General features: G+C 70.4%; 60 protein-coding genes and 1 tRNA gene (2 of these 61 cut by a window edge). 25 read left to right on the forward strand and 36 right to left on the reverse strand.

Annotated elements, in window-relative coordinates:
- The 5 genes from L8951_RS04815 to L8951_RS04835 form a co-directional block, all read right to left on the reverse strand.
- Positions 1 to 966, reverse strand: the 5' end (the start) of a protein-coding gene (locus L8951_RS04815; RefSeq protein WP_244381876.1) for an ATP-binding protein. 2,139 nt of this gene lie to the left of the window's left edge; 966 of the gene's 3,105 nt are visible here — the first part of the coding sequence; its start codon is at positions 964 to 966; its stop codon lies off the left edge, out of view.
- Positions 967 to 1,186: 220 nt separating this feature from the next.
- Positions 1,187 to 2,467 (reverse strand): spinster family MFS transporter, encoded by a 1,281-nt coding sequence (locus L8951_RS04820; RefSeq protein ID WP_244383189.1) that lies wholly within the window; start codon positions 2,465 to 2,467, stop codon positions 1,187 to 1,189.
- Positions 2,468 to 2,594: 127 nt separating this feature from the next.
- Positions 2,595 to 3,761 carry an aminotransferase class V-fold PLP-dependent enzyme gene (locus L8951_RS04825; protein WP_244381877.1) on the reverse strand — a complete coding sequence of 389 codons (1,167 nt, stop codon included), beginning with the start codon at positions 3,759 to 3,761 and terminating at the stop codon, positions 2,595 to 2,597.
- Positions 3,758 to 4,519, reverse strand: a complete 762-nt coding sequence (locus tag L8951_RS04830) for a tryptophan 2,3-dioxygenase (RefSeq protein WP_244381878.1) — start codon at positions 4,517 to 4,519, stop codon at positions 3,758 to 3,760. The genes L8951_RS04825 and L8951_RS04830 overlap by 4 nt, the downstream gene beginning before the upstream one ends.
- Positions 4,520 to 4,600: 81 nt before the next feature.
- Positions 4,601 to 5,059, reverse strand: a complete 459-nt coding sequence (locus L8951_RS04835; protein WP_244381879.1) for an outer membrane protein assembly factor BamE — start codon at positions 5,057 to 5,059, stop codon at positions 4,601 to 4,603.
- Positions 5,060 to 5,190: 131 nt separating this feature from the next.
- On the opposite strand from L8951_RS04835, the gene L8951_RS04840 reads away from it, so the two are divergent.
- Both L8951_RS04840 and L8951_RS04845 read left to right on the forward strand, forming a co-directional pair.
- Positions 5,191 to 5,709: a ubiquinol-cytochrome C chaperone family protein gene (locus tag L8951_RS04840; protein WP_244381880.1), complete on the forward strand. Its 519-nt coding sequence runs from the start codon at positions 5,191 to 5,193 to the stop codon at positions 5,707 to 5,709.
- On the forward strand, positions 5,706 to 6,242 hold the full coding sequence (locus L8951_RS04845; RefSeq protein ID WP_244381881.1) for a YceD family protein: 537 nt from the start codon (positions 5,706 to 5,708) through the stop codon (positions 6,240 to 6,242). Before L8951_RS04840 ends, L8951_RS04845 begins: the two co-directional genes overlap by 4 nt.
- Before the next feature lie 70 nt (positions 6,243 to 6,312).
- Here L8951_RS04845 and ssb read toward each other — a convergent pair whose 3' ends face one another.
- Positions 6,313 to 6,828 (reverse strand): single-stranded DNA-binding protein, encoded by a 516-nt coding sequence (gene ssb, locus L8951_RS04850; protein ID WP_244381882.1) that lies wholly within the window; start codon positions 6,826 to 6,828, stop codon positions 6,313 to 6,315.
- Positions 6,829 to 7,019: 191 nt separating this feature from the next.
- On the opposite strand from ssb, the gene L8951_RS04855 reads away from it, so the two are divergent.
- Entirely contained in the window at positions 7,020 to 9,068 is a 2,049-nt protein-coding gene (locus L8951_RS04855) for a TonB-dependent receptor plug domain-containing protein (protein ID WP_244381883.1), read from the forward strand.
- Between the two features lie 15 nt (positions 9,069 to 9,083).
- Here L8951_RS04855 and feoB read toward each other — a convergent pair whose 3' ends face one another.
- From feoB to L8951_RS04875, 4 genes are all read right to left on the reverse strand, one after another.
- A complete protein-coding gene (feoB, locus tag L8951_RS04860) occupies positions 9,084 to 10,934 on the reverse strand; it encodes a ferrous iron transporter B (RefSeq protein ID WP_244381884.1) in 1,851 nt (616 codons plus the stop codon).
- Positions 10,931 to 11,212, reverse strand: a complete 282-nt coding sequence (locus L8951_RS04865; RefSeq protein ID WP_244381885.1) for a FeoA family protein — start codon at positions 11,210 to 11,212, stop codon at positions 10,931 to 10,933. The genes feoB and L8951_RS04865 overlap by 4 nt, the downstream gene beginning before the upstream one ends.
- Positions 11,213 to 11,282: 70 nt before the next feature.
- Complete coding sequence (locus L8951_RS04870) at positions 11,283 to 11,948, reverse strand: COQ9 family protein (protein WP_244381886.1); 666 nt, start codon at positions 11,946 to 11,948, stop codon at positions 11,283 to 11,285.
- Entirely contained in the window at positions 11,945 to 12,820 is an 876-nt protein-coding gene (locus L8951_RS04875; protein ID WP_244381887.1) for a DMT family transporter, read from the reverse strand. Before L8951_RS04875 ends, L8951_RS04870 begins: the two co-directional genes overlap by 4 nt.
- Positions 12,821 to 12,901: 81 nt before the next feature.
- Here L8951_RS04875 and L8951_RS04880 point away from each other — a divergent pair, with 81 nt between their 5' ends.
- Together L8951_RS04880 and L8951_RS04885 are read left to right on the forward strand one after the other, a co-directional pair.
- The gene (locus tag L8951_RS04880; RefSeq protein WP_244381888.1) at positions 12,902 to 13,990 is read left to right on the forward strand and encodes an alkene reductase; all 1,089 of its coding nucleotides are present in this window, start codon (positions 12,902 to 12,904) and stop codon (positions 13,988 to 13,990) included.
- Complete coding sequence (locus L8951_RS04885; protein WP_244381889.1) at positions 13,987 to 14,616, forward strand: SOUL family heme-binding protein; 630 nt, start codon at positions 13,987 to 13,989, stop codon at positions 14,614 to 14,616. Before L8951_RS04880 ends, L8951_RS04885 begins: the two co-directional genes overlap by 4 nt.
- A 17-nt stretch (positions 14,617 to 14,633) precedes the next feature.
- On the opposite strand, the gene ribH is transcribed toward L8951_RS04885, so the two are convergent.
- The 9 genes from ribH to L8951_RS04930 form a co-directional block, all read right to left on the reverse strand.
- The gene (gene ribH, locus L8951_RS04890) at positions 14,634 to 15,056 is read right to left on the reverse strand and encodes a 6,7-dimethyl-8-ribityllumazine synthase (RefSeq protein ID WP_244383190.1); all 423 of its coding nucleotides are present in this window, start codon (positions 15,054 to 15,056) and stop codon (positions 14,634 to 14,636) included.
- Positions 15,056 to 16,336 (reverse strand): 3,4-dihydroxy-2-butanone-4-phosphate synthase, encoded by a 1,281-nt coding sequence (gene ribB, locus L8951_RS04895; protein ID WP_244381890.1) that lies wholly within the window; start codon positions 16,334 to 16,336, stop codon positions 15,056 to 15,058. Before ribB ends, ribH begins: the two co-directional genes overlap by 1 nt.
- A 47-nt stretch (positions 16,337 to 16,383) precedes the next feature.
- Positions 16,384 to 16,998, reverse strand: a complete 615-nt coding sequence (locus L8951_RS04900; protein WP_244381891.1) for a riboflavin synthase — start codon at positions 16,996 to 16,998, stop codon at positions 16,384 to 16,386.
- A 93-nt stretch (positions 16,999 to 17,091) separates the two neighbouring features.
- Entirely contained in the window at positions 17,092 to 18,060 is a 969-nt protein-coding gene (gene ribD / locus L8951_RS04905; RefSeq protein ID WP_244381892.1) for a bifunctional diaminohydroxyphosphoribosylaminopyrimidine deaminase/5-amino-6-(5-phosphoribosylamino)uracil reductase RibD, read from the reverse strand.
- Between the two features lie 26 nt (positions 18,061 to 18,086).
- Positions 18,087 to 18,413, reverse strand: coding sequence for a hypothetical protein (locus tag L8951_RS04910; RefSeq protein WP_244381893.1), 327 nt, complete (start codon positions 18,411 to 18,413; stop codon positions 18,087 to 18,089).
- 56 nt (positions 18,414 to 18,469) lie between these two features.
- Positions 18,470 to 19,177: an energy transducer TonB gene (locus tag L8951_RS04915; RefSeq protein WP_244381894.1), complete on the reverse strand. Its 708-nt coding sequence runs from the start codon at positions 19,175 to 19,177 to the stop codon at positions 18,470 to 18,472.
- A gap of 100 nt (positions 19,178 to 19,277) precedes the next feature.
- Positions 19,278 to 20,579 (reverse strand): glutamate--tRNA ligase, encoded by a 1,302-nt coding sequence (locus L8951_RS04920; RefSeq protein WP_244381895.1) that lies wholly within the window; start codon positions 20,577 to 20,579, stop codon positions 19,278 to 19,280.
- Positions 20,580 to 20,635: 56 nt separating this feature from the next.
- Entirely contained in the window at positions 20,636 to 21,118 is a 483-nt protein-coding gene (locus tag L8951_RS04925; RefSeq protein ID WP_244381896.1) for a hypothetical protein, read from the reverse strand.
- A complete protein-coding gene (locus L8951_RS04930) occupies positions 21,115 to 22,776 on the reverse strand; it encodes an NAD+ synthase (RefSeq protein ID WP_244381897.1) in 1,662 nt (553 codons plus the stop codon). Before L8951_RS04930 ends, L8951_RS04925 begins: the two co-directional genes overlap by 4 nt.
- Positions 22,777 to 22,877: 101 nt before the next feature.
- Here L8951_RS04930 and L8951_RS04935 point away from each other — a divergent pair, with 101 nt between their 5' ends.
- The 6 genes from L8951_RS04935 to ytpR all read left to right on the forward strand — a co-directional run bounded on the left by L8951_RS04935 (position 22,878) and on the right by ytpR (position 28,561).
- Entirely contained in the window at positions 22,878 to 23,810 is a 933-nt protein-coding gene (locus tag L8951_RS04935) for a ribose-phosphate pyrophosphokinase (RefSeq protein ID WP_244381898.1), read from the forward strand.
- A complete protein-coding gene (locus L8951_RS04940) occupies positions 23,807 to 24,139 on the forward strand; it encodes a hypothetical protein (protein ID WP_244381899.1) in 333 nt (110 codons plus the stop codon). Before L8951_RS04935 ends, L8951_RS04940 begins: the two co-directional genes overlap by 4 nt.
- 144 nt (positions 24,140 to 24,283) lie before the next feature.
- On the forward strand, positions 24,284 to 24,484 hold the full coding sequence (gene rpmI, locus L8951_RS04945; RefSeq protein ID WP_244381900.1) for a 50S ribosomal protein L35: 201 nt from the start codon (positions 24,284 to 24,286) through the stop codon (positions 24,482 to 24,484).
- 21 nt (positions 24,485 to 24,505) lie between these two features.
- Positions 24,506 to 24,877, forward strand: coding sequence for a 50S ribosomal protein L20 (gene rplT / locus L8951_RS04950; RefSeq protein WP_244381901.1), 372 nt, complete (start codon positions 24,506 to 24,508; stop codon positions 24,875 to 24,877).
- Positions 24,878 to 25,040: 163 nt separating this feature from the next.
- Positions 25,041 to 26,117, forward strand: a complete 1,077-nt coding sequence (gene pheS, locus L8951_RS04955; RefSeq protein ID WP_244381902.1) for a phenylalanine--tRNA ligase subunit alpha — start codon at positions 25,041 to 25,043, stop codon at positions 26,115 to 26,117.
- Positions 26,114 to 28,561 (forward strand): YtpR family tRNA-binding protein, encoded by a 2,448-nt coding sequence (ytpR, locus tag L8951_RS04960; RefSeq protein WP_244381903.1) that lies wholly within the window; start codon positions 26,114 to 26,116, stop codon positions 28,559 to 28,561. Before pheS ends, ytpR begins: the two co-directional genes overlap by 4 nt.
- Here ytpR and L8951_RS04965 read toward each other — a convergent pair.
- Genes L8951_RS04965 through ftsE form a run of 4 tightly spaced genes read right to left on the reverse strand, consistent with a single transcriptional unit; the run spans position 28,558 to position 31,368 of the window.
- The gene (locus L8951_RS04965; protein WP_244381904.1) at positions 28,558 to 29,277 is read right to left on the reverse strand and encodes a lysophospholipid acyltransferase family protein; all 720 of its coding nucleotides are present in this window, start codon (positions 29,275 to 29,277) and stop codon (positions 28,558 to 28,560) included. The two genes, ytpR and L8951_RS04965, sit on opposite strands and share 4 nt — an antisense overlap.
- Entirely contained in the window at positions 29,274 to 29,807 is a 534-nt protein-coding gene (locus L8951_RS04970; RefSeq protein WP_244381905.1) for a YdcF family protein, read from the reverse strand. Before L8951_RS04970 ends, L8951_RS04965 begins: the two co-directional genes overlap by 4 nt.
- Positions 29,804 to 30,670 (reverse strand): FtsX-like permease family protein, encoded by an 867-nt coding sequence (locus L8951_RS04975; protein ID WP_244381906.1) that lies wholly within the window; start codon positions 30,668 to 30,670, stop codon positions 29,804 to 29,806. Before L8951_RS04975 ends, L8951_RS04970 begins: the two co-directional genes overlap by 4 nt.
- Positions 30,667 to 31,368, reverse strand: coding sequence for a cell division ATP-binding protein FtsE (gene ftsE / locus L8951_RS04980; RefSeq protein ID WP_244381907.1), 702 nt, complete (start codon positions 31,366 to 31,368; stop codon positions 30,667 to 30,669). The genes L8951_RS04975 and ftsE overlap by 4 nt, the downstream gene beginning before the upstream one ends.
- A gap of 114 nt (positions 31,369 to 31,482) precedes the next feature.
- Between ftsE and L8951_RS04985 the strand changes: the two genes are divergently transcribed.
- The 4 genes from L8951_RS04985 to L8951_RS05000 all read left to right on the forward strand — a co-directional run bounded on the left by L8951_RS04985 (position 31,483) and on the right by L8951_RS05000 (position 35,190).
- Positions 31,483 to 32,382 (forward strand): zinc-ribbon domain-containing protein, encoded by a 900-nt coding sequence (locus L8951_RS04985; protein ID WP_244381908.1) that lies wholly within the window; start codon positions 31,483 to 31,485, stop codon positions 32,380 to 32,382.
- Between the two features lie 99 nt (positions 32,383 to 32,481).
- A tRNA-Leu gene (locus L8951_RS04990) sits at positions 32,482 to 32,568 on the forward strand.
- A 56-nt stretch (positions 32,569 to 32,624) separates the two neighbouring features.
- Complete coding sequence (gene msrB, locus L8951_RS04995) at positions 32,625 to 33,026, forward strand: peptide-methionine (R)-S-oxide reductase MsrB (protein ID WP_244381909.1); 402 nt, start codon at positions 32,625 to 32,627, stop codon at positions 33,024 to 33,026.
- Positions 33,027 to 33,075: 49 nt separating this feature from the next.
- Complete coding sequence (locus L8951_RS05000; RefSeq protein ID WP_244381910.1) at positions 33,076 to 35,190, forward strand: transglycosylase domain-containing protein; 2,115 nt, start codon at positions 33,076 to 33,078, stop codon at positions 35,188 to 35,190.
- On the opposite strand, the gene L8951_RS05005 is transcribed toward L8951_RS05000, so the two are convergent.
- Positions 35,158 to 35,859 (reverse strand): M48 family metallopeptidase, encoded by a 702-nt coding sequence (locus L8951_RS05005; RefSeq protein ID WP_244381911.1) that lies wholly within the window; start codon positions 35,857 to 35,859, stop codon positions 35,158 to 35,160. The genes L8951_RS05000 and L8951_RS05005 overlap by 33 nt on opposite strands.
- A complete protein-coding gene (locus L8951_RS05010) occupies positions 35,849 to 36,286 on the reverse strand; it encodes a YcgN family cysteine cluster protein (protein WP_244381912.1) in 438 nt (145 codons plus the stop codon). Before L8951_RS05010 ends, L8951_RS05005 begins: the two co-directional genes overlap by 11 nt.
- 60 nt (positions 36,287 to 36,346) lie before the next feature.
- On the opposite strand from L8951_RS05010, the gene L8951_RS05015 reads away from it, so the two are divergent.
- Positions 36,347 to 36,973 carry an ankyrin repeat domain-containing protein gene (locus L8951_RS05015; RefSeq protein ID WP_244381913.1) on the forward strand — a complete coding sequence of 209 codons (627 nt, stop codon included), beginning with the start codon at positions 36,347 to 36,349 and terminating at the stop codon, positions 36,971 to 36,973.
- A gap of 2 nt (positions 36,974 to 36,975) precedes the next feature.
- Here L8951_RS05015 and L8951_RS05020 read toward each other — a convergent pair whose 3' ends face one another.
- From L8951_RS05020 to L8951_RS05065, 10 genes are all read right to left on the reverse strand, one after another.
- Positions 36,976 to 37,443, reverse strand: a complete 468-nt coding sequence (locus tag L8951_RS05020; protein ID WP_244381914.1) for an MmcB family DNA repair protein — start codon at positions 37,441 to 37,443, stop codon at positions 36,976 to 36,978.
- Between the two features lie 66 nt (positions 37,444 to 37,509).
- Positions 37,510 to 38,199, reverse strand: coding sequence for a cell wall hydrolase (locus L8951_RS05025; RefSeq protein WP_244381915.1), 690 nt, complete (start codon positions 38,197 to 38,199; stop codon positions 37,510 to 37,512).
- 167 nt (positions 38,200 to 38,366) lie between these two features.
- A complete protein-coding gene (locus L8951_RS05030) occupies positions 38,367 to 38,708 on the reverse strand; it encodes a DUF1491 family protein (protein WP_244381916.1) in 342 nt (113 codons plus the stop codon).
- Positions 38,705 to 39,184, reverse strand: coding sequence for a PaaI family thioesterase (locus tag L8951_RS05035; protein ID WP_244381917.1), 480 nt, complete (start codon positions 39,182 to 39,184; stop codon positions 38,705 to 38,707). The genes L8951_RS05030 and L8951_RS05035 overlap by 4 nt, the downstream gene beginning before the upstream one ends.
- Entirely contained in the window at positions 39,165 to 39,629 is a 465-nt protein-coding gene (locus L8951_RS05040) for a PTS sugar transporter subunit IIA (RefSeq protein WP_244381918.1), read from the reverse strand. The genes L8951_RS05035 and L8951_RS05040 overlap by 20 nt, the downstream gene beginning before the upstream one ends.
- Before the next feature lie 57 nt (positions 39,630 to 39,686).
- Positions 39,687 to 40,253 carry a ribosome hibernation-promoting factor, HPF/YfiA family gene (hpf, locus tag L8951_RS05045; protein WP_244381919.1) on the reverse strand — a complete coding sequence of 189 codons (567 nt, stop codon included), beginning with the start codon at positions 40,251 to 40,253 and terminating at the stop codon, positions 39,687 to 39,689.
- 57 nt (positions 40,254 to 40,310) lie between these two features.
- Complete coding sequence (gene dnaQ / locus L8951_RS05050) at positions 40,311 to 41,021, reverse strand: DNA polymerase III subunit epsilon (protein WP_244381920.1); 711 nt, start codon at positions 41,019 to 41,021, stop codon at positions 40,311 to 40,313.
- An 8-nt stretch (positions 41,022 to 41,029) separates the two neighbouring features.
- The gene (coaE, locus tag L8951_RS05055) at positions 41,030 to 41,623 is read right to left on the reverse strand and encodes a dephospho-CoA kinase (protein ID WP_244381921.1); all 594 of its coding nucleotides are present in this window, start codon (positions 41,621 to 41,623) and stop codon (positions 41,030 to 41,032) included.
- On the reverse strand, positions 41,620 to 42,489 hold the full coding sequence (locus tag L8951_RS05060; RefSeq protein WP_244381922.1) for a shikimate dehydrogenase family protein: 870 nt from the start codon (positions 42,487 to 42,489) through the stop codon (positions 41,620 to 41,622). Before L8951_RS05060 ends, coaE begins: the two co-directional genes overlap by 4 nt.
- Complete coding sequence (locus L8951_RS05065; protein WP_244381923.1) at positions 42,486 to 43,061, reverse strand: Maf family protein; 576 nt, start codon at positions 43,059 to 43,061, stop codon at positions 42,486 to 42,488. The genes L8951_RS05060 and L8951_RS05065 overlap by 4 nt, the downstream gene beginning before the upstream one ends.
- Positions 43,062 to 43,362: 301 nt before the next feature.
- On the opposite strand from L8951_RS05065, the gene hemE reads away from it, so the two are divergent.
- The 9 genes from hemE (at position 43,363) to L8951_RS05110 (ending at position 52,409) form a co-directional block, all read left to right on the forward strand.
- Positions 43,363 to 44,397, forward strand: coding sequence for a uroporphyrinogen decarboxylase (gene hemE, locus L8951_RS05070; RefSeq protein ID WP_265535833.1), 1,035 nt, complete (start codon positions 43,363 to 43,365; stop codon positions 44,395 to 44,397).
- Between the two features lie 2 nt (positions 44,398 to 44,399).
- Positions 44,400 to 44,852, forward strand: coding sequence for a CopD family protein (locus tag L8951_RS05075; protein WP_244381924.1), 453 nt, complete (start codon positions 44,400 to 44,402; stop codon positions 44,850 to 44,852).
- 170 nt (positions 44,853 to 45,022) lie between these two features.
- Positions 45,023 to 46,279 (forward strand): transcription termination factor Rho, encoded by a 1,257-nt coding sequence (gene rho, locus L8951_RS05080; protein ID WP_244383192.1) that lies wholly within the window; start codon positions 45,023 to 45,025, stop codon positions 46,277 to 46,279.
- Positions 46,280 to 46,303: 24 nt separating this feature from the next.
- The gene (locus L8951_RS05085) at positions 46,304 to 47,038 is read left to right on the forward strand and encodes a TerC family protein (protein ID WP_244381925.1); all 735 of its coding nucleotides are present in this window, start codon (positions 46,304 to 46,306) and stop codon (positions 47,036 to 47,038) included.
- Positions 47,038 to 48,306 carry a tRNA uridine-5-carboxymethylaminomethyl(34) synthesis GTPase MnmE gene (gene mnmE, locus L8951_RS05090; RefSeq protein WP_244381926.1) on the forward strand — a complete coding sequence of 423 codons (1,269 nt, stop codon included), beginning with the start codon at positions 47,038 to 47,040 and terminating at the stop codon, positions 48,304 to 48,306. The genes L8951_RS05085 and mnmE overlap by 1 nt, the downstream gene beginning before the upstream one ends.
- Positions 48,307 to 48,360: 54 nt before the next feature.
- Positions 48,361 to 50,154: a tRNA uridine-5-carboxymethylaminomethyl(34) synthesis enzyme MnmG gene (gene mnmG / locus L8951_RS05095; RefSeq protein WP_244381927.1), complete on the forward strand. Its 1,794-nt coding sequence runs from the start codon at positions 48,361 to 48,363 to the stop codon at positions 50,152 to 50,154.
- Positions 50,144 to 50,770 carry a 16S rRNA (guanine(527)-N(7))-methyltransferase RsmG gene (gene rsmG / locus L8951_RS05100; protein ID WP_244381928.1) on the forward strand — a complete coding sequence of 209 codons (627 nt, stop codon included), beginning with the start codon at positions 50,144 to 50,146 and terminating at the stop codon, positions 50,768 to 50,770. The genes mnmG and rsmG overlap by 11 nt, the downstream gene beginning before the upstream one ends.
- Positions 50,767 to 51,552, forward strand: a complete 786-nt coding sequence (locus tag L8951_RS05105; protein WP_244381929.1) for a ParA family protein — start codon at positions 50,767 to 50,769, stop codon at positions 51,550 to 51,552. Before rsmG ends, L8951_RS05105 begins: the two co-directional genes overlap by 4 nt.
- Positions 51,549 to 52,409, forward strand: a complete 861-nt coding sequence (locus tag L8951_RS05110; RefSeq protein ID WP_244381930.1) for a ParB/RepB/Spo0J family partition protein — start codon at positions 51,549 to 51,551, stop codon at positions 52,407 to 52,409. Before L8951_RS05105 ends, L8951_RS05110 begins: the two co-directional genes overlap by 4 nt.
- A gap of 7 nt (positions 52,410 to 52,416) precedes the next feature.
- Here L8951_RS05110 and holA read toward each other — a convergent pair whose 3' ends face one another.
- A protein-coding gene (gene holA, locus L8951_RS05115) for a DNA polymerase III subunit delta (RefSeq protein WP_244381931.1) crosses the window boundary here: on the reverse strand, positions 52,417 to 53,292 show its 3' portion. The gene runs 126 nt beyond the window's last position; 876 of the gene's 1,002 nt are visible here — the last part of the coding sequence; the start codon falls outside the window, past its right edge; its stop codon occupies positions 52,417 to 52,419.

Genomic DNA, 53,292 nt, shown 5'->3' on the forward strand with positions numbered 1-53,292 from the left:
CAGCCGGTAGAGCCGCTCGCTGCGCGCCAGCGCCTCGGCGTCGCGCCGCCGCGCGGTGACATCGTCGAGCATGATGAGGAAACCGGTGCAGCGCGCGCCATCGAGCAGCGCGCTGATGTCGATCCGATAGTGGCACGTCGCGTCCCCGTCGGGCACGCGCACCTCGAGCGAGGCGTCCTCCTTGGTCACCCGTGCGCGCGACCAGACGAGGTCGAATTGCACCGCATCGTCGGCATCGAGCCGGCGACGCTGCCGGTGCTGCTGCTCGCCTCCTATCGGCTGCCGCTCCCCGGGCTCGTCGGGGCGATCGCCGGCTGGAGCAAGCAGCGGCATCGGTCCGGCGACCCGCGACGGTGCCGGGCCCAACGCGGCGATCGGCAGGTCGCGCTCGAGCAGCAGCGGTAGCAGGGCGAGGTGGCCGAGCGAAAAGGCGAAGAAAGTGGGAATGAAGACCTGCGCCAGCGGGGCGTTCGCGGCCAGCGACAGGGCGGCGGCGGCGAGCAGGCTGGCGAATTGCGTGGCGACGAGCAGCCGGACGAGCGGCGCCTGCCCGGGGCGCTCCACCCCGTCGCCCGCATCGTGCCCGTCGAGCGCAGCGATCGCCGCGCGCGCCTCCCCCGCCGCCGCCAGCGCGGCCGGCGATCCGCGGTCCCCGGCGCGGCGCGCGCCGCGCGGGTCGAGCAGCAGCGCCACCAGCCACGCCTCCCCCGCGACGACCGGACCGAGGAGCCAGCTCGGCGCCGCGCCCCCCGGGTCGAGCACGGCCGCCACGGCGCCCACCGCGGCGGTGCCGGCGGCGACGCCCACGGTCGCGGCGAGGCCGCGCCAGCGCCCGAACTGGACCAGCGCGACGACGAGCAGCGCGCTCGTCGGCCACCACAGCAGTAGCAAGTCGAACCACGCGCCTGCCCACAGGGCCACGACCGCGACCGGCGCCGCGAGCAGGCCGGCGGCGAGCGCGGTCACGAGCAGCGGCCCGGGGCGCGGGCCGGCAGGGCGGTAACGATCGGCGGTCTCGGAGATGGGGCCTCCTTGCTGGCAAGGGACGCGCGGCCGACCGCGGCCGCGACGGTCCGCGGCCGCCAGGCGGCACAACTTGATCCGCGACACCCTAGGCGGTCGGCGCGCGCGGCGCGCGCTCGATCGGATCGGATATGGACCTAAGCGGCCCCGCGGGGCGGCGCGGTCAGGCCTCGACCACGTCGCGTCCGAGCCGCCGCGCCGCCAGCGCCATCATGATCGCCGCCCCGGCATAGACGAGCGTGGTCGCCATTGCCGAATAGCGCAGCGCCTCCTCGCCATAGAGCGGCGTCAGCGCATCGCTGATCTCGCCGATCAGCGGCGAGCCGAGCCCGAGCCCGAGCAGGTTGTTGATGAACAGGAACAGCGCCGAGGCGGTCGCGCGCATGTTCGCGGGGACCAGCTTGGTGATCGCGGTGACCACCGGGCCGAGCCACATCAGCCCGAGCGCCGAGGGGATGAGGAACAGGAGGAAGCTGAGCCACAGCGTTTCGCTGGCGAAGGCGACGAGGTAGCTTGGCAGGGTCACGAGGAAGGCGATCGCGATGAGCCGCGCATAGCCCCCCGGCGCGCGCGATCCGAGCCGGTCGCCGAGCACGCCCCCCGCCCAGATACCGGTCGCGCCCCCGAAGAAGGCGATGCCCGCCATCACCCAGCTGCGATCGACCAGCCCGAGATCGAAGCTGCGCGCGAGGAAGCTGGGGATCCAGAAGGCGAAACCGTACCCCGCCATGCTCGCCATGCCCGCGCCCAGCGAGAGGTACCAGAAGCTCGGCTTGGCGGCGATGGTGCGAAACACCGTGCCGATGGAGGGGGCGCTGCTCGTCGGGCGCGCGGCCGGTTCCGGGGCCGGTTCCGGAGCCGGCGCCGCGGCCGGCGCGGAGGGCGGCGCACTCATGTGCCCGTGCCCGGGGTCGCGCACCACATATTTGAAGATCGGCGCGAACAGCACCCCGACGAGGCCGATGGTGACGAAGGCCGCGCGCCAGTCGACCGACGCCGCGATCAGCCCGCCGAACAGCACCCCCAGCGCCGAGCCGATCGGGATCCCCAGCGAGAAGATCGCCAGCGCGCGGGCGCGCCGCTCGGGCGGGTAGAGGTCGCTGATCAGCGAATAGGCGGGAGCCACCCCCGCCGCCTCGCCCACCCCGACGCTCATCCGCGCGAGGAACAGCTGCCAGAAATTCTGCGCCAGCCCGCACAGTGCGGTTGCCGCGCTCCACAGCGTCAGCCCGAGCGCGATGATCCAGCTGCGGTTGCGCCGGTCGGCGAGCATCGCCAGCGGGATCGCCAGCACCGTGTAAAAGAGCGCGAAGGCGGTGCCGCCCATCCACCCGAGCTGGCCGTCGCTCAGCCCGAGGTCGGCCTTGATCGGTTCGGCAAGGATGCCGACGATCTGGCGGTCGATGAAGTTGAGCGTGTAGGCGATGACGAGCATCGCCATCATCACCGGGCGGCTGGCCACGACGGGGCGCGAAGCGGCGGCGGTGGCGGGACGGGCAGGATCGATCATGCCCGTTCGCTAGCGCCCCCGGCGCCCCCGCGCCAGAGGCTTCGCCGCGCCGCGTCGCTGGCTAGAGCGCGCGCACCAGCGCGGCGAGCCGATCGACGTCGTCCGCGTCGTGGTAGAGGCCGAAGCCGAAGCGGATCACCTCGCCGCGCACGTCCGTCACGCAGTCCGCCGCCTTGAGCGCGGCGCACCAGCGCGCGGCATCGGCATGGCGATAGGCGAGGAAACGCGCGTGCGGGCCCGCGCCGAGCGGGTTGAGCAGCTCGGCCGCGCCGAGCGGGCTGTCGGCGAAGGCCGCCACCGCGCGGGCCTGCAGCTGCGCGACATGCGCCGAGATCGCCGCGGTATCGAGCCCCTCGCCGGCGAGCATCCGCCGCACCGCGTTGAACCGGTAGAGCGCGCTGGGGTCGAAGGTCGCCCCCATGAAGCGCATCGCGTCCTTGGCATAGCCGACCATGCCGGGGGGCAGGCTCAGGTCCTCGAACTCGGCGTACCAGCCGGTCAACGGCGGGCGCTCGCCGAAGCCCGGCGGGCAACACATGAACCCCATGCCCTCGCCCGCCATCGCATATTTGTAGCCCCCGCCGAGGAAGAAGGCGCGCTCCGACCACGCCTGAGCGAAGGGCGCCTCGATCGCCATGAAGCTGTGGTAGCCGTCGATCACCACCCACGGCCCGTCGGGATCGGCGAGCTCGATGATCGGAGCGAGCGGATCGACCAGCTGCCCGGTGCCGAACAACAGCTGGCTGACCATCACGAGGTCGTGCTGCCCGCTCGCCGCGCGCGCCGCGAAGCGCGCGGCGAAATCGTCGAACGGCGCGACCGGGACCGTCTCGAGCAGGATCTCCCCCGCTTCGACCCAGCGCGCGAACTGGCGCCGCGCCGAATGGAATTCGCCGTCGCTCGCGAGCACCCGCAGCGGCCCCCGAGCGCGGCGCGGACAGGCGGCGGCGAGGCGGAGGAGGAAATCGTGCGTATTGGCGGCAAAGACGATGCGATCGGCCTGCTCCGCGCCAATCCCCAGCTCGGCGGCGACATTGGCGGCCGCCTCGGGCCAGACCTCGCCCATCACCCGGTCCCACTTGTGGTCGGCGAGGCGGGCCGCATCGTCCCAGCATTCGACCTGCCCGGCGCGGCTCGCATCGGGCCACAGGTGGTGGCTGTGCGCGGCGACGTGCAGCCGCCCGGGCGCCGCCTCGAGGCTGCGCGAGAAGAGCCGCTTGAAACTCATAGCTCGGTCCGCAACTCCCACAAGGCGGGGAACGCCCGCTTGTCGAGCGTCGAACGCAGGTAGGCGGCCCCCGCCGAGCCCCCGGTGCCCTTGCGCCCGCCGATCACGCGCTCGACCGTGAGCACATGCTTGTGCCGCCACGAGGCGAGCGCATCGTCGAGGTCGACCAGTTTCTCGGCCAGCCCGTAGAGCGGGGCGTGGCGCTGCGTGTCCTCGTAGACCGCCTTCCAGCTGGCCCGGATCGCGTCGGCGTCGGCCACGTCGAACCCCGCGCGCCCGAGCGCGGCATTGGCCTCGTCATAAACGCTCGGCGCCTCGAGCGCGGCGGTGAGCAGCTCGTGCTCGCCGCTGCCCGGCGCGTAATTCTTGAGGAACCGCGGGTCCTTGATCCCGAGCCGATACTCGACCGCGCGGAACTGCGCCGACTGGAACCCCGAGGCCGAGCCGAAATGGTGGCGAAACTTCATGTAGTCCGAGGGGGTCAGCGTCGACAGGATGTCCCAGCTCATGGTCATGACCGTCTGGATCCGGCTGACCCGGCTGAGCGCCTTGTGCACGAACAGGAAGCGATCGGCGCGCAATTCCGCGCACGCATAGTCGATCTCGAACAGGATCTGCTTGAGCCACAATTCCATCGTCTGGTGGAGGACGATGAAGAGCATCTCGTCATGGACGTCGCTGTGCGGCTTCTGCGCGCCGAGCAACTGCGGCAGCGACAGATAGTCGCCATAGGTCTGGTCGTCTGGAATGGCCGTCATGGCGACGGCCTAGCCCGCCCGCCCCGAGCCAGCAAGGGGCGCGACGCACGGGCCCATCGCCGCCGCCGCGCCGCGGCGGGGCTACTGCTGCGGCGGTCCCGCGATCCCGCCCATCTGGTTGACCGACCCGATGTTGCCGAACAATTCCTCGAAGAAGCTCTTCTCGCGGCCCAGCGTCGGGGTCTCGTCGTTCGACGGGTCGATCGCCACCGCCAGTTCGGGGCCGGTCTCGACCACCTCGGCCACGTTGCCGAACTCGTCGAAGCGCACGCGGATGACGCGCTGGTCGGTCAGGCGCGGCTGGCGGAAGGCGAAGCGATCGGTGCGGCGCGAGACATAATACCAGTCCTTGTCGTCGAACTGGCCGACGAAGCTCGGCGTGCCCAGCGTCGCCTTGACCGAGTCGCGATTGTCGACCCCGGGGGCGATCGCCTCGGTCAGTTCCTGGTTGTAGACATAGCCCTGGTCGGACCGGATTCCGGCGCAGCCGCCGAGCAGGGCGGTCGCCACCGAGAGGGCCAGGAAATGGCTTGCACGCATCGTCTCTTCCAATTCTTAAAGGTCGCTTGCCCTTGCCGGGCACGGTCGCGCCGGACTATGCGGCTGTCACCGCTCGCTTGCAAGGAAAAGGCTGAACCGGCCCTTGCTCCCGGGCGAACAGGAGAGACGTCATGCGCAACCTCTTTTCGTGGCTCCGTCCCCCGCCGGGCGCCGAGGCGGCCAGCCTCTACGCCGCGCTGGTCCGCGCCGCGCGCGATCCGCACTGGTATCGCGAGGGCAAGGTCCCCGATACCATCGAGGGGCGCTTCGGGCTGCTCGCCACGCTAATCGCGCTCACCGTGCTGCGACTCGAGAGCGGCGGGGAGGAAGCGGTGCGCGGGTCGGTCGCGCTGACCGAGGCGTTCATCGCCGACATGGACGCGCAGATGCGCGAGGAGGGGTTCGACGCGGGGCTCGGCAAGCAGGTCCGCTCGATGGTCGGCGCGCTCGCCGCGCGGATCGACCGCTGGCGCTTCGTCGCCGACGAGGATACCCCCGCCGAGCGCTGGCGCGAGGCCGCGCGGTGGAGCGTGTTCCGCGACGACGAGCCCGACGAGAGCGCGCTGACCTATGTCAGCGAACAGTGCCGACGCTTCGCCGAACGGATCGGCGGCGAGGCCGACGCGCAATTGTTGCGGGGGGAGCTGTGATCGACCGGCTCGAACCGGTCGCGCTGGCGACGCTGCGCGACGGCGAGACCGTCGCGATCGCTCCCGACGCGGAGGAACGCGCGGGCATCGCCGCCCGGCTCGGGCTCGAGGCGATCGAGGCGTTGCGGTTCGACGCCACGATCCAACGCGAGGACCCGGCGGTGAGCGTCACCGGCACGCTCGCGGCGCGGGTGGTCCACGCCTGCGTGGCGACCGGCGACCCGGTGGCCGAGACGATCGAGGAACCCTTCGCGCTGCTCTTCGCCCCGCACCCCGAGCATGACGAGGACGCCGAGGTCGAACTCGGGGTCGACGACCTCGACACCATCTTCCACAACGGTCGGGAGATCGCGCTCGGCGACGCGCTGGTCGATACGCTTGCGCTGTCGCTCGATCCCTACCCGCGGGTCGCCGATGCCGACGCGCGGCTGCGCGCCGCGGGGGTGCTGAGCGAGGAGGAAGCCGGCGCCTTCGGCGCGCTTGCCGGGCTCAAGAAGAAGCTCGAGGACGGCGGCGAGGGCGAGCCTTCCTGAACCCCTCGGGGCCCCGCCAGACAGGCCGCCCCCCGATCGCGATGCGCCACCGTGCGGCGGCGACGCGCCCCTAGAAGGGCACGTCGTCGTCGAGGTCGTTGTCGAAGCTCGCGGGCTGCGGGCGCTGCTGCGGCGCATTACCGCCGCCGCCCTGGCCACCGCCGAAGCCGCCGCCCTGACCGCCACCGCCGCCATAGCCGCCCTGGCTGCCGCCATAGCCGCTCCCGCCACCGCCGCCTTCGCGCGGATCGAGCAGCACGAGTTCGCCGCGATAGCGCTGCAGCACCACCTCGGTCGAATAGCGGTCGTTGCCGTTCTGGTCCTGCCACTTGCGGGTCTGCAGTTGGCCCTCGAGATAGACCTTCGAGCCCTTGCGCAGGTAATTCTTGGCGACCCGGCCGAGGTTCTCATTCCAGATCACCACCTGGTGCCATTCGGTGCGCTCCTGGCGGTTGCCGTCGCGGTCCTTCCACGTCTCCGAGGTGGCGACGCGTAGGTTGACCACTTCGCCGCCGTTGTTGAGCGAGCGCGCCTCGGGGTCCGCCCCCAGATTGCCCACCAGGATCACCTTGTTCACGCCCGCCATAATCTCAGTCTCCGAAAGTCCGTCTTTGCTTGAGGGTTATAATGGTGCAGGGCCGCTGTCGACCCGCCGCGGGCAAATTCGGCGGCTCGACCACCCGCGCGCACCGTTGGTCGAACGGCGCTGGCCGCCGCCTTCGCCAGCGGCGCAAAGGGTCGCTCACCATCGTCATTCTCGAAAGGGCCCAACCCCCGATGCGTCACCTTCGCCTGCTCTCCAGCGCCGCGCTCGCCCTCGTGCTCCTGCCGGCCATGGCCAGCGCGCAGCAGGCCGACAGCGTGACGGCGGCCGATCGAGACGCCACCCGGGGGGCGCGGGTCTACACCTACGCCGACCTTGCCCAATATGCGCCGCAGACCGCGCTCGACATGGTCAACCGCATCCCCGGCTTCGCCGCGGACGGGGGCAACAATCGCGGCAATCGCGGGCTCGGGCAGGCGAGCCAGAACATCCTGCTCAACGGCGCCCGCGTGTCGGGCAAGTCGAACAACGTGTTCGACGTGCTGGGGCGGATTAGCGCGCGCGACGTCGTGCGCATCGAGATCGTCGATGGCGCCACCCTCGATGTCCCCGGGCTGTCGGGCGAGGTCGCCAACGTCATCTACGAGGCGGGGGGCATCAGCGGCACCTTCGAGTATCGCGCCCAGTTCCGCCCCCGGCTCGAGGACACGCTGCTCGATGCCAAGGCCAGCATCTCGGGCGGCGATGAACGCGCCAACTGGAGCCTCAGCCTCGAGACCAACAGCCGGCGGCAGGGGCATTGGGGCCCTGAAGTCGTGACCGGTCCCGACGGCGCGCTGCTGGTCACCCGCGACGAGTTCGGCATCTACAACAGCGACAGCCCCGAGATCGCGGGCAGCTATTCGCGCCGCGCGCGCAACGGCAACGAGTTCAACGCCAACGCCTCCGCCCAGCTCAACATCCAGCGCAACCGCATCAGCGGCGCCATCGTCGAGGCCGACGGCACCCGCTTCGAGGAACTGTTCCGCGGCGGCGAGGACGAATGGAACGCCGAGCTCGGGCTCGACTATGCCTTCGACCTGGGCCCCGGGCGGCTCAAGCTGATCGGGCTCCAGCGCAACGAACACTCGCCCGTCTATGACGAATTCGGCATCGTCGGCGGGCGCCGCGATCGCTTCGAACAGGTGATCGACGAGAATGAATCGATCGTGCGCGGCGAATATGGCTGGTCGCGCGGGCAGAGCGACTGGGAGCTCAGCCTCGAGGGCGCCTACAACAGCCTCTCGCAGGAAGCCGAACTGATCGCGCTCCCGGCGACGGGCAGCGCGACGGTGACGCTCCTGCCGGGCAACCGCATCGAGGAATTGCGCAGCGAGGCGATCGCCAGCCTCTCGCGCCCACTGTCACCGCGGCTGTCGCTCCAGCTCAACGGCGGCGCCGAATTCAGCTCGATCGCGGCGGGCGCGGCCGATCCGCGCGCCTACCTGCGCCCCAAGGGCTCGGCGGCGCTGAGCTGGCGCGCCAGCGATGACGTCACCATCGATGCCAAGCTCGAGCGCGTCGTCGACCAGCTCAACTTCTTCGACTTCCTCGCCGCGGTCGACGTGCAGGACGGACAGGACCGCGGGCGCAACAACGAGATCGTCCCGCCGCAGCGCTGGCGCGCGCGGGTCGAGGGTATCGTCCGGCTCGGCGCCTATGGCAGCCTGACCCCCTATGCGCAGGGCGAGATCATCGAGGACGTGATCGAGGCGATCCCCACCAGCCCGACCGAGGAAGCGCTCGGCAATGCCGGCGATGCGACCGCGTGGGTGGTCGGGGTCGACGGCACCATCCTGCTTGCCCCGCTCGGGGTCGCGGGCGCGCGGCTCGACCTGCACGCGCATACCGGCGATTCGCGTTTCACAGACCCCTTGCTCGGGACCACCCGCGCGCTCAACGGGCAGGAATATACCCACGCCCGGCTGCAATATCGCCACGACCTGCCGGGCAGCGACCTCGCCTATGGCGGCAGCATCCAGCGCCGTCACATGGGGGGCAGCTTCCGCCTCGACCAGTTCGCGCGGCGCTTCAACGCGGGCTGGCAGGCCGAGCTGTTCGTCGAGCACAAGGACGTACTCGGGCTGCAGGTCACCGCGGGGGTCAACAACCTCTTCAACTCGACCGACAATTTCGAGCGCATCGCCTATGTCGACCGCCGCGACGGCCCGATCGCCTTCTTCGAGGACCGCGCGCGCGAATACGGTCGCATCGTCTACGTCAACGTGGCCGGGCGCTTCTAGCCCGGCGCGGCGGCGCTAGCCGAGCCCGAAGGCGACCGCGGTCCAGTAGGTCGCGCCCGCCGCGACATAGGCGACCGCGAACAGGTAGCCGGTCATGAAAAGCGGCCATTTCCAGCCGTTGGTCTCGCGCCGGGTCACCGCGATCGTCGAGATGCATTGCGGAGCGAACACGAACCACGCGAGGAAGGCCAGCGCGGTCGCCAGGCTCCAGCGCCCGGCGAGCCGCGTCTCGAGCGTCTCGAGCCCGGCCTCGTCTTCGGCGTCGAGCGCATAGACCGTGCCGATCGCCGCCACCGCCACCTCGCGCGCCGCCATCGCCGGCAACAGCGCCAGGCTGATGTCGCGGTTGAAGCCGATCGGTTCGACGACGACGTGGATCGCATCGCCGATCTGTCCCGCGATCGAGACCTCGGACTGCACCTCGCCCTGTCCCGCTTTGGGGTAGGAAGCGAGCGCCCAGAGTATGACCGTCGTTACCGCGATGATCGTGCCCGCGCGCTTGAGGAAGATCCACGCCCGCTGCCACAGCCCGATCAGCACGTCGCCGAACCGCGGAAGCTGGTATTTGGGCAGTTCCATCATGAAGGCCGCACCGCCCCCGCGCACCACCTTCGCCCGCAGCAGGGTCCCGAGCAGCACCGCGCCGGCGATCCCCGCGACATAGAGGCCGAACAAGACCAGCCCCTGCAGCCCGATGCCCGGGCCGACCGTGACCTCGGGGATGAAGGCGGCGATGATCAGCGTGTAGACGGGCAGCCGCGCCGAACAGGTCATCAGCGGCGCGATGAGGATCGTCAGCAGGCGGTCCTTGGGATCATCGATCGTCCGCGTCGCCATGATCCCCGGGACCGCGCAGGCAAAGCTCGAGAGCAGCGGGATGAACGCCGCGCCGTTGAGCCCGGCGCGGCGCATCACCCGGTCCATGATGAACGCGGCGCGGGTCATGTAGCCCGAGCTTTCGAGCATCAGGATGAAGAGGAACAGGATGAGGATCTGGGGCAGGAAGACGACCACCGCGCCGACCCCCGCGAACAGTCCGTCGACGACGAGCGAGCGCAGCCAGCCTTCGGGCAGCGCCGCGCCGATGCTGTTGCCCGCGCCGATCGCCAGCGCTTCGAGCAGGTCGGCGGGGGGCGCGGCCCAGGCGAACACCGCCTGGAACATCACGAACAGGAGCCCCGCGAGGATCAAGGGCCCCGCGAGCGGATGGAGCAGCACCGCATCGAGCCGGTGGGTCAGCGCGCGCGACGGCGATTCGGCGACGATCGCGGCCCGGGCGATCGCCCGCGCGCGATGCTGGAGCGACAGGCCATCGCTCGACGGTGCGGCGGGTTCGGGGCGGTCCCGCCGCGCGACCGCCGCGCTGGCCAGCGCCTCGCGCACCGCCTCGATCCCTCGGCGCCGCACCGCGACGGTCTCGATCACCGGCACGCCGAGCTCGGCCTCGAGCCGGCGCGCGTCGAGCTCGAGCCCGTCGCGCTTGGCAAGGTCGAGCATGTTGAGCGCCACCACCGTCGGCAGCCCGAGGTCGATCAGCTGGAGCGCGAAGCGCAGGTGGTTGTCGAGGTTGGCGGCGTCGAGCACGATCAGCAGCGCGTCGGGCAGCCGCTCATAGTCGCCCTCCCCGAGCAGCACGCTGCGCGTCACCTGCTCGTCGGGGCTCGCCGCCTCGAGGTCATAGGCCCCCGGCAGGTCGACGATCTCGGCGGGGCGCCCGTCGGGCAGCGTCAGCTTGCCGACGTGGCGCTCGACCGTGACCCCGGGATAGTTGGCGATCTTCTGGCGCGCGCCGGTGAGCGCGTTGAACAGCGCGCTCTTGCCGGCATTGGGATTGCCGGCGACGGCGATCAGCGGGAGGCGGTTCACGCCGCGGCGGTCGCTGGCGAAGCGGTGGCGAGCCCGATCGCGCGGGCATGCGCGCGGCTGATCGCGACCGTCATGCGCCCGACCCGAACCGCGAGCGGGTCGGCTCCGAAGGGACCGCGATGGAGCGCCGTCACCTGTACCCCCTCGTCGAAGCCGAAATGGCGGAGCCGCAGCGCATCGCGCGGGGCCAGCGCATCCCAGTCGATCGCGGCGACACGACCCGACGTCCCTAGCGCGAGCTGGTCAAGGGTCCGGAGAATCGCAGGGGTCTCGGTCATTATTGCAACTGATTATCATTACTGAATGGCGCGGGCCAGCCTTTTCCTAACCGCCCCGCGCGCGCCGGCCTCAGCTGCTCGGCGGGTAGCGCAATCGACCGAGAAAGCGCGCCAGCGAGAAGCGCCGTTCGGCGCCGCCGGTCCATCGCGCCTTCCACTTCTCGAACTGCATGACATCGTCGATCCGGCGGTCGAGGAAGGCGGCGGTCTCGGCCCAGCCCTCGCTGTCGTCGTCGAGCCATGCATAGAGCGTCGAGCCGTAGACGCCGGTCAGCGTCGCGCGCTTGGTATAGTGGTTGTAATCGGTCGACGTATCGCCGGCCAGCCGCCACATCGCATCGGCGCTGCGCCACGCGGTCTTCGCCGCGAGCGGCAGGTTCTGCGGCAGCGACAGGATCGACAGGCCGCTGCGCACCGCCTCGCGCGCGGGCGCCGCCGCCTCGAGCCGCCACCACACCAGCGCGCGGATGCGGTCGCGGATCTTGAGCGGGGCGATCTTCTCGGGCGGGAAGGCGGCGACCATCGCCACGTCGATGCTCTCGATCCACGCCGCGACCATGTCGCCCGGGTCCTTGGGCCACGCCAGCCGCGCCACGTCACGGTCGATCCCCAGCTGGTCGGCGGCGAGGTCGACCGCCTCGCTCGTCCAGCCGTCGAACACGGCGTTCTCGGCCACTGCGGGGGCCAGTCTGAGGCGAGTCGCGTCGAGCGGGGTCGGGTCGGCCATCCCCTTCATGTGGCGGCTGCGATGCGCGGGCGCAAGCGCACGAGCACCAGCGCCGCCCCGATCATCACCGCGCCGGCCCAGTCGCGGGGCGTGAAGATCTCGCCATAGACGAGCCAGCCGGTCACCCCCGCCACCGCGGGCTGGGTGAGCAGCCCGAGCCCCACCACCAGCGGGGGCAGCCGACCGATCGCGTAGACCAGCAGCCCCTGCCCCACCACCTGGCTCGACAGCGCGAGCAGCAGCACCGGGCCCCAGTCGACCGGCACCAGCGTGGCGGGGGTCGCCGCCGCCAGCGGGAGCAGCATCAGCGCGCCGAACAGGCTGACCCAGGCGAGCAGCGGCAGCGGCGCCAGCGCGGGACGCGCCCGGTCGACCGCGATGAGATAGCCCGCGTAGAGCAGCCCGGCGGTCAGGCACAGGATGTCGCCCCAGAAGGTGGCGGGCCCGAGATCGAGGCTGCCCGACAGCAAGAGCAGGCTGCCGGCGGCCGCGAGCAGCAGCGCGCCGACCTGCGCCGGGCGCGGCCAGGTGCGCGCGAGCAGCAGCCCGTAGCAAGCGAAGGCGAAGCTGCCGAAATTGCCGAACAGCACGCTGTTGCCCATCTTTGTCAGAAGGATTCCCTGGTGCCACGCGGCGAGGTCGGCGGCGAAGAAGAAGGCGGCGAGGAGCAGGAGGATCGTCAGCGGGCGCGGCGGCGGGCGCAGCCGCGCGCCGAGCGCGGCGGCGAGCGCGAACAGCATCGCGCTGCCGAGCGCGAGCCGCCAGAAGCCGCTCGCCACCGGCCCGACATCGGCGAGCCGCACGAACCACGGCCCGACCGCGAGCGCGCTGGCGCCGACGAGCAGCGCGAGCAGCGGCAGCGGCGTGACCGGGCGTTCCATCTTTTCGCCCTTGGAGCGGGTTGAAAGCGGAAACAAGCGTGTTGACATGCATTGGCCCATAGACCCGCCCCAAGGAGCCCCATGCCCAACCTGTTCGACCCCATCGACCTCGGCGACCTCGCCTGCCCCAATCGCATCGTCATGGCCCCGCTTACCCGCGGCCGCGCCGACCGCGCGGGGGTCCACGGTCCGCTCGCGGTCGAATATTATCGCCAGCGCGCCGACGCCGGGCTGATCATCTCGGAAGCCACCGGGATCAGCCGCGAAGGCCTCGGCTGGCCCTACGCGCCGGGCCTGTGGAGCGAACGCCAGGTCGAGGGCTGGAAGCCGGTGACCGAGGCGGTCCACGCGGCCGGCGGGCGGATCGTCGCCCAGCTTTGGCACATGGGGCGGCTCGTCCATCCCGACCTCGGCGGCGGGCCGCCGGTCTCGGCCAGCGCGACGCGCGGCCCGCATCGCCTTCACACCTACGAGGGCAAGAAGGACCCGGTCACCGCGCGCGCGCTGACGCGCGACGAGATCGCGCGCGTGGTCGGCGACTATGTCCATGCCGCCGCCAACGCGATCCGCGCCGGCTTCGACGGGGTGCAGGTGCATGGCGCCAATGGCTATCTGGTCGACCAGTTCCTGCGCGATAGCGCCAACCACCGCGACGACGATTATGGCGGCAGCGCCGAGAACCGCATGCGCTTCCTGCGCGAGATCCTGCTCGGCATCGGCGGCGAGATCGGGATGGGGCGGACCGGGCTGCGCTTGTCGCCGATCGGCGAGGTCAACGGGGTCGACGACAGCGCCCCCGAGGACACCTTCACCAAGGTCGCGGCGATGCTCGAGGAGATCGGGCTGCCGTGGCTCGAGATGCGCGAGCCGGGCGATGAATCCTCCTTCGTCGCCGCCGCGCACGAGCGCGTCAGCCCGGCGATGCAGGAGGTCTTCTCGGGGCCGATCGGGCTCAACAGCGACCTCGACCGCGCCTCGGGGCAGGCGCTGCTCGATGCGGGCACCGCCGACTTCATCGCCTTCGGCCGCCCGTTCATCGCCAATCCCGACCTCGTGCGGCGCCTGCGCGAGGACGCCCCGCTCAACGCGCCCGATCCCGCGACCTTCTACAGCCGCGGCGCCGAGGGCTATGTCGATTATCCCCAGCTCGAGGAGGCCCCCGCCCGATGACCAAGACGCGATCGAACCGGTGGAAATGGATCGGCGGCGCCGCCGCGATCGGCGGGCTCGCGCTGCTCGGCGGGCTGCGCTACTTCCTCAAGGAGCGCGCCACCCCCGAACCCCCCTATCTCGTCCATGACGAGGAGGGGCGCTTCGCGGTGCGCGACTATCCCGGTTTCTGGGTCGCCGAGACGACCGCCTACGGCAACCGTCGCAGCGCGATCCGCTCAGGCTTCCGCACGCTGGCGGACTATATCTTCGCGCGAAGCCACGACGGTGACACGGTGGCGATGACCGCCCCCGTGATCGAGCAGCAGGTCGGCGAGGGGCGCTGGAAGATCCGCTTCGTCATGCCCGAGGGCGAGGATCCGCGCAGCCTGCCCGCGCCCCCCAGCGGCGTGCGGCTCGAGCAGGTGGTCGGCGCGCGCTTCGCGGTGGTCCGCTTCGCCGGGGCGCCAGGCGACTATGATCTCGAGGCCGAGGAATTGGCGCTGCGCGGGTGGCTGCGCGAGCGCGGCGACACGGTGGTCGGCGAGCCGCTCTACGCCTTCTACAATTCGCCCGCGATTCCCGGCCCGCTGCGGCGCAACGAGGTCTGGCTCGAGCTCGCGGTCCCGCCCCCCGCCGCCGACTAGCCGCGGCGCGCGCGCTGCTACTGCGCGAAGCGGTCGTGCAATTCCATCATCGCGAGCACCGCCCTGGCCGCCTCGCCCCCCTTGTCCTTGCGCTTGGGATCGGCGCGGACCTCGGCCTGGTCGCGGTTCTCGACGGTGAGGATCGCGTTGCCGATCGCCAGCCCGTCGAGCGTCAGCGCCATCAGCCCGCGCGCGCTCTCGCCCGAGACGATCTCGAAATGATAGGTCTCGCCACGGATCACCACCCCGACCGCGACATAGCCGTCGTACCGCCCCGACTGCGCCGCCAGCGCGATCGCGCCGGGCAGTTCGAGCGCGCCCGGCACGGTGATCGTCTCGTGGCTGTGCCCCGCCGCCTCGAGCGCGTCCTTAACCCCCTGCAGCAGCTGGTTGTTGAGACCCTCGTAATAGCGTGCCTCGGCGATCAGGATCTTGCCCATCACTCGTCCCCCGTCTCGATGCCGCGTTCCTCGACGATGCGCAGCCCGTAGCCGTCGAGCGCCACCGGCGCATGCCGCGTATTGGTCAGCAGGATCATGTCCTGCAGGCCCAGCGCGGCGAGGATCTGCGCGCCGATGCCGTAGCCGCGCAGCGCCGGGCCGGTGGTCGCCGGGCGCCCCGAGCGCAGGTCGGTCGAGCGGCTGAGGCTGCGCGGGGCGGCGGCGTGAAGCGCGACGATGACCCCGCGCCCCTCGCGCTCGATCATCCGCATCGCGCCCTTGAGCAGCCCCGCGCGCTCGCCCTTCTCGCCGAGCACGTCGGCGAACAGGTCGAGGCTGTGCATCCGCACCAGCGTGGGCGCCTCGGGGTCGACCGTGCCGTGCACCAGCGCCAGCTGCTCCTCGCCGCTGGCCTTGTCGCGATAGACGCGCGCGTGCCAGCGCGCGCCGGTCGCGCTCGTGAAATCGCTGTCGGAGACCTGCTCGACCATGTGATCCGAGCGCAGGCGGTAGGCGATGAGGTCGCGGATGGTGCCGATCTTGAGCCCGTGCTCAGCGGCATAGTCGATGAGGTCGTCCAACCGCGCCATCGTGCCGTCCTCGCGCATGATCTCGCAGATCACCCCCGAGGGGTTGAGCCCGGCCAGCCGCGCCACGTCGACCGCCGCCTCGGTGTGCCCGGCGCGCACCAGCACCCCGCCCGGCTGCGCGGTGAGCGGGAAGACGTGCCCCGGCGACACGATCTCGTCGGGGCCGTTGTTGGCATCGATCGCGACCGCGATCGTGCGGGCGCGGTCGGCCGCGCTAATCCCGGTGGTGACCCCCTCGCGCGCCTCGATCGAGACGGTGAAGGCGGTCTGCATGCTCTCGCGATTGACCCGCGCCATCGGCTCAAGCCCGAGCTGCTCGACCCGCTCCTTGGTTAGCGCGAGGCAGATCAGCCCGCGTCCGTGGCGGGCCATGAAGTTGATCGCCGCCGGGGTCGCCATCTGCGCGGGGATGACCAGATCGCCCTCGTTCTCGCGATCGTCGTCGTCGACGAGGATGAACATCCGCCCGTTGCGCGCCTCGTCGATGATCGTCTCGGCATCGGCGAGCACGTCGGCGCGCCCGATCACGCGTTCGAGCCGTGCGAGCGTCTCGGCGGTCGGGTTCCACTCGGGGGTGCCCAGCTTGCGCAGGCTGTTGGGGTGGAGCCCCGCTGCGCGGGCCAGCCCGGCGCGGGTCATCTTGCCGTCATCGACAAGCGATGTGATGCGATCGAGGAGTTCGGTAGCCATGGCAGGGCAATATCACATTCCAATGTGATGTCCAGCCGCCGCGTCGGCTATTGCGCTGTCGGCTCGCGCGCCGCGAGCATGCGCTCGAGATAGCGCGCGAGCACGTCGATCTCGAGGTTGAGCCGGCGCCCCACCGCGACCGTGTCGAAGGTGGTGTGCTGCGCGGTGTGCGGGATGAGGTTGACGGTGAAGCGGGTGGCCGCGCCCGCGTCCTCGACGTCGTTAACGGTCAGGCTCACCCCGTCGAGCGTGACCGAGCCCTTCGCCGCCAGCGCCGCGCCGAGCCGCCGCGGGGCCTCGAGCTTGAGGCGCAGCGAGCCGCCCTCTTCCTCGCTCGCCACCAGCTCGGCGAGCCCGTCGACATGCCCCGTGACGATATGCCCGCCCAGTTCGTCCCCCATCCTGAGCGCGCGTTCGAGGTTGAGCCGCGCGCCTTTGACCCACAGGCCCGGCGCGGTCTTGGACACCGTCTCGCCCGACACGTCGACCGCGAACCAGTCCTCGCCCTTGTCGACCACCGTGAGGCAGGCGCCCGAACAGGCGATCGAGGCGCCGAGGTCGACGCTGTCCATGTCATAGTCGCAGCCGATCACCAGCCGCTTGTCGCCGCGCTCCTCGACGCTGCGCACGGTGCCGATGTCGGTGATGATGCCTGTGAACATGCTGGGCCTTCCTGTGTGACCCCCGCCGCTTATCGTTTCGAGCGCCTGCTGCAAAGCCGTCGCGCGCGGGTAGTCGCTTCAACAAATCTGATATCAGTTTTCGTCGGGGCGATGATCGCGCAGCCGTTCGTAGACTTCGCGGCGATCGATCCCGAGGTCGGCCCCCTCGCCGATCGCCCAGCGCCCATGCGCGTCATTGATCCGGTCGAGCCCGACATAGCCGATCGAGCTCTGCCCCTCGCCGATCAGGATCGGCGCGCGATAGATCAGGATGCGGTCGACCAGGTCGGCCTTGAGGAAGGCGGTCGCCACCCCCGACCCGCCCTCGACCAGCAGGTCGTTGGCGGGCAGCCCGTGGATATCGGCGGGGTCGCGCAGCACCGACCAGCCCTCGGGCGCGTCCATCGTCCGGCTCAGGAGGAGGCGGCGGGGGGACCAGTCCTCGAGCCCGGGCAGCCGCACGTCGAGCCCGGGCGCGTCGGCCTCGTAGGTGCCGCGCCCGACGAGGATCATGTCGGCGCGGGCGCGTTCGCGATGGACGTCTGCGCGCGCCTCGGCCCCGGTGAGCCACTTCGATTCGCCCGAGGGGAGCGCGATCTTGCCGTCGATCGACAACGCGAGCTTGAGCGTCACCCGCGGTCGCCCCAGCGCGAGCCGCGTGAAATAGCCGCCGAGGCTGCGCGCCGCGCGCGTCGCGCCGCGCCCCGTCTCGACCTTGATCCCCGCCGCGCGCAGGAGCGCGATGCCCGCGCCCGCGGTGCGCGGGTCGGGGTCGGTGCAGGCGATGACGACCTTGCCGATCCCCGCCTCCTCGATCAGCCGCGCGCAGGTCGGGCCGCGCTCGCTTTCGTGCGCGCACGGTTCGAGCGTCACGTAGAGGCTGGCGCCCCGCGCCCGCGCGCCCGCGCGCTCGAGCGCCATGGCTTCGGCATGCGGGCGCCCGCCGGGGCGGGTCGCACCCTCGCCGACGATCGCGCCATCGCGCACGATGACGCAGCCGACCGCGGGGTTGGGAGCCGTGCGCCCCCGCGCCTTCTCGCCCAGGTCGATCGCCCGCGCCATCGCGGTCGCGGACGTGATCTTCGCGCTCAGAGACCCGCCCTCTCGAGCGCGTCGTCGATCTTCTGGAATTCCTGCTGCCGCGCCCTGGCCCGCGCCTCGATCGCCTCCTGGTCGGCTTCCTGCCGCGCGACGATCTCGGCGTCGCTGCGATCCGAATCATACAGCTCGACATAGGTCACGCTGCGCCCCGGCGAGGTGTTGACCTTCGAATCGACGAAGAACAGCACGAGGATGATCGACACCACCAGCACCGACAGCGTCAGCCCGATCAGGTGATCGCGATCGCGGTGCGCGATGAAGCGCTTGATGTCGCCCCACGCGGCGCGTGGACGGAAGGGGGGAATGACCGGCATGGGGACAAGATAGGATGCCGGGCGCGGCCGCGCCAGCCCCGTGCCCGCGCGCGCCGTCATTCGAGGACGAACCGCAGCCGGACGTTGACCGCGCTCGCGATCGCCACCCCGTCGCGCCGCGCCGGGGCATAGCGCCAGACGCGCCGGATGTGCTCGCTCGCCTCGCGCAGGAACACCGGGTCGACCGGCCCGAGCGGCTCGACGTCGACGATCCGCCCGTCGGAGTCGATGCTGAGCCGGAGCCGCAGTTCGGCCTCCTCCTGCGCGCGGATCTTGGAACGCGGATAGTCGGGCTGGAGATCGCTCCCGCTGGTAAGCAGCCGCGCCGCGACGAGCACCGGCGGTGGCGGCGGCGGCGGCGCGACCACGGGTGCCGCGGCGCGGGCGGGAGGCCCCGTCGCGGGCGGCCCGGCGCGCGGCGCGGGGCGCGGCTCGATCGTCGGCTTGGGATCGACGAACGGGGTCGCCCGCACGGTGCTGACCTTGGGCACCGCCACGCGCGGCTCGGGCAGCGTCAGCCGCGCGGGCGGGGGCGGCGCATCGCGCGCGGGCGGGGGCGGCGGCGCGGGGGGCGGCGGCGGGGGCAACGGGGGCGGGGGCTCGAGCGGGAGCAGGTCGACCCGGGTCAGGGGCGCCACCGCGTGCTCGACCAGCTGCGGGGGCGCGGTCAGCGCGACGCCGACCACCCCCGCATGCGCGGCGGCGACGAGCAGCAGCGGCACCGTCGAACGGTGCGCCGAACGAGGCGAGCGATATCCGAGCATCGCGAAGGCGTCCTTCGACCCCCTGCTCGCTCCAGTATATCAGCCCCCCCGGAATTATCCAGTTTCGTGGCCGAAACGGGCTAGTGATTTTCTAGCTTTTTCAGCTACCTAGCCGCGCCAGTGCGCGCCGCTTGTCGATCAGGGGGAGGAGCGCCGCCATCTCGGGGCCGGCGCTGCGCCCGGTCAGCGCGCGCCGCAAGGGCAGGAACAGCGCCTTGCCCTTGCGCCCGGTGCGCGCCTTGAGCGCGGTAGTCAGCTTGCCCCACGCCTCCTCGTCCCACTCGAGCCCGGCCGCGACCGCGCCCGCCGCGGCGAGGTAGGCGCGGTCCTCCTCGCTCGGTTCGGGCGCCTCGATCTCGCCGTCGAACACCGCAGCCCAGCCCGCCGTCTCGTCGAGCCGCTCGAGGTTGCCGCGCAGCACCTGCCAGCGCGCCGCGTCGATCGCCGCGGGAAGCCGATCGACGACATCGGCATAGTCGGTCGCATGGAGCAGCCGCGCGTTGACGATGGCCACCTCGTCCCACGCGAACCGCGCCGGCGCGCGCCCGAAGCTGGCGAGGTCGAATCCCGCCGCCAGCGCGGCAATGTCGGGCGCGGGCTCGACCGGCTGCGAGGTGCCGATCCGCGCCAGCACCGAGAGCAGCGCCATCGGCTCGAACCCGCGATCGTCGAGTGCCGCCAGCCCCTCGGCGCCCGCGCGCTTGGACAGCTTGCCCTCCTCCGAGACGATCAGCGCCGTATGGGCGAGCGTCGGGCGGTCCGCGCCGATCGCGTCGAACATCTGCAGCTGAATCGCCGAATTGGTGACATGGTCCTCGCCGCGCACGACATGGCTGATCGCATGGTCGGCGTCGTCGATCACGCTCGGCAGCAGGTAGAGCCACGACCCGTCGGCGCGGCGGATGACCGGATCGGACAGGTTGGCGGGCTCGAAACGCTGGGGGCCGCGCACCGCGTCCTCCCATTCGATCGGCGCGGCATGGTCGAGCCGGAAGCGCCAGTGCGGGGCGACGCCCTCGACCGGCGCATTCTCGCCCTCGGGACGCTCGTAGATGGGCGGCAGCCCGCGGCCGAGCAGCACCTTGCGCCGCAGTTCGAGCTCCTCAGGGGTCTCGTAGCAGGCGTAGACGCGCCCCGCGCGCTGCAGCGCATCGAAGACCTCGGCATAGCGCACGATGCGATCCGACTGGCAGAAGCTGGCGTCGGGGGTCAGCCCGAGACGGTCGAGGTCGTGCCGGATGGCGTCGGCGAACTCGGGGCGCGAGCGCTCGACATCGGTATCGTCGAGCCGCAGCAGGAACTGTCCCCCCGCCTTGCGCGCGAGCAGGCAGTTGTGCAGCGCGGTGCGGATGTTGCCGACGTGCAGCCGGCCGGTCGGCGAGGGAGCGAAGCGCGTTTTCATGGCCGCGCTGTTAAGCCGCCCGCGGCGCGCTGTCACCTCCCCCGCGCGCGCGCCGCTCAGTCGGCGGCGCCGTCTACCGGCGCGAGGCGCAGCGTGCCGCCCGGCCCCGAGATCAGCAGTTCGTGCCCGGTGTCGGCGATGATGTTCGATTGCGGCACCACGTCCTCGATCAGCACCTCGCCATCGGTCTGCGGGCGGTCGCAGCCGCCGGTGTCGGTGCCGAGGTGTTCGGGGGCGATCATGTTGCCCTCGCGGTTGAGCGCGAAGCGCATCGTCACGCAGGCGCTGTTCACCGTCATCGTCCCGTCGTCTCCGAAGCGCGCGATCGCGGGGAAGACCGAGGGCAGCTTGAGATTGTTGTGCGCAATCACCTGCCACTGGCCGTCGAGCGCGAGTTCGGCGGCCTCGGGGGCGGGCTCCTGCGTGCCCAGCGCGGCCGCGTCCTGCACGTCGGGATCCTCGGGCGCCTCGGCATCGGCGCAGGCGACGAGCAGCAGGGGCAGGGCAAGCACGGGGGCGAGGAGGCTGTTCTTGGTCATGGGGTTCCGGTCCTGAAGGCGTTGGTGATGGGATAGCGGCGGTCGCGACCGAAGTTGCGACGCCCGATTTTAACCCCGATCGGGGCCTGGCGGCGCTTGTATTCGGCGCGCAGCACGAGCTTCTCGATCTCGGCGACGAGCGCCGCGTCGGCCCCCGTCTGCCGCGCCGTCGCGGCGACCGATTGCTCTTCCTCGATCAGCGCTTCGAGGATGCGGTCGAGCAGCTTGTAGGGGGGCAGGCTGTCCTCGTCCTTCTGGTCGTGCCTGAGCTCGGCGGTCGGCGGCTTGGTGATGACGTTCATCGGCATGACCGGCCCGTCGGGGCCCTTGGCGCGGCGCGGCTTGTGGCGGTTGCGCCAGCGCGACAGCGCGAAACAGGTCGACTTGTAGGCGTCCTTGAGCACGTTATAGCCCCCCGCCATGTCGCCGTAGAGCGTGGCATAGCCGACGCTCATCTCGCTCTTGTTGCCGGTGGTCAGCAGCATCGGCCCGAACTTGTTCGACAGCGCCATCAGCGTGACCATCCGCAGCCGCGACTGGAGATTTTCCTCGGTGGTGTCGGGCGCCCGGCCCTCGAAACTGGGCCCGAGCATCGCGTGCAGCGCCTCGGTCGCGGGCTTGATCGGGATGATGTCGTAGCGGCAGCCGAGCAGCTCGGCGCAGGCCTTGGCATCCTCGAGGCTGTCCGAACTGGTATAGTCCGAGGGCAGCATCACGCACCACACCCGCTCGGGGCCGAGCGCATCGACCGCGATCGCCGCCGACAGCGCGCTGTCGATGCCCCCCGACAGCCCGAGGATCACCCCGGGAAAGCCGTTGCCGTCCACATATTCGGCGAGCCCGACCATCATCGCGTGGTAGACATCCTCGGGATAGGGATCGAGCGGGGTCTTCACGCCCTCGGCGCAGGTCCAGCCGTCGGCCCCCTTTTCCCAGTCGGTCAGCACCAGCGTCTCGTCCCAGTCGGGCAGCTGGACAGGGATCCCCCCGCCGGTGTTGACGATGAAGCTCGACCCGTCGAACGCCAGCTCATCCTGCCCGCCGACCCGGTTGAGGTAGGCCAGCGGCACCCCGCTCTCGGTCACCCGCTCGCGCACCATCTTCTGGCGCGTCTCGTCCTTGTCGAACTCGTAGGGACTGCCGTTGATGACGAGGAGGAGTTCGGCCCCTTCGTCGGACAGGTGGTGGCACACGCGCTCGAGCCAGATGTCCTCGCAGATCGGCAGCCCCAGCTTGATCCCGTTCCACGTCACCGGCGCGGGCAGCGGGCCGGGCTCGAACACGCGCCGCTCGTCGAACGTGCCGTAATTGGGCAGCTCGTGCTTGGCGCGCCAGGCGCTGATCCCGCCCTTCTCGGCGAGGAACACCGCATTGTAGAGCGCACCGTCATGGTGGTGGATGCCCCCGAAGACGATCGCCGGCCCGCCGTCGGCGGTGGCATCGGCGACATCCTCGTTGGCCTCCATGGCACGGCGCACGAAGGCCGGCTTGAGCACGAGGTCCTCGGTCGGGTAGCCGGTGACCTGCATCTCGGGGAACAGCACGAGGTCGGCGCCCGCCGCGGCGGCGCGTTGGCGCCACTCGAGCATCGCGGCGACATTGCCGGCGAGATCGCCGACCCTCTGGTTCATCTGGCACAGCGCGAGGCGAAATTTCATCCGACCCGCTTAAGCGCGCGACGCCGTGCCCACAAGCTTGTGCTGGGGCGCGTCGCCCCGCTAAGGAAACGGCACATCTTCTTCTTGGGGGCTCCCAGCACATGAAACTGCTCGCCGGCAACTCGAACCCGCCGCTCGCCAAGGCGATCGCGGATTATCTCGAACTCCCGTTGGTCGAGGCCAGCGTCAAGCGCTTCGCCGACGAGGAGATTTTCGTCGAGGTGCACGAGAATGTGCGCGGGCAGGACATGTTCGTGATCCAGTCGACGAGCTACCCCGCCAACGACAACATGATGGAACTGCTCATCATGATCGACGCGCTGCGCCGGGCCTCGGCCAAGCGCATCACCGCGGTGCTCCCCTATTTCGGCTACGCCCGGCAGGACCGCAAGCCGGGGCCGCGCACGCCCATCTCGGCCAAGCTCGTCGCCAACCTCATCACGCAGGCGGGCGCCGACCGCGTGCTGACGATGGATCTCCACGCCGGGCAGATCCAGGGCTTCTTCGACATCCCCACCGACAATTTGTGGGCCGCGCCAGTCATGGCCGCCGACATCCAGGCGCGCTACGGCGACAAGAAGATCGCGGTCGTCTCGCCGGACGTCGGCGGGGTGGTCCGCGCGCGCAGCCTCGCCAAGCGGCTCGACAACGCCCCGCTGGCGATCGTCGACAAGCGCCGCGAGCGCGCGGGCGAAAGCGAAGTCATGAACATCATCGGCGAGGTCGAGGGGCATGCCTGCATCCTCATCGACGATATCGTCGATTCGGGCGGCACGCTCTGCAACGCCGCCGCCGCGCTGAAGGAGCAGGGCGCGACCGACGTAATGGCCTATTGCTCGCACGGCGTCCTCTCGGGCGCGGCCGAAGCCAAGATCAATGCATCGGTCCTCAACGAGCTCGTGGTCACCGATTCGATCCACCACGAAGGCATGGGCGACAGCGAGAAAATCCGCACCCTCACCATCGCCCCCCTCTTCGGCGAAGCGATCAGCCGCATCGCCGACGAGAGTTCGGTGTCGAGCCTGTTCGATTGATCGCGCACCTCCTCCTTGCCGCGCTCGGGACGGTCGACCCGGCACGCGCGCTCGGCCAATGTCTCGAGAATGAGCAGCGCGATACGCCACGGGTCGAATGCTACGTCCCGGCGATCGCGTCCGAGCGCGCACGCATCGCCGCCGCGCTGCCCGGCGCGGTCGCCAACCATGGCAGCGCCGTGGTCGAGGCCCATTCGGCTTGGCAGGCGTTTGTCGACCGCAAATGCAAAATCACGCTCGGGGCCGGTGGCGGGTCCGAGCAGATCGCTGCCTGCTGGCTCGGGGAATCGCGCCGCCATGCCGACTGGCTCGAGGACGCCGCCTTCTAGTCCTTGCAGAATCGCCGCGCCCTCGCTAAGTGCGCAGCCGATCTTCCAAATCATTGGAAATCCGACCGGTCCGGCCAACTAGGCTGCCGCGGCAGGTCGAAATCGTCGTCGCGCCTTCAGACGCGACATGAAACGGAGACGAAAATGCCGAAGATGAAGACCAAGAGCGGCGTCAAGAAGCGCTTCAAGATGACCGCTTCGGGCAAGGTCAAGCACGGGGTCGCGGGCAAGCGACACCGGCTGATCAGCCACAACGCCAAGTACATCCGCCAGAACCGCGGCACCGAGGTGCTGCCTGCCTGCGACGCCAAGCGTCTCAAGCAGTGGGCGCCCTACGGCCTCTAAGAACTGACGGAGAGATAAGACATGGCACGCGTCAAACGGGGTGTTACCACCCGCGCCAAGCATAAGCGCATCCTCAAGGAAGCCCGCGGCTATTACGGTCGCCGCAAGAACACCATCCGCATCGCCCGTCAGGCGGTCGAAAAGGCCGGCCAGTACGCCTATCGCGATCGCAAGGTGAAGAAGCGCAGCTTCCGCGCGCTCTGGATCCAGCGCATCAACGCCGCGGTCCGCGCCGAGGGCCTGACCTACGGTCGCTTCATGCACGGGCTCAAGCTCGCCGGCATCGAGCTCGACCGCAAGGTCCTCGCCGACATGGCGATGCACGAAGCCGAGGCCTTCTCGGCGATCGTCGCGCAGGTCAAGAAGGCGCTTCCCGCCGAAGCCGCCGCCTAAGGCCGGCTCGACCGAATGAACGAGGGCGCCGGGGAGACAGTCTCCGGCGCCCTTTTTCATGCCCGCGCCGCGCCACCCTCCGCCGGCGATCGGGTGGTCGTGCAGCATCGCGCCTTGAAACAGCCCTCGCCAAGCGGCTAGGCGAGGCCGCGAAGGAAGAAACATGCCCGCACCCGAAGACCTCGTTTCGCTCTACACCGCCAAGGTGGCCGCCGCGCCCGACCTCGCCGCGCTCGATGCCGTGCGCGTCGAGGCGCTGGGCAAGCAGGGGGCGATCACCCAGCTGCTCAAGACGCTGGGCAAGATGGACCCCGACACGCGCAAGGTCGAGGGGCCGCGGATCCAGGCCGCGCGGCAGGCGGTCGCCGACGCCATCGAGGCGCGCAAGGCCGCGCTAGAGCATGAAGCGCTCGAGGCCCGCCTCGCCAGCGAGCGGCTCGACCTCTCGCTGCCGGTCGAGGAGACCCCGCTCGGCAGCGTGCACCCGGTCAGCCAGGTCATGGACGAGCTCTCCGAGATCTTCGCCGACATGGGCTTTGCCGTCGCCGAGGGCCCCGAGATCGAGGACGACTGGCACAATTTCGAGGCGCTCAACATTCCCGAGGCGCACCCCGCGCGCGCGATGCAGGATACCTTCTACGTCGACACCGGCGAAGAGGGCGCCCCGCCGGTGCTGCGCACCCATACCTCGCCGGTGCAGATCCGCACCATGATGCGCGAGGAGCCGCCCCTCCGCATCATCGCGCCGGGCCGCGTCTATCGCTCGGACAGCGACGCGACCCACACCCCAATGTTCCACCAGGTCGAGGGCCTCGTCATCGATCGCGACATCCACATGGGTCACCTCAAGTGGACGCTCGAGACCTTCCTCAAGGCCTTTTTCGAGCGCGACGACATCGTGCTGCGCCTGCGCCCCAGCTACTTCCCCTTCACCGAACCCTCGGCCGAGGTCGACGTCGGCTGGTCCGAGCAGAAGGGCCGCCGCGTCGTCGGCGGGTCCGAAGGCTGGATGGAGGTGCTCGGCAGCGGCATGGTCCATCCCAAGGTGATCGCCAATTGCGGGCTCGATCCCGACGAATGGCAGGGCTTCGCCTTCGGCTGCGGTATCGACCGCCTCGCTATGCTCAAATATGGCATGGACGATTTGCGCGCCTTCTTCGACGGCGACCTTCGCTGGCTCAAACATTATGGATTCGGCATGCTCGACACCCCCACCCTGTCGGCGGGAGTCGGCGCATGAAGTTCACCCTCTCCTGGCTCAAGGAGCATCTCGACACCGATGCGAGCCCCGAGCAGATCGCGGCGACGCTGACCGCCATCGGGCTCGAGGTCGAGGACGTCACCAACCCCGCCGAGGCGCTGCGCCCCTTCAAGGTCGCCAAGGTCATCTCGGCCGAAAGGCACCCGCAGGCCGACAAGCTGCAGGTGCTCTCGGTCGATGCCGGCGAGGGGCCGATGCAGATCGTCTGCGGCGCGCCCAACGCGCGCGCGGGGATGAAGGGGGTGTTCGGCGGCCCCGGCACCTATGTCCCCGGCCCCGGCTTCACGCTCGGCAACGCCACCATCCGCGGGGTCGATTCCTCGGGCATGATGTGCTCGGCGCGCGAGCTCGAACTGGGCGAGGACCATGACGGCATCATCGAGCTGCCCGCCGATGCCCCGGTCGGCCAAAGCTATGCCGATTATGCCGATCTCGACGACCCCGTGTTCGACGTCAACGTGCTCGCCAACCGCCCCGACTGCATGGGGGTGCATGGCATCGCGCGCGACCTCGCCGCCGCCGGGCTCGGGACCCTGCGCCGTCCCGACAGCGATGCGCTGCCGCCGAGCGAGGACACCCCCCCCGTGGACGTGCGGATCGAGGGCGAGGGGTGCACCGTCTTCTGGCGCCGCGCGATCCGGGGCGTGAAGAACGGGCAGAGCCCCGAATGGCTGCAGCGCCGCCTCAAGGCGGTCGGGCAGAAGCCGATCAGCGCGCTCGTCGACGTCACCAACTATTTCACGCTCGACCGCGCCCGCCCGCTGCACGTCTACGACCTCGCCAAGCTGCAGGGGGACATCGTCGTCCGCCGCGGGCGCGGCGAGGCGGATCGCTTCATGGCGCTCAACGATAAGGAATATGTCCCCACCGAGGAGGATATCGTCATCGCCGACGATCGCGGTGCGATCGGGCTCGGCGGGGTCATCGGCGGGGCCGCGACCGGGGTCGACGAGTCGACCACCGACCTGCTCGTCGAGAGCGCCTGGTTCGACCCCGAGACGGTGGCGCGGACCGGCCAGCGGCACAATCTGGTGACCGATGCGCGGATGCGCTTCGAACGTGGGGTCGACCCGGCGTCGACGCGCGAGGGGGTCGAGGCACCGGTGCGGATGATGATCGCGCACGCCGGCGGCACCGCCAGCGCCCCGGCGGTCACCGACGTCTCCCCGCCCGAGGGCTATCCCTACCGCCGCAACGTGGTCGCCTATCGCCCGCAGCGGCTCGCCGAACTCGCCGGCATCGACCTTGCCGACGAAGCCCAGCGCGCGCTGCTCGAACGGCTGGCGATCCACCCCACCGACGTGGCGCGCTTGTGCGAGGATCACGCCGACCCCGCCGCCGCTGCGCGCCACTACGAGGCCGTCGCGCGCAAGGGCGGCTGGCTGCTTCACATCCCCAGCTGGCGCCCCGACATCGAGGGCGAGGCCGACGTGGTCGAGGAAATCGCGCGCCTTCACGGCTATGACAAGATTCCCTCGACCCCGCTCGCGCGGCCCTTCGGGGTGGCGCGCCCGACCGCGACGCGCGCGCAGGTCGCCGAGCGCCGGCTGCGCCGCACCGCCGCGGCGCGCGGGCTCCACGAGGCGATCACCTGGAGCTTTGTCTCCGACGCACAGGCGGCCCCCTTCGGCGGCGGCGCCCACCGGCTCGCCAACCCGATCAGCGAAGAGCTCAAGGTCATGCGCCCCTCGCTCCTGCCCGGGCTCGCCGCCGCGGCGCGGCGCAACCTCGACCGGGGCCAGTCCTCGGTGCGGCTGTTCGAGATCGGTCGCCGCTACCTCGCCGAGGGCGAGAAGCCGACGGCGACGCTGCTCCTTGTCGGCGAGGCGCGCCCGCGGGGCTGGGCCGCGGGCAAGGCACGCGCGTTCGATCCCTATGACGCCAAGGCCGAGGCCTATGCGCTGCTCGAGGCCGCGGGGGCGCCGACCGGCAACCTCGCCATCTTCGAGGGGGCGGGCGCCGACTGGCATCCCGGTCGCTCGGCCGCGCTCGGGCTCGGGCCGAAGAAGATTCTCGCCCGCTTCGGCGAACTCCACCCCGCGCTGCTGAAGACGCTCGACCTGCCCGAGGGCACGGTGGCCGCCGAGATCTACCTCGACGCCATCCCCGCCCCGCGCAGCAAGGAGCGCGCCCGCGTCGCCTACGCCCCCCCCGCGCTCCAGCCGGTGACCCGCGACTATGCCTTCTTCGTCCCCGAGGACCTGCAGGCCGCGCAGCTCGAACGCGCGGTCGCGGGGGCCGACAAGAAGCGCATCGTGGCGACCCGCATCTTCGACCGCTTCGAGGGCAAGGACGGGCTCAGCCTCGCGATCGAGGTCACGCTCCAGCCGCGCGACAAGAGCTTCACCGATGAGGAACTGGCCGAGCTCTCGCAGAAGATCGTGACCGCCGCCGCGGCCAAGGGCGCCAAGCTGCGGACCTAGCGCGCTGCGTCGTCCGCCGGGGCCGACGGGTCCTCGTGGACGAAGCGATTGATCGCCTCGTGCACCGCGCGCTCGATCTCCTCGCGCGACAGCCCGGGGGGAATCACGTCGCCGACGTGGAAGCGCACTGTGCCCGCCTGCTTGACGAAGCCCTTGGGCCACACGTGGATCGAATCATGCGCGATCGGGATCACCGGCATGCCGAGCATGCGGTAGAGCCCGGCGAACCCCGCGCCGAGCTTGGGGGCGGCGCCCGCGGGCACCCGCGTGCCCTCGGGAAAGATCACGATCGGGCGACCGTCGGCCTGCGCCTTGCGCCCGCGCTTGACCATGTCGCGCAGCGCCTTGGCCCCCGCTTTGCGATCGACCCCGATCACCCCGAACACGCGCGTCACCCAGCCCCACAGCGGCAGGTCGACCAGTTCCTGCTTCATCACCACGATCGGGGTGCGGGCGAAACGCAGCGTGTCGACCGCCTCGAGCATCGCGTGGTGCTTGACCGCGATCAGATAGGCGCCCTCGGGCACCTCGCGGTTCCACACGAAGCGGATCCGCAGCACGTGCTTGACCAGCCAGCGATGGAACACCGCCCAGAAGCGCACCACCGCGCGCAGCGGGCCGCGCCCGAGCGGCGTGACGAGCAGCGCGACGGTGCACACGAGCACGGTTCCCGGGTAGAAGATCAGGGCGAACAGGAGGCTGCGCAGGAGGTTCATAGCCCGGCCCAGATGCCGATCCGGCGCAGCACATATTTGTTATATTCGGAAAAGAGGATCAGCAGCGAGGGCTCGGTCGGCACCGCGTCCTCGATGATGACCACTTCCTCGCCCAGCGCGGCGCGAAATTCGAAGGCGGCGCGGCGCATGTGCCAGTCGCTCGTGACCAGCGCGATCTCGTCGATGTCGTTGGCCTCGATCCACGCCTTGGCTTCCTCGGCATTGGTCCTGGTATCGACCGATTCCGACCCGATGGTGATGCAGCAGTCGAACAGACCCTCGCGGCCGCCCGTCACCTCGACGAGGTCGGCCTGCGTCACCAGCGGGTCGGCGCCCGCGATCAGCAGCTTGTCGACGCGCTGCTGTTCGAGCCGCTCGATGCCCTGCTCGATCCGCCCGCTGCCCCCGGTCAGCACGACCGCCGCATCGGCCACCTCGTCTTCCGGCGCGGGGCGCCCGAGGCTCACCGCGAAGAGGATGAAACCGATGGCGTAGACGCCGACGAGCAGGGAGAAGAGACGCAGGATCATGGCTGCCGATGCAGATCGCGCAGGATCGTCGCGCGCGCAACCACATATGCGATCGATGCGGCGAGCGGAGGCAGCAGGAAGAGCAGCGCGAGGTCGCCCGCGTCGATCAGCCGCGCGCCGCCGACGAGGAATGACAGGCTCGCCCCCCCGCTGCGCGAGACCGCGAACAGCAACAGGATCGCGAGCAGGCTGCCGAGCGTGCCCCCGCTCAGCGCGTCGCGCGCGATGCGCCGGTCGAACTGGCGCGCCACCTGCCCGTCGGTCGCCCCCATCCCGTGCAGCGTGGCGATGGTGGCGCGGTTGGCGGCCAGCGCGGCGCGGGTCGCCAGCACCACCGCCGCCGCCGCCGCCAGCGCGATCGCGAGCACCAGCCCGAGCCCGGCCAGCGCGACCGCGCGCAACGCCCCGAGGAGCGGCGCCAGTGTCTCCGCCTGCGCCGCCAGCCCCGCGCCGGGGTAGCGATCGGCGAGCGCGGCCTCGAGCGCGGTGGCGCGGCCCTCGACCCGCACCTCGACCAGCGCGGGCAGTGGCAGGTCGGCCTCGCGGGCGGCGGGGCCGAGCCAGCGGGCGAGCAGTGCGTCGACCTCGGCGCGCGGCACCGCCGTGGCCTCGGTCACGCCGGGCTGCGCGGCGACGAAGCGCGCGAGCGCGTCGGCCTCGTCCGCCCCGCCCGGCAGCTGCACGACATAGTCGCCCGCGCTCGCGGCGGCGACCAGCCGGCTGCCGTTGGCCAGCGCCAGCCCCGCCGCGCCGGTCACCGTCATCACGAACAGCATGATCGCGAGCAGGTAGCCGGTCGCCCCTGCCCCCTTGCCGCGCAGCCCGGGCAGCAGGCTGGTCTCGCGCGGGGCGCGCGCGCTCACGAAGCCTCCCGCCGCGGCGGGTGGCGCAGCGCGCCGGTCGGATCGTTGAAGGTGCCGCGGTCGAGCCGCAGCAGGGTGGCCCCCGGGGTCTGCTTGACCAGCGACAGGTCGTGGGTGGCCACGAACACGGTGGTGCCGAGCCGGTTCAACCCGCTGAACAGCGACAGCAGCCGCCCGGCCATCTCGGCATCGACATTGCCGGTCGGCTCGTCGGCGACCAGCAGCTCGGGCTTGCCGATCACCGCGCGCGCGATCGCGACGCGCTGCTGCTCGCCCCCCGACAGGGTGGGCGGGCGCGCGGTGGCGCGGTCGGCGAGCCCGACCCAGTCGAGCATCTCGGCGACCGGCCCCGCGATCTCCTCCTCGTCATGCCCCATGATCCGTAGCGGCAGCGCGACATTGTCATAGGCCGACAGTTCGTCGACCAGCCGGAAGTCCTGGTAGACAATGCCGATCCGCCGCCGCAGCGCGGGCAACGCGTGGCGTGGCAGCGCGAGGATGTCCTCGTCGAACAGGGTGATGCGCCCGCGCGTCGGCTTCTGCGCGAGATAGAGCAGCTTGAGCAGCGAGGTCTTGCCCGCCCCCGAGGGGCCCGTGAGATAGTAGAACCCGCCCCGCGCGAGCTTGAAATCGAGGTCGTGGAGGACTTCGGCGCCGGTGCCATAGCGCAGCCCGACATGGTCGAAGGCGGCGATCATGCCGCCGGCTCCGTCCGCCGCATCCCCGCCCCGGCCCGACTCCCCCGATTACCGCCAAAACTTGCCATCGGCGCCATGTTGCGCTTTGTGCCTTAAAAGTCGAGTGGGGAAACCATGATCCTAACCTGTCCCGCCTGTGCGACGCGCTACAATGTCAAACCGGGGGCAATCCCCCCCGAGGGGCGCACCGTGCGCTGCGCCAATTGCGGCCACAAATGGCACGCCGAGGCCGAGGCCGAGACCCCGTCCGGGGCCGAGACCGAGGCTCAGGCTGGGGCCGAGCCGAGCCCGCCGCCCGAGCGCGCCCCCGACCCGGCGCCCGCGCCCGAGCCGGCGACCGCCGCGGTCGAGCCCGACGCGCCCGAACCCGAGTCCGAGCCTGGACCCGCGGCGCCCGAACCGACCCCCGAGCCCGAGCCCGAGCCCGAGCCAGACCCCGAGCTCGTCGCTGATCCCGACCCCGCGCTCGTCGCCGAGGTCGAGGCCCAGGCCGAGCAGCAGGCCGACGCGATCGCCGAGGAACGGGCGACCGAGCCCTTCGCGGCCGAACCGGTGCACGACATCGGCTTCACCGGGATCGAACTCGACGACGAGCCCGCGCCGCGGCGTCGCTGGTGGCCGTGGCTGCTCGCGCTGCTCGTCATCGTCGCCGCGGTGGTCGCCGCCGCGCTGTTCGCCCCGCCACAATGGAAGGACCGGCTGGGGCTCGCCGAGGCCGGCCCCGCCGCCGACAGCCCGCTCGAACTCGTCCTCACCAGCCAGTCGCGCACCAAGCTGCCGAGCGGCAACGAACTGCTCACCTTTGGCGGCCGGGTGGTCAATTCCTCGCCCCAGCCGCAGGACGTGCCGCCGATCCGGGCCGAGCTGATCGATGCCGCGGGCACGGTCGTCTACAGCTGGACGATCGCCCCGCCCGCGCCCCGTCTCGAGCCGGGGCAGAGCGCCAGTTTCAACAGCGCCGAGGCCGATATTCCGGCGAGCGCGCGCGACCTCAGCCTGACCTTCGCCAACTAGGCGCCAAAAAGCGCCGACAGGGCCTTGCCGGGTCCCGATTCGCCTGCTAGAGGGCGCGCCTTACCAGCGTGGACCGCTTCGGTCCGCGATGCTCCGGGTGCGGTCGTGGCGGAACTGGTAGACGCGCAACGTTGAGGTCGTTGTGGCCGAAAGGCCGTGGAAGTTCGAGTCTTCTCGACCGCACCATTTTCCTCCCCTGCAAGGACGAGCAACCAACCGCCCCCTCGGGCGGTTGAGGCCCCATGGCCGACAAGCATCTCACCGACGCCGAGTGGCGCGACCGCCTGAGCCCCGAACAGTTTCGCATCCTGCGCGAGGCGGGTACCGAGCCCCCCTTCTCGGGCGCGTTGAACGACGAGAAACGCCCCGGCACCTACCGCTGCGCGGCCTGCGGCGAGGAGCTGTTCAAGGGCGATGCCAAATATGATTCGGGCTCGGGCTGGCCCAGCTTCACCGCCCCGGCGGACCGGGACAGGATCGACGAACATGCCGATTCCAGCCACGGGATGGAGCGGGTGGAAATTCGCTGTTCAGCTTGCGGGGGCCACCTTGGCCATGTCTTTCCCGACGGTCCCGGCCCGACAGGGCTGCGCTATTGCGTCAATTCGGCGAGCCTCGAGTTCGAGCCCGAGGCCGACGACTGAGCAATAGCCGCTTGCCCCCGCCCGGTCGTCGCCCTACCCCCGGAGGCGCATGAGCCAGAGCATCAGGAAAATCGCGTTTCGTCTCGCCAAGTGGGGCGCCGCGCTTGCCGTCCTCGGGGTCCTCGCGCTCGCCGCCGCGGTCTTCATCGCCTACCAGTCGCTCCCCAGCTACGAGCAGTTGCGCACGCGCACCGACCTCGGGCAGACGATCCGCGTCCGCGCCGCCGACGACAGCATCCTCGTCTCGATGGGCCCCAGTTTCGGGCGCTGGCTCGCCTATGACGAGATCCCTCTGACGATGAAGGAAGCGATGGTCGCGGTCGAGGACCGCCGCTTCCGCTCGCACCCCGGGGTCGACCCGATCGGCATCGCGCGCGGCATGTGGGTGTCGATCAAGGCGGGCGACGGTCCCGGTGGCGCACGCGGCGTCTCGACCATCACCCAGCAGGTCGCGCGCAACATCTTCCTGACCCCCGACCGCAGCCTCGTGCGCAAGATGCGCGAGGGCGTCATCGCGCTGGCGCTCGAGCAGAAATTCTCCAAGGACCAGATCCTCGAGCTCTACCTCAACCGGGTCTATTTCGGCGGCGGCGCCTATGGCATCGACGCCGCCTCCAACACCTTCTTCGGGCATCCCGCGACCGAGATGACGCTGGGCGAGGCGACGATCATCGCCGGGCTCGTCAAGGCGCCCTCCAATTATTCGCCCACCGCCGACCCGGAAGCCGCGCGGGGCCGCGCCAGCGTGGTGCTCGATTCGATGGTTCGCTACGGCTTCGTCTCGGCGCAGGAAGCCGCCGAGGTCGACCCCGCCGAGATCAATATCCAGAAGCCGATGGGCGGCAACGCCTCGCGCTACTTCGTCGACTGGGCGCTGCCCCAGCTCGACACGCTGATCCGCGAGACCTCCGAGGCGATCGACGTCTACACCACGCTCGACCCCAAGATGCAGCAATGGGCCTCGGAGGCGGTCAACGCGCATGCCCCCGCGGGCGCGCAGGGCGCGCTCGTCGCGATCGACCGCGACGGCGCCGTGCGCGCGATGATCGGCGGCAAGGACTATGTCGAATCGATCTACAACCGCGCCGCGGTCGCCCGGCGCCAGCCGGGTTCGGCCTTCAAACTGTTCGTCTATCTCACCGCGCTCGAACGCGGGCTGCGCCCCGACGATGTCGTCATGGACGAAGCGGTGACCATCGACGGCTGGACCCCGCGCAACGCCAACCGCACCTTCCTCGGCCCGATCACGCTGCGCGAGGCCTTCGCCCGCTCGGTCAATACCATCAGCGCGCAGATCGGGCAGGAGATGGGCTTTGGCACCATCGCCGCGATGGCCAGCCGCTTCGGCATCTCGGACCCGATCGACACCTATCCCTCGATGGTGCTCGGGACCAGCGAGGTGCGCCTCCTCGACATGACCCGCGCCTATGCCGCGGTGGCGCGCGGGGGCGTCTCGCTTCCCCCTTATGCGATCACCAAGGTGGTCACCGCCGAGGGGCGCCTGCTCTACAGCCACCAGCCCGCCGCGCCGCGTGTCCTCGTCGCGCCCTGGGTCGCGGCCGACATGATCGACCTCCTCCAGACCGGGGTGCGCTCGGGCACCGGGCGCGCGGCCTATCTCGGGCGCCCGACCGCGGGCAAGACGGGGACCACCCAGTCCAATCGCGATGGCTGGTTCATCGGCTTTTCCTCGGGGCTCACCGCCGGGGTGTGGATGGGCAATGACGACAACCGCCCGGTGCGCGGGTTGCAGGGCGGCACCGCCCCCGCGCGCGCCTTCCGCGACTTCATGAGCCGCGCCGTGGCCGGCCGCCCGGTCGAGCCCTTCGAGACCCCCGGCGAGCTGCCCGACTGGCAGCTCGAGCCCGACGAGGAGGCGTGGATGGAGGGCGACCCGCTGCTCGACCCCTATGGCGCACCGATCGAGGCCGAGCCGCTCGACCCGCTCGCACCGCTGCCGGGAGAGGGTCCGCCCGCAGTCGACGAGGATTGGCTCGACGACGTCCTGCGCCGCGACGGGCCGCGCCCCAACCCGCTCGAGCGGCCCGCGCCGCCGCCGGCGCCCCCCGCGCCCCAGCCGCGCGCGCGCGACAATCCCGAGGCGGTCCGGGTCGAACCGCTCGTGCCGCCTTCAGGCGCCGACCAGCCGCAACCCCGGCGCTAGCGCGCGCAAGGCAGCGCGGGCGCGCTGCGGATCCCCCTCGTAGAGCGCCGCCTCGGCGGCGCGAAAGGCAGGCGAATGGTCCATGTGCAGACGGTGCGCCACTTCGTGCGCGGCGACGTAGCGGCGCAGCGGGTCGGGCACGAGCACCAGCCGCCACGAGAAACGCAGGTCTCCGCGCGCCGAACAGCTCCCCCAGCGGCCCTTCGCGTCGCCCACGCTGACCGCGCGCACGTCGACCCCGGCCGCCGCCGCATAAGCGGCGACATCGGCCGCCAGCAACCGCCGGGCCTCGTCGCGCAGGAAGCCCTCGACCCGCCGCGCGAACCCCGCCGCGGGGCCGCCGATGCGCAGGGCGCCATCGTCGAGCACAGGGCGGCGCGGGGCGGCGGGGTCGTAGACCAGCCGCAACGTCGCGCCGCGAAAGGGGATCGACGCGCCCGGTTCGAAGGGCCGCGCCTCGGGCCGCGCCGCGCGCTGGCGCGCGATCCATGCCGCCTCGCCCTCGGCCCATGCCAGCGCCGCGCGCGCCGACCCGCGCTTTGGCAGCACCAGCCGCACCCGATCGCGCACCGCATCGTAGCGCAACGAGAAGCGCCGCGCGCGAGCGTGCCGCACGAGGTCGACCGCGATCGGCGGCTCGAGGCTCGCGATCAGCGGCTCAGAGCGCACGATCGACGAGGTGATGTTCGATGTCGCCGGCCTCGTCCTCGCTCACCGTCCAGCCGCGCACCGACTGGCCTTCGCGATGCACGGCCTCGGGGTCGCCGCACAGCAAATGGTGCCAGACCGGCAGCGGCTTGTCCTCGGCGCGCAGCCGATAGGCGCAGGTCGAAGGTAGCCAGCGCGTCGCCGCCACCTTGTCGGCGGTCAATTGCAGACAATCGGGGACGTGAGTCTTGCGCTCGCCATAGTTGGTGCAGCGCCCGCTTTGCCTATCGAGCAGCCGGCACGCCACGTTGGTCGGATAATGGGCGCCGGTGTCGGCATCCTCGGCCTTGTGCAGGCAGCAGCGCCCGCAGCCGTCGCACAGGGCCTCCCACTGCCCCGCGTCGAGTTCAGCCAAGGGCTTTTCCCAGAACGGTTTTTTGCTATTCATCGGGGCGACCTTGGGCGGCCACGCCCGCATCTTCAAGTCGGAATAACAAGGACCCCGTCCATGGCTCGCTTCCTCTTCGCCGCGCTCGCCGGCCTCACCCTGGTCACCGCACCCGCCGGCGCCGCCGCGCAGGGACGCTCCGACGGCGAGAGCTTCGTGGCCGCGGTGCGCGAGGGCGATTCCGGCAAGACCTTCGAGTTCCTCAATAGCCTCGACTTCCGCGCGCTGGACTATCGCAGCGTGACCGGCGAGACCGCGCTCCACGTCGCGCTCGCCGACAAGCGCCCGAGCTGGGTGCGGCTGCTGCTCCAGCGCGGCGCCAACCCCGACCTCAAGCGTGGCGACGGCATGCCCCCGCTGATGATCGCCACCGAACGGCAGGATCTCGGCAGCGTCGAGGCGTTGCTGCGCCGGCGCGCCAACCCCAACGCGACCAACCGCGCGGGCGAGACCGCGCTCATGCTCGCGGTGCGGCTGCGCAACGCGGACATCGTCAAGGCGCTGCTCGACAAGGGGGCCGATGCCGATATCGCGGACAGTTCGGCGGGGCTGAGCGCGCGCGACTACGCCCGGCGCGACACCCGCAACCCGCAGCTGCTGGCGCTGATCGAGGCCGCCGAGGCGCCCGCCAGCGAGGCCGACGACGCGCAGAGCGAGGGACTCACCTTCGGCCCGATCCTGCGCTGACGCTAGCGCTCGTCGCCGAGGCTCGGGTCGAGCCCGGCCGCAAGCCGCCGCGCGGCGCGCCGGGCAAAGCGCGCGGTCTCGGCCTTGCGCCGCGCCGGGGCGAGCGCCGCCTCGCTCGCCTCGCGCCGGATCGCCGCGTCGTAGCGATCGGCGACCACCAGCCCCGATCGCTCGGGCAGGAAGGCGGAGTCCTCGCAGGCCGCCGCCAGCTCGGGGGTCACCGCCCAGTAGAAGCGGTCGCAATAGTCGAGATAGTCGTGCCACTTGCTATCGCCGAGCAGGTCGGCGCGCGCGACCTTGACCTCGACGATCACCAGCTTGCCCTTGGCGTCGAGCCCCATCAGGTCGGCGCGCCGCCCGTTGGGCAGCGGCACTTCGCAGATCATGAAGGTGCTCGCCCGCGCGAACAGGCGGGTCACGCCGCGCGCGACGTCGAGCGCGACCGGGGGCGAATCGGAAAGGCAGTCCATCGCCGCCACCCTAGCGACGACGAGAACAAAAGGCGACCACCGGGACCCGCCCGGGGGTCGCCGGACTCAATGATACTGGTAGAAGATGTGGTTGCCGATCGCGCCCATCCGCTTGAGTCGCCAGCGCGGGCGCACGTAATTGGCGTGGAAGAAGAGCGCATCGCCCATCTCGGTCTCGGCATGCCCCGCGTCGGCGATCCGCGCCACCGCGACCGCGGTGCGCCACGCCCGGCTCTGGCGCTTGGGCTGCGGCATCCGGCCACCGCGTACGAAGCTGAACTGGCGATGCTGCTTGATCACCGCGCAATAGCTGTCGGGAAAGCGATGATGGTCGGCGCGGTTGAGGATCACCTCGGCGACCGCGAGCTGGCCGTCGAGCGGCTCGCCGCGGGTCTCGAAATAGACCGCGCGGGCGAGGCATTCCATCTGCTCGTTGCGCGGGGCGGTACCCGCGAAAAGGTCGACCAGCGCCTTGAGGTCCTCGGGCAGCTCGGGCTCGTCGTCGATCGCCGTCATCGGCTCGCCGACCGGGCCGAGCACCCGGTCCAGCGCCGCGGCGTCGCCGCTCAGCAGTTCGCCCTGGTCGAGCAATTGTTCGGTCGCGGGCTGCATGACCTCGGGCAGGGCAACCACCGGGACCAGCGCCGATCCGGTCATCGGCAGGCTGGCGATATTGGGAACGTCGCGCGCGGGGGCGACGGCGGTGGTTGCGGTCGCCGCCAACGCGAAGGCGGCAAGTCGAAGACTGACGTTCATTCCCATCCCGGTCTTGGCGGTGCGCTTGCTAATTCGGGAGCCGGACAGCGATGCGTCCGCACGAAAGATCCACCCGAAAAGCTTGCAACCCCGACTGCGTGATGCGTGCAACTTGCCGCACCCTCCGCTTCAATCCCGGCGGGCATTGTACGCAAAAGATGGCAAAATCAAGAAAGCGAAATGGCGTCGTGCCGGAACCGCTCGGCATCGGGCAGGTCGAGTTCGAGCACCCAAAGGTCAGGGTCGAAACCCCGGCGTTTGGCGATAAATGCTTGCAAATCAAGCGGATCGCCGAGATCGGTGGGGCCGATATCGGCCCATTCATATGTCCCGGAGCGGGACAATTCGCGCCCCAGGCAAAAGCGCGGGCGCCCGCGTTCGAGTAGCAGGAGGAGCAGCGACCCGCGCTCGGCGTCACCCCGATGCAACACCATCGCCATCCCCCCCGCGGCCTCGGCGGCGCGCATCAGGGCGCGCGCCTCGAGCCCCGCGGGCAGCCGGTCGCTCATGCCTCGGTCCGGTACCCGTCGAGCCCCGCGAGCGCGATCCGGCTGCGCATGAAGGTGCCGGTCCCGCGCGCGCACTCCTCGCCCGCGGCGTCGACGATCCGCGCCTCGGCGACGAGCACGCGGCGGCGACCCGACACCCATTGCCCCTCAGCGACGGCGGGTCCCGCCGCCATCGGCCGCGAGAAATGGAGGTTGAAGGCGGTGGTCAGGAGGAAGCGATCGCTCACCAGCCCGTTGGCGGCGAAGAAGGCGGCATCGTCGAGCATCTTGAAATAGACCGCGCCATGCGCCGCGCCGGCGGCGTGGAAATGGCGCTCCTCAACGGTGAAGTCGATCCGCGCCCGCCCCGCCTCGGCCAGCGTCAGCCGCGAGATGAAGCGCTGGTTGATCGGCGCCGCGGCATAGAGCTGCTCGAGCCCGCGCAGGTGCGCCTCGAGCCCGCTCGGATGCTCCAGGTCAGGCGGTGGTGCGTTCATCACAGCTCATCAGCACCGCCGCGAAGGCGTCGCGATCGCGCGCGCCGCGCAACCGTTCGATCGTCGCCCCGTCGCGCGCCGCGCGGCTGACCGCGGCGAGCGCGCGCAGGTGCTCGGCCCCGCGATCGGGAGGCGAGAGGAGGAGGAAGAGCAGATCGACGGGCATCTTGTCGATCGCCTTGTAGTCGACCGGCGATTCGAGCCGCAGGACCATCCCGTAGACCCGGTCGAGCCCGGCGATCTTGCCGTGGGGAATCGCGATGCCGCCGCCGAAGCCGGTGCTGCCGAGCCGTTCGCGCTCGACCAGCGACTCGACCACCCGCGCCGGTTCGAGCCCGAGCTTGAGCCCGGCGATCTGCCCCATCTGCTGGAGCAGCGCACGCTTGTCCTTGACGGTTACGTCGAGACGGATCGACGCCGTGTCGATGAAATCACTCAAATTCATAATGGTACTCTTTGCCCTCCCTGGCGGGGGGCTCTTTAACGCTCGCAGACGCTTTTGTCAGCCTCGACCCGGTTCGACCCAGCCGATCGTCCCGTCATCACGTCGATAAACCATGTTGAGTTCATCGGACTGGGTGTTGCGGAACATCAGCGCGTTGGCGTTGCGCAGGTCGAGCATCATCACCGCATCGCCCACGCTCGCCTTGGGGATGTCGGTATGCGTCTCGGCGACGATCGCGGGGGCCTCGCTCGCGGGCTGGTCATCGTCACCGCCGATCTCGAGCACGCGATAGTCGGCCTCGGCGGGCAGGTCGGGCATCGGTTCGGAGCGCCGCTCGCGCAGCCGCTCGGCATAGCGCTTGAGCTGGCGTTCGATCTTGTCGGCCGCCCCCTCGAAGGCGACGTGCGCGTCGCCCGCGCGATTGCTCGCCTTGAGCACATGGCCGTTGGAGACGGGGGCGACGATGTCGCAGCGGAACTGGTCGTGGGGAGCACGCCCGAAGGTCACGTTGGCCGCCACCGCGCGCGAAAAATATTTCTCGGTCATCGACTCGATCCGATCGGCGACGTGATCCTGCAAGGCGGCACCGGTATCGACCTGGTGGCCGGCGACACGGATGTCCATGCGCTCCTCCTCTTTCTCTGCTGCCCGGCGGCGAGACACCGGCGGGGCCCTGGCAGCCTAGGTGGACACTCCCATGCGGTCCCACAAGGGATCGTCCATCCGGGCGATGAAATTACGATGCGCCGCGGCTTCTTGTTCCGTCGCCGCGTGCGCCCGCGCGGCGCGCGGTGCGGCGGGGGCGACGGGGGCCGTGACCGCGACCGCGATCGGCGCCGCCTCGCGCGCCATCTCGGCCGGGTCGAGCCCCAGCCCGATCTGCCGCCCGCCGGTAAGTTCGATATAGACCTGCGCGAGCAGTTCGGCGTCGAGCAGCGCGCCATGCTTGACGCGCGCCGAGCGATCGACCCCGAAGCGCCCGCACAGCGCATCGAGGCTATGCTTGGCGCCCGGGAACTTGCCGCGCGCGATCGCCAGCGTGTCGACCATCCGGCTCATGCACACCGCCTCGCGCTGGCACAGCCCCAGCTCGTGGTTGAGGAAGCCGAAATCGAAGCTCGCGTTGTGCGCGACCAGCGGGTCGCCGCCGATGAAGTCGAGCAGTTCCTCGACCTTGTCGCGGAACAGCGGCTGGCCCGACAGGAAGGTCTCCGACAGGCCATGCACCGCCTCGGCCTCCGAGGGCATCGAGCGCTCGGGGTTGAAATAGGCGTGGAAGCTGCGCCCCGTCTCGACCCGCCCCACCAGTTCGATGCAGCCGATTTCGACCATGCGATCGCCCCCCGCGGGCGACAGGCCCGTGGTCTCGGTATCGAAAATGATTTCCCGCATGCCGCGCATTATGCGCCCCGCGCGAGGCCGAGGCAAGCGAGGATCTCTTCGACCTGGCGTTCGCTGTGCGCGAGCGAACCGCCCGTGTCGATCACGAAATCGGCGCGCTTGCGCTTGTCGGAGTCGGGCATTTGGCGGGCGCGGATCGCGGCGAACTTGGCGGGCGTCATGCCGGGCCGGGCGAGGACTCGCTCGGCCTGCACCGCGGCGGGGGCCGAGACCACGATCACCCGGTCGAACTGCGCCTCGCCCCCGGTCTCGAACAGGAGCGGGATATCGAACAGCAGCGCGGGCTTGTCCGCGTTGGCGAGGATGAATCGGGTCCGCTCCTCGTGCACCGCCGGATGGACCAGCATCTCGAGCCGCGCCAGCTGGTCGGGATCGCCCAGCACCCGCTGCGCCAGCGCCTCGCGGTCGACCCCGTCGGGTCCGGTCGTCCCCGGGAATTGCTCCTCGATCGGTTCGACCAGCGCGCCTCCCGGGCCCTGCAGCCGACGTACCGCCGCATCGGCGTCGAACAGCGGGATACCCCGCGCCGCGAACATCGCCGCCACGGTCGACTTGCCCATCCCGATCGACCCGGTCAGCGCCAGCTTGATCATGCCCGCAACCGCGCCAGCAGCGCTGCATCGTCGCGCCGGTCGGGGGCGCGGCCGAAGAACAGCTCGTAGCTCGCGGCGGCCTGCTCGACGAGCATGTCGATCCCGTCGACGATCCCCAGCCCGCGCGCCTTGGCGGCCTTGAGCAGGTCGGTCTCGACCGGGGCCGAGACCATGTCGAACACCCAGCCCTCCTCGCCCAGCCGCGACACGTCGCAATTGAGGCACTCGCGCCCGACCATGCCGAGCGGGGTGGCGTTGATCACCCCGTCGCCCTCGGGCGGGGTGTCGAGCGGCACCGGCTGGTAGGCGAGCCCGAACTGCACCGCGAGCTGCACCGCCTTCTGCAGGTTGCGCGCGTGGATCACGATCCCGCCATGGCCGAGCGCGGCCGCCGCGACCAGGACCGCGCGCGCCGCACCCCCCGTGCCGTAGAGATGCAGCCGCGCCATCGGCCGCCCCGCTTCGTGCAGCCGTGCCAGCAGCAGCATCACCGCGCCGACATCGCTGTTGCCGGCGATCACGCGGCCCTCGCGCGGGAGCAGCAGGTTGGCCGCCCCCGCCGCCACCGCGCGGTCGGTCGCCTCGTCGGCGAGCCGGATCGCCTCGAGCTTGATCGGCATCGTCACGTTGCACCCCAGCCACGCCGGGTCGCCACGCCGCTGCGCCAGATAGTCGGCGAGCCCGTCGCGCCCGACGCGGGTGCGCTCGTAGCGCGCCGCCAGCCCCGCGTCGGCGGCGAGCCAGTGGGCGTGGATCTCGGGCGACTTGGATTGCGCGATCGGGTCGCCGATCACCTCGGCATAGGCCCCCTCGGGTAGCGCGGGCGCGGGGGCGGACGTCGGCGCGGGCGGCGTCGACGCGCTCACTGCTGCAACACCCCGCGCCGCCGCAGCGCTCCCAGCAGCGGTAGCAGCGGCATGCCGAGGATGGTGAAATAGCTGCCGTCCATCGTCTCGAACAAATTGACCCCCGGCCCCTCCATCCGGAACACCCCGACGCAATAAGCGACCTCGGGCCACTCGGCCTCGAGATAGTGCTCGATGAAGGCGTCGGACAGCTCGCGCACGCGCAACCAGGCGGTCTCGCCGTGCACCCAGTCGACCTGCCCGCCCTTGGCGATCGCCACCGCGCTCGACAGCCCCATCAGCCGGCCCGAGAAATAGCGCAGGTGCTCGGCCGCCTGCGCGCGTGTCTCGGGCTTGTCGAACAGCCGCCCGTCGACCGAGACGACGCTGTCCGAGCCGATCACATAGCCATCGCCCTCGACCGAGATCGCCTTGGCCTCGGCGAGGTGGCGTGCCAGCGTCTCGCCATCGCCGCCGTGGCGCGCCTTGATGACATCCTCGTCGACCATCGGTTTCATCGTCTCGTAGGCGATCCCGGCCTGGTCGAGCATGGCGCGGCGGATGGGGCTGGTGGAGGCCAGGATGAGGGGCATGGGCACCGTCTTGTGGAAAACTCTGTGGCTGGGCCTAGCGCGAAACGGGGGGTCGCGCCAATCCGCGATCTCGCCCCCGCTTCGCCGATTCTTGTCCGCCGCTTCATCCACAGCGCGCCAACCGGAGTGGAATTCTGTGGATAGCGGGTACGAACCGGCGCGCTCGCGAGGGCGGCGGCGCGGCGGCGTGAATCGCGCGCGCTGTTGGCAAATGCGGTATCCGCGCCTAAGCCCCGCTGCCAAGCGGCCAATTACTTCATGAATCCTTTTCTATATATCTAAGAAAGAAAGAAGAGAGAGGGTGGCGAACAACTCGACGACCAAGCGCCTGCTCGGCGTGCTGCGCGGCGAACGGCACGATCCGCCGCCGGCCTGGATGATGCGGCAGGCGGGGCGCTACCTGCCCGAATATCGCGAGCTGCGCGCCGAGAAGGGGGGGTTCCTCGATCTCGTCTACGATCCCGCCGCGGCGGCCGAGATCACGCTCCAGCCCTTGCGCCGTTTCGCGTTCGAGGGCGCGATCCTGTTTTCCGACATCCTCATCGTCCCCTATGCCCTCGGGCAGGACCTCGCCTTCGTGGCGGGCGAGGGTCCGCGGCTGTCCCCCACCCTCGACACCACCCCGCTCGAGCGGCTCGAGCGGCGGCCCGAACGGCTCGACCCGATCTACGAGACGGTGCGCCGGGTGAAAGCGCAGCTCGATCCCTCGATCACCCTGCTCGGCTTTGCCGGCAGCCCGTGGACCGTGGCCACCTACATGGTCGCGGGGCAGGGCTCGAAGGACCAGATGGCGGCGCGCGTCATGGCCTATGGCGAGCGCGAGCGCTTCGCCGCGCTGATCGAGGCGATCGCGGACATGACGGTCGACTATCTTTCGGGGCAGGTCGAGGCGGGTGCCGACGCGGTCCAGCTGTTCGACAGCTGGTCTGGCAGCCTGTCGCCCGACGAATTCGCCGCCTGGGTGTTCGAACCCACGCGCCGCATCGTCGCGGCCTTCAAGGCGCGCCATCCGGAGGTGCCGGTGATCGGCTTCCCCAAGGGCGCGGGCGAGAAGCTCCCGCTCTACGCGCGCGAAACGGGGGTCGATGCGGTCGGCGTCGACGAGACCATCGACCCCGACTGGGCGCACGCCAACCTGCCCGCGGGGCTGCCCGTCCAGGGCAATCTCGACCCCCTCCTCCTGATCGGCGGCGGCGAGCGGCTCGAGGCCGCGGTCGACAAGATCAAGGCTGCCTTCGCGGAGCGCCCGCACATCTTCAACCTCGGCCATGGCATCGACAAGTCGACCCCGATCGCTAATGTCGAGACGATGATCGCGCGGGTGAAGGGGGCTTAGGGATGGACGGCATGATCGGCTGGCTCGGCGCCGCCGCCATCTGGGTCAAGGCGGCGCATGTCATCTTCGTCATCTTCTGGATCGCCGGCCTTTTCATCGTCCCGCGCTATTACGTCCACCACCACGAGACGACCCCCGGCTCGGCCGAGGACCGCGGCTGGATCGAGCGCGAGGATCGCGCCCGCACCATCATCCTCCTGCCGGCGATGCTCGTCACGTGGGCGCTCGGGCTCGCGCTCGCCCTCAACGGCGGCTATCTCACCGCCGGCTGGTTCCATGCGAAGCTGCTGCTCGTCGTCCTGCTCACCGGCTACCAGGGGTGGGTTTCCGCCTTCGGCAAGAAGCTCGCCGCGGGCCAGCGCCCGCTCGAGGGACGCACGCTGCGGCTGCTCAACGAGGTGCCGGGGATCGCGACCATCCTGATCGTCATCCTCGCGGTGGTTCGCCCCTTCTGAGGGAACGCGGTAGCGTGCGCGCGGTTGACTAGGGCGAGACCGACGCTTACCGGCTGGGGTCTCGACGCGCGGCCCGACTTTTCTCGCCGCGACGGTGCGTTCCCATCGCGTCCTGCGACCACGTACCGGGTTTCCCAGACCCATTTTTCGATAAGGCCGATCCGCCCATGATGCATCTCCAGGAACTCAAAGCCAAACCCCCCGCCGAACTGGTCGCGATGGCCGAAGAGCTTGGCGTCGAGGGCGCCTCCACGCTGCGTAAGCAGGACCTGATGTTCGCGATCCTCAAGGAACATGCCGAGGAGGGCGAGCAGATCATGGGGATGGGCACGATCGAAGTGCTCAACGACGGCTTCGGCTTCCTGCGCAGCCCCGAGGCCAACTTCCTCGCCGGGCCCGACGACATCTATGTCGCCCCCTCGATCGTGCGCAAGATGGGGCTGCGTACCGGCGACACCGTCGAGGGCGAGATCCGCGCCCCCAAGGACGGCGAGCGCTATTTCGCGCTGACCAAGGTCACGCAGGTCAATTACGACGATCCCGACGCGGTCCGCCACCGCGTCAACTTCGACAACCTCACCCCGCTCTACCCCGACGAGAAGCTCACGCTCGACAGCGCCGATCCCACCGTCAAGGACAAGTCGGCGCGGGTGATCGACATCGTCTCGCCGCTCGGCAAGGGCCAGCGCGCGCTCATCGTCGCGCCGCCGCGCACGGGTAAGACGGTGCTGTTGCAGAACATCGCCAAGGCAATCACCGACAATCACCCCGAGGTCTTCCTCCTCGTGCTGCTCATCGACGAGCGCCCCGAGGAAGTCACCGACATGCAGCGCAGCGTGAAGGGCGAGGTCGTCTCCTCGACCTTCGACGAACCCGCCTCGCGCCACGTGCAGGTCGCTGAAATGGTGATCGAGAAGGCCAAGCGCCTCGTCGAGCACAAGAAGGATGTCGTCATCCTGCTCGACTCGATCACGCGCTTGGGCCGTGCCTACAACACCACCGTGCCCAGCTCGGGCAAGGTGCTGACCGGCGGTGTCGACGCCAACGCGCTGCAGCGTCCCAAGCGCTTCTTCGGCGCCGCGCGCAACATCGAGGAAGGCGGCTCGCTCTCGATCATCGCCACCGCGCTGATCGACACCGGCTCCAAGATGGACGAGGTCATCTTCGAGGAGTTCAAGGGCACCGGCAACAGCGAGATCGTGCTCGACCGCAAGGTCGCCGACAAGCGCATCTTCCCCGCGCTCGATGTCGGCAAGTCGGGCACCCGCAAGGAAGAGCTGCTGGTCGACCAGGCCACCCTGTCGAAGATGTGGGTGCTGCGCCGCATCCTCATGCAGATGGGCACCGTCGATGCGATGCAGTTCCTGCTCGACAAGATGAAGGACGCCAAGTCGAACGAGGATTTCTTCGCCTCGATGAACCAGTAGTGCGCAACGGGGGTTTAGCCGATCATGTTTGACCAAATGCTTCTGATGCTCGCGGCGGCTTCGGCCGAGGGTCTGTCGTTCGGCGGTCCTGCCGACATCTGGGCGGCCATCGTCAAGGACTTCTCGAACATCACCTCGCCGACCGCGATGGCAGCCTTCCTCCAAGTGCTCGCGATCGACCTCGTGCTCGCGGGGGACAATGCGATCGTCGTCGGCGCGCTCGCCGCAGGGCTCCCGCCCGAGCAGCGGCGCAAGGTCATCATCATCGGCGTGCTCGCCGCGCTCGTCCTGCGCATCCTGTTCGCGCTGATCGTGGTGCAGCTGCTGCAGATCGTCGGGCTGATCTTCGCGGGCGGTCTGCTCCTGCTGTGGGTCAGCTGGAAGATGTGGCGCGAACTGCACCACATGGGCGAAAGCCCCGGCAGCCCCGAGATCGAGGGCGACGAGCATTCGGGGGTCAAGCCGGTCAAGAGCTTCGCTGCCGCCGCCTGGGCGGTCGCGGTCGCCGACGTGTCGATGAGCCTCGACAACGTCCTCGCGGTCGCGGGCGCGGCCAAGGATCATCCGGGGATCCTCATCGTCGGCCTCATCCTCTCGGTCGCGCTGATGGGCGTGGCGGCCAACGTCATCGCCAAATATATCGAGCGCTACAAGTGGATCGCCTATGTCGGGCTGGCGGTCATCCTGTGGGTCGCGGGCAACATGATCTATGACGGGATCGTCGATCCGACGGTCGGGGTCGGCACCCTGCTCGGCTGATGTCGGGCGGCACGATTGTCGCATTGTCCTCGGGCGCGCTGCCCGCCGCGATCGCGATCGTGCGCGCTTCGGGCCCCGATGCCTTCGCGGGGGCGGCGATGCTCGGTGCCAGCCCCGAGGCGGCCCGCGCGCGCTATGCGCGGCTGCGCGACCCCGCCGACGACAGCCTGCTCGACGAGGCGCTGGTGCTGGGGTTTCGCGCCCCGCACAGCGCCACGGGCGAGGATATCGTCGAATATCAAGTCCACGGTAGCCGGGCGGTGGTCGACCGGCTGCTCGACCTCCTGACCGCGCGCGCGGGCACCCGGCTCGCCGCGCCCGGCGAGTTCACCCGCCGCGCGCTTGCCAATGGCAAGATGGACCTCATCGCCGCCGAAGCGCTGGGCGACCTGCTCCACGCCGAGACCGAACTGCAGCGCAAGGTCGCGCTGCGCCAGTATCGCACCGGGCTCGGGCAGGGGTTTGCCGCGCTCGAGGCGCGGCTGATCGACCTGTCGGCGCAGGCCGAGGCGGCGATCGACTATGTCGGCGACGAGGAGGAGACAGGGCGGATCGCGCACCTCGAGGCGGCGATCACCGCGTTGCGGGGGGACGTCGAGGCGCTGCTCGCGCTGCCCGAAAGGCGGCCGCTCCAGGACGGGATCCGACTTGTCCTCGCTGGCCCGGTCAATGCCGGAAAATCGTCTCTTTTCAATACCTTGGCGGGATATGATCGTGCCATCGTCAGCGGCGAGGCGGGGACCACGCGCGATACCATCGAACTGCCGTTGCGGATCGACGGGATCGCCTACCTGCTGGTCGACACCGCCGGCTGGCGCAGCGGCGCGGGCACCGTCGAGGCTGAGGGCATCGCGCGCGCGCGCAGCGCGGTCGACGAGGCGGATATCCTGCTCTGGCTGGGGGCGCCCGACGCTGCCCCCCCACACCCCCACTGCCTCGCCATCGCCGCCAAGGCCGACCTCGCACTTGAAGTGCCGGCGGGCGCGATCGCGGTCTCGGCGCACACCGGGGTGGGGATCCCCGCGCTGTTCGAGGCCATCGCCGAGCACGCCCGCGCGCTCCTCCCCAGCCCCGACGAAGCCACCCTCAACCGTCGGCAACGCGCGCAGGTGCGCGCGATGGCCGATGCGCTCGAGGGCGGGGAGGATCCGGTCCTCCTCGCCGAGCAGCTGCGCGCCGCGCGGCTCGCGCTGGCCGAGCTGCGCGGCGATGCGCGGCTCGACGACGTCCTCGATCGGATCTTCGGCAAGTTTTGCCTCGGCAAATGATGTTTCACGTGAAACGGTCTTGCCATCGGCGGGTCGCGTGGGCAGAGCGCCGCCATGACTGATGTCGTCGTCATCGGGGCGGGTCACGCCGGAGTGGAAGCCGCGCTTGCCGCGGCGCGCCGCGGCGCGTCGGTTACGCTGGTCAGCTTCGACCGCGACAATATCGGGCAGATGTCATGCAACCCGTCGATCGGGGGGGTGGGCAAGGGGCACCTGGTGCGCGAGCTCGACGTGTTCCAGGGGGTGCAGGGCTGGGCCGCCGACCGCGCTGCGATCCACCACCGGCTGCTCAATCGCAGCAAGGGGGCGGCGGTATACGGCCCGCGGGTACAGGCGGACCGGCGATTGTTCGCCGCCGCTGTGCGCGCGCGTGTCGCCGCCGCCTCGATCGATTTCATCGCCGACGAGGTCACCGCGATCGAATTGCAGGGCGACCGGCTTGCCGGGGTCCGGCTCGCGGGCGGGGATCGGCTCGATTGTCGCAGTCTCGTCGTCGCCACCGGCACCTTCCTCGGCGGGCGGCTGTTCCGGGGGCTCGCGACCGAACAGGGCGGGCGCGTCGAGGAGCGCGCCGCCAGCCTGCTCGGCGAACAGTTCGCCGATCTCGGGCTGATCGCGGGGCGGCTCAAGACCGGCACTCCGCCGCGGCTCGACGGGCGGACCATCGACTGGGCGCGGCTGACCCCCCAACCCAGCGACGCCGAGCGTTGGACCATGTCGATCCAGCCCGGGGGGGCGCCGCCACCCCAACTCGCCTGCGCGATCACCCGCACCAACCCGCGCACCCATGAGGTCATCGCGCGTCACGCCGATCGCTCGCCGCTCTATGCGGGCGATATCGGCGGCCGCGGCCCGCGCTATTGCCCCTCGATCGAGGACAAGGTGCGCCGCTTCGCCGATCGCGACGGTCACCAGCTCTTCCTCGAACCCGAGGGGCTCGACACCCCGCTGGTCTACCCCAACGGCATCTCCACCTCGCTGCCGCTCGACGCGCAGCGTGAAATGATGGCGACCATCGAGGGGCTCGAACAATGTGTCATCGCGACTGCCGGCTATGCAGTCGAATATGGCTATAGCGACCCGCTCGCGCTCGGGCCCACGCTCGAACACCGCGATATCGGCGGGCTGTTCCTCGCCGGACAGATCAACGGCACCACCGGCTACGAGGAGGCGGCGACGCTGGGGCTGGTCGCCGGGCTCAACGCCGCGGCGCGCGCGTGCGATCTCGATCCCCTTACCTTCGACCGCCGCGAGAGCTATATCGGCGTCCTGGTCGACGACCTCACGCTCCAGGGGGTGAGCGAACCCTATCGGATGATGACCGCGCGCGCCGAGCGCCGCCTCTACCTGCGGGCCGACAATGCGGTCGAGCGGCTCGCCACGCGGGCGGGGAAGAGCGGGATCTCCGACGCGCACCGCGCGCGGCTCGACCGCCATCTCGCGGCCAAGCAGGCCGCGCGCGAGGGGCTCGACCAGCCGATGGTAGATCCGCGCGACCCCGACGCCCGCCCTCCCCGCCCGCTCCGCTACTGGCTGACCCGCTGCGACACGCGCGAGGCCGCGCTCGAGGCGCTGGGGTCCGGGGCTGCGGCGCAGGAAGTGGGGCACGATGTCTATTACGCCCCCTATGTCGACCGCCAACAGCGCGATTGGGAGACGGTCAATCGCGATCTCCAGGTGCCCATTCCGGCGGCGTTCGATTTCGCAAGGGTGCCGGGGCTGTCGGCGGAAATGATAGAGCGGCTCAGCGCCGCGCGCCCCGATACGCTCGCCCGCGCGGCGCAGGTCCGCGGCATTACCCCGACCGCGCTCACCTCCTTGCATTTTGCGCTGCGCCATGCTCGCTGATCGCTTTGTCAAGGCGTCGGGGTGCCCTGTTTCACGTGAAACAGTCGAAAGGCTCGAGGCCTTCGCGGCGCGGCTGCTGGCCGCCAACCGGACCCAGAACCTCATCGCCAAGTCGACCGAGGCCGAGCTATTCGAGCGCCACCTGCTCGATGGCGCACAGCTGTTGCGGTATGACCCGCGCCCCACCGCGCGCTGGGTCGATATCGGGTCGGGGCCCGGGTTGCCGGGGATCGTGCTCGCGATCCTGCACGAGGGGCCGGTGACGCTGGTCGAGCCGCGCGGGCTGCGGGTCGCCTTCCTCGAATCGACGATCGCCGCGCTGGGGCTCGAGCAGTGCCGAGTCGTTGCGGGCAAGGCGGCGGCGGCGACGGGCGATTATGACGTGATCACCGGCCGCGCGGTCGCCGCGCTCGGCAAGTTCCTCGACCTTTCCCACCATCTATCCACAGAAAAGACGCGCTGGATCCTGCCCAAGGGCAAAAAGGCGCTCGAGGAACTGGAAGAGGCCCGTCGCTTCTGGCACCTTCAAGCCCGGGTGGAAGAGAGCCTGACCGACCCGGACGCCAAGATCGTCCTCGTCGAACGGGCCAAGCGCAAGCGGAGGGGCCGGCCATGATCACAATAGCCATCGCCAACCAGAAGGGCGGGGTCGGCAAGACGACGACCGCGATCAATCTCGCGACCGCACTGGCAGCGATCGGGTGGAAGGTCCTGCTCGTCGATCTCGACCCGCAGGGGAATGCCAGCACCGGGCTCGGGATCGGGGCCAGCGATCGCGAGCGGTCGAGCTACGACCTGCTCGTCGAGGACGAGGGCGTCGAGCGCCTGGCGCGCGCTACCAAGGTGCCCCGGCTCGATATCGTCCCCGCCACCGTCGACCTGTCGGGGGCCGAGATCGAGATGGTGGAGTTGAGCGACCGCGTGACCCGGCTGCGCGACAAGTTCGCGCGGATTCCCGAGGGGAAATGGGACATTTGCCTGATCGATTGCCCGCCCTCGCTCGGGCTGCTCACCGTCAATGCGATGGTCGCCGCGCGGCATCTTCTCGTGCCGCTGCAATGCGAGTTCTTCGCGCTCGAGGGGCTGTCGCAGCTGCTCAAGACGGTCGACCGGGTTCGCGGCGGGGTGAACCGCGAGCTCGAGATCCTCGGGATCGCGCTGACCATGTACGATCGCCGCAACAACCTGTCGCAGCATGTTGCCGACGATGTCCGCGCCTGCCTCGGCGACAAGGTGCTCAACACCATCATCCCGCGCAACGTGCGCGTTTCCGAAGCGCCGAGCCACGGCATCCCGGCGCTCGTCTATGACCTCAAATGCCCGGGGAGCGCGGCCTATCTCAGCCTCGCGCGCGAGATCATCGATCGCCTCCCCGCGCTCGCCAGGGAGGCAGCATGATGGCTCGTCCCGCCGGTCTCGGTCGCGGCCTGTCCGCGCTGCTCGAGGATAGCCCCGCCGCCGTCGCGGGCGACACGCAGGGTATTCGACAGCTACCGATCGACAAGGTCGAGCCCCACCCCGACCAGCCGCGGCGCCAGTTCGACCGCCCCGCGCTCGAGGAGCTCGCGCAGTCGATCGCCCAGCGCGGGGTCCTGCAGCCGATCCTCGTGCGTCCGGTCGGCGACCGCTTCCAGATCATCGCCGGCGAACGCCGCTGGCGCGCGGCGCAGATCGCGCAATTTCATGAGGTGCCCGCGATCGTGCGCGACAGCGACGACAGCGCGGTCGCCGAGATGGCGATCGTCGAGAATGTCCAGCGCGAGGACCTCAACGCACTCGAAGAGGCGCGCGCCTACGCGGCGCTCGTCGAGAATTTTGAGTATTCCCAAGGGGATATCGCCAAACGGGTGGGCAAGTCGCGCAGCCATGTCGCCAACCTTATTCGGCTCCTCGAGCTCCCCGAGGCGGTGCAGCAGATGCTGATGGACGGGCGCATCAGCATGGGGCATGCGCGCGCGCTGATCGGGCAGGATAATGCGGTCGAGCTCGCGAACCACGCGATCGCGCACGACCTGTCGGTCCGCGAGGTCGAGGCGCTGGTCAAGAAGGGCCGCCCGCCCCAAAAGGCGAGCGCCGGCACGACAGCGGCCCAGAACAACCCCGATATCGCCGCGCTCGAACGCCAACTCGGCGACCTGCTTGGGCTCAAGGTCCAGGTCAGCCACGGGGCCAATGGGGGCAAGGTCCAGCTGGGCTACCGCACGCTCGACCAGCTCGACATGATCTGCCAGCGCCTCTCGGGCGAGGCGATCTGACGGGCGTCTAGCGCCTGCGGCGCGCGGCGCGCGCGATCGCGAGCAATTCCTCGCCCAGCGCCGCCCGCTTGGATCCGGGCTCGAGCATCGCCGCGCGCTCGGCCGCGACGGCGCGTGCCGCCACCCGGTCGAGCTGGCGCGCCGGCCACTTGTCGAGCAGGCGCGCGACCAGCGGCTTGTCCTTCCAGAACAGCGCCCGGCCCTGCGAGGCGATGACCTGCTGCGACGATTCGCCCGCAGCGATCCGCGCCGCCAGCGGCAGTAGCTGCTGGACTCGCCGCTGCACCGCCCGCCAGACCAACACCGCCTCGCTCGCCTGCGGCGACACGGCGCCGAGCGCGGCCTCGACCGCGGCGATGTCGCCATCCATCGCGCTGTCGCCCACCGCCATCCATTCGGTGACGCCATAGGCCGCACCCACGGCGTCGATCGCCTCGTGGGTCACCTGCGTTTCGGGAGCGACGAACAGCGCCAGCTTCTCGATCTCGCGCGCGGCGAGGTCGCGGTTGAGGTCGCAGGTCTCGGCGATCCGCTCGGGCACGCCGGGATCGGGATGCAGCCCCTTGGCCGTGAACAGCGCGGCGACGTCGCGGACGAGGTCGCGGCGCGACGGTTCGTAGCTGACAAGCGCGACCGCATCCTGCGAACTCTCTACCAATTTCAATAACTTGCTCGACTTGGCGAGGGTGCCGCCTATGGCGATGACCGGATATTCGGTGGTCGGCGCGCCGAGCAGCGCGTCGGCGGCGGGGAGCAGCTCGTTGCCGACCGGCTCGAGCCAGATCAGCTTGGCGTCACCAAACAGCCCGGCGCCAGCGGCCTCGTCGACGAGGCGCCCGGGATCGCCCTTGAAACCGCCGGGGTCGAGCGCGCTGCGTTCGCC

The organism is Sphingomicrobium astaxanthinifaciens, from assembly GCF_022865105.1.
Lineage (GTDB): Bacteria > Pseudomonadota > Alphaproteobacteria > Sphingomonadales > Sphingomonadaceae > Sphingomicrobium > Sphingomicrobium astaxanthinifaciens.

What these genes read in the sequence shown, in the direction of transcription:
- L8951_RS04820 (WP_244383189.1), bottom strand. Translation starts at nt 2,467, where the DNA reads ATGATGGCGATGCTCGTCATCGCCTACACGCTCAACTTCATCGACCGC.
- L8951_RS04825 (WP_244381877.1), bottom strand. Translation starts at nt 3,761, where the DNA reads ATGAGTTTCAAGCGGCTCTTCTCGCGCAGCCTCGAGGCGGCGCCCGGG.
- L8951_RS04830 (WP_244381878.1), bottom strand. Translation starts at nt 4,519, where the DNA reads ATGACGGCCATTCCAGACGACCAGACCTATGGCGACTATCTGTCGCTG.
- L8951_RS04835 (WP_244381879.1), bottom strand. Translation starts at nt 5,059, where the DNA reads ATGCGTGCAAGCCATTTCCTGGCCCTCTCGGTGGCGACCGCCCTGCTC.
- L8951_RS04840 (WP_244381880.1), top strand. Translation starts at nt 5,191, where the DNA reads ATGCGCAACCTCTTTTCGTGGCTCCGTCCCCCGCCGGGCGCCGAGGCG.
- ssb (WP_244381882.1), bottom strand. Translation starts at nt 6,828, where the DNA reads ATGGCGGGCGTGAACAAGGTGATCCTGGTGGGCAATCTGGGGGCGGAC.
- L8951_RS04855 (WP_244381883.1), top strand. Translation starts at nt 7,020, where the DNA reads ATGCGTCACCTTCGCCTGCTCTCCAGCGCCGCGCTCGCCCTCGTGCTC.
- L8951_RS04865 (WP_244381885.1), bottom strand. Translation starts at nt 11,212, where the DNA reads ATGACCGAGACCCCTGCGATTCTCCGGACCCTTGACCAGCTCGCGCTA.
- L8951_RS04870 (WP_244381886.1), bottom strand. Translation starts at nt 11,948, where the DNA reads ATGAAGGGGATGGCCGACCCGACCCCGCTCGACGCGACTCGCCTCAGA.
- L8951_RS04875 (WP_244381887.1), bottom strand. Translation starts at nt 12,820, where the DNA reads ATGGAACGCCCGGTCACGCCGCTGCCGCTGCTCGCGCTGCTCGTCGGC.
- L8951_RS04880 (WP_244381888.1), top strand. Translation starts at nt 12,902, where the DNA reads ATGCCCAACCTGTTCGACCCCATCGACCTCGGCGACCTCGCCTGCCCC.
- L8951_RS04885 (WP_244381889.1), top strand. Translation starts at nt 13,987, where the DNA reads ATGACCAAGACGCGATCGAACCGGTGGAAATGGATCGGCGGCGCCGCC.
- ribH (WP_244383190.1), bottom strand. Translation starts at nt 15,056, where the DNA reads ATGGGCAAGATCCTGATCGCCGAGGCACGCTATTACGAGGGTCTCAAC.
- ribB (WP_244381890.1), bottom strand. Translation starts at nt 16,336, where the DNA reads ATGGCTACCGAACTCCTCGATCGCATCACATCGCTTGTCGATGACGGC.
- L8951_RS04900 (WP_244381891.1), bottom strand. Translation starts at nt 16,998, where the DNA reads ATGTTCACAGGCATCATCACCGACATCGGCACCGTGCGCAGCGTCGAG.
- ribD (WP_244381892.1), bottom strand. Translation starts at nt 18,060, where the DNA reads ATGGCGCGGGCGATCGACCTGGGCGAGAAGGCGCGGGGGCGCACGGCT.
- L8951_RS04910 (WP_244381893.1), bottom strand. Translation starts at nt 18,413, where the DNA reads ATGCCGGTCATTCCCCCCTTCCGTCCACGCGCCGCGTGGGGCGACATC.
- L8951_RS04915 (WP_244381894.1), bottom strand. Translation starts at nt 19,177, where the DNA reads ATGCTCGGATATCGCTCGCCTCGTTCGGCGCACCGTTCGACGGTGCCG.
- L8951_RS04920 (WP_244381895.1), bottom strand. Translation starts at nt 20,579, where the DNA reads ATGAAAACGCGCTTCGCTCCCTCGCCGACCGGCCGGCTGCACGTCGGC.
- L8951_RS04925 (WP_244381896.1), bottom strand. Translation starts at nt 21,118, where the DNA reads ATGACCAAGAACAGCCTCCTCGCCCCCGTGCTTGCCCTGCCCCTGCTG.
- L8951_RS04930 (WP_244381897.1), bottom strand. Translation starts at nt 22,776, where the DNA reads ATGAAATTTCGCCTCGCGCTGTGCCAGATGAACCAGAGGGTCGGCGAT.
- L8951_RS04935 (WP_244381898.1), top strand. Translation starts at nt 22,878, where the DNA reads ATGAAACTGCTCGCCGGCAACTCGAACCCGCCGCTCGCCAAGGCGATC.
- rpmI (WP_244381900.1), top strand. Translation starts at nt 24,284, where the DNA reads ATGCCGAAGATGAAGACCAAGAGCGGCGTCAAGAAGCGCTTCAAGATG.
- rplT (WP_244381901.1), top strand. Translation starts at nt 24,506, where the DNA reads ATGGCACGCGTCAAACGGGGTGTTACCACCCGCGCCAAGCATAAGCGC.
- pheS (WP_244381902.1), top strand. Translation starts at nt 25,041, where the DNA reads ATGCCCGCACCCGAAGACCTCGTTTCGCTCTACACCGCCAAGGTGGCC.
- ytpR (WP_244381903.1), top strand. Translation starts at nt 26,114, where the DNA reads ATGAAGTTCACCCTCTCCTGGCTCAAGGAGCATCTCGACACCGATGCG.
- L8951_RS04965 (WP_244381904.1), bottom strand. Translation starts at nt 29,277, where the DNA reads ATGAACCTCCTGCGCAGCCTCCTGTTCGCCCTGATCTTCTACCCGGGA.
- L8951_RS04970 (WP_244381905.1), bottom strand. Translation starts at nt 29,807, where the DNA reads ATGATCCTGCGTCTCTTCTCCCTGCTCGTCGGCGTCTACGCCATCGGT.
- ftsE (WP_244381907.1), bottom strand. Translation starts at nt 31,368, where the DNA reads ATGATCGCCGCCTTCGACCATGTCGGGCTGCGCTATGGCACCGGCGCC.
- L8951_RS04985 (WP_244381908.1), top strand. Translation starts at nt 31,483, where the DNA reads ATGATCCTAACCTGTCCCGCCTGTGCGACGCGCTACAATGTCAAACCG.
- msrB (WP_244381909.1), top strand. Translation starts at nt 32,625, where the DNA reads ATGGCCGACAAGCATCTCACCGACGCCGAGTGGCGCGACCGCCTGAGC.
- L8951_RS05000 (WP_244381910.1), top strand. Translation starts at nt 33,076, where the DNA reads ATGAGCCAGAGCATCAGGAAAATCGCGTTTCGTCTCGCCAAGTGGGGC.
- L8951_RS05010 (WP_244381912.1), bottom strand. Translation starts at nt 36,286, where the DNA reads ATGAATAGCAAAAAACCGTTCTGGGAAAAGCCCTTGGCTGAACTCGAC.
- L8951_RS05015 (WP_244381913.1), top strand. Translation starts at nt 36,347, where the DNA reads ATGGCTCGCTTCCTCTTCGCCGCGCTCGCCGGCCTCACCCTGGTCACC.
- L8951_RS05020 (WP_244381914.1), bottom strand. Translation starts at nt 37,443, where the DNA reads ATGGACTGCCTTTCCGATTCGCCCCCGGTCGCGCTCGACGTCGCGCGC.
- L8951_RS05025 (WP_244381915.1), bottom strand. Translation starts at nt 38,199, where the DNA reads ATGAACGTCAGTCTTCGACTTGCCGCCTTCGCGTTGGCGGCGACCGCA.
- L8951_RS05030 (WP_244381916.1), bottom strand. Translation starts at nt 38,708, where the DNA reads ATGAGCGACCGGCTGCCCGCGGGGCTCGAGGCGCGCGCCCTGATGCGC.
- L8951_RS05035 (WP_244381917.1), bottom strand. Translation starts at nt 39,184, where the DNA reads ATGAACGCACCACCGCCTGACCTGGAGCATCCGAGCGGGCTCGAGGCG.
- L8951_RS05040 (WP_244381918.1), bottom strand. Translation starts at nt 39,629, where the DNA reads ATGAATTTGAGTGATTTCATCGACACGGCGTCGATCCGTCTCGACGTA.
- hpf (WP_244381919.1), bottom strand. Translation starts at nt 40,253, where the DNA reads ATGGACATCCGTGTCGCCGGCCACCAGGTCGATACCGGTGCCGCCTTG.
- dnaQ (WP_244381920.1), bottom strand. Translation starts at nt 41,021, where the DNA reads ATGCGGGAAATCATTTTCGATACCGAGACCACGGGCCTGTCGCCCGCG.
- coaE (WP_244381921.1), bottom strand. Translation starts at nt 41,623, where the DNA reads ATGATCAAGCTGGCGCTGACCGGGTCGATCGGGATGGGCAAGTCGACC.
- L8951_RS05065 (WP_244381923.1), bottom strand. Translation starts at nt 43,061, where the DNA reads ATGCCCCTCATCCTGGCCTCCACCAGCCCCATCCGCCGCGCCATGCTC.
- L8951_RS05075 (WP_244381924.1), top strand. Translation starts at nt 44,400, where the DNA reads ATGGACGGCATGATCGGCTGGCTCGGCGCCGCCGCCATCTGGGTCAAG.
- rho (WP_244383192.1), top strand. Translation starts at nt 45,023, where the DNA reads ATGCATCTCCAGGAACTCAAAGCCAAACCCCCCGCCGAACTGGTCGCG.
- L8951_RS05085 (WP_244381925.1), top strand. Translation starts at nt 46,304, where the DNA reads ATGTTTGACCAAATGCTTCTGATGCTCGCGGCGGCTTCGGCCGAGGGT.
- mnmE (WP_244381926.1), top strand. Translation starts at nt 47,038, where the DNA reads ATGTCGGGCGGCACGATTGTCGCATTGTCCTCGGGCGCGCTGCCCGCC.
- mnmG (WP_244381927.1), top strand. Translation starts at nt 48,361, where the DNA reads ATGACTGATGTCGTCGTCATCGGGGCGGGTCACGCCGGAGTGGAAGCC.
- rsmG (WP_244381928.1), top strand. Translation starts at nt 50,144, where the DNA reads ATGCTCGCTGATCGCTTTGTCAAGGCGTCGGGGTGCCCTGTTTCACGT.
- L8951_RS05105 (WP_244381929.1), top strand. Translation starts at nt 50,767, where the DNA reads ATGATCACAATAGCCATCGCCAACCAGAAGGGCGGGGTCGGCAAGACG.
- L8951_RS05110 (WP_244381930.1), top strand. Translation starts at nt 51,549, where the DNA reads ATGATGGCTCGTCCCGCCGGTCTCGGTCGCGGCCTGTCCGCGCTGCTC.